This is a genomic window from Lactonifactor longoviformis DSM 17459 (assembly GCF_900129135.1).
Classification (GTDB): Bacteria; Bacillota; Clostridia; order Lachnospirales; family Lachnospiraceae; genus Lactonifactor; species Lactonifactor longoviformis.
In genome coordinates, this window is sequence record NZ_FQVI01000013.1 from 57,672 (window position 1) to 115,342 (window position 57,671).

General features: G+C 48.6%; 57 protein-coding genes (2 of these 57 cut by a window edge). 51 read left to right on the top strand and 6 right to left on the bottom strand.

What is annotated here, in order from left to right; genetic code table 11:
- The 10 genes from BUA56_RS12885 to BUA56_RS12930 all read left to right on the top strand — a co-directional run.
- Positions 1-295: the 3' portion of a polysaccharide deacetylase family protein gene (locus BUA56_RS12885; RefSeq protein WP_072852368.1), read on the top strand. It extends 641 nt beyond the left edge of the window; only the last 295 of its 936 coding nucleotides appear in the window; its start codon lies off the left edge, out of view; the stop codon is at positions 293-295.
- 89 nt (positions 296-384) lie between these two features.
- Positions 385-708, top strand: a complete 324-nt coding sequence (locus tag BUA56_RS12890) for a hypothetical protein (protein ID WP_072852370.1) — start codon at positions 385-387, stop codon at positions 706-708.
- 5 nt (positions 709-713) lie between these two features.
- Positions 714-1,793, top strand: coding sequence for a CobW family GTP-binding protein (locus BUA56_RS12895; RefSeq protein WP_072852372.1), 1,080 nt, complete (start codon positions 714-716; stop codon positions 1,791-1,793).
- Positions 1,794-1,839: 46 nt separating this feature from the next.
- A complete protein-coding gene (locus tag BUA56_RS12900; RefSeq protein ID WP_072852374.1) occupies positions 1,840-2,379 on the top strand; it encodes a DUF1097 domain-containing protein in 540 nt (179 codons plus the stop codon).
- Between the two features lie 28 nt (positions 2,380-2,407).
- On the top strand, positions 2,408-3,490 hold the full coding sequence (locus BUA56_RS12905) for a C45 family autoproteolytic acyltransferase/hydrolase (RefSeq protein ID WP_072852376.1): 1,083 nt from the start codon (positions 2,408-2,410) through the stop codon (positions 3,488-3,490).
- Between the two features lie 21 nt (positions 3,491-3,511).
- The gene (larAH6, locus tag BUA56_RS12910; protein WP_072852378.1) at positions 3,512-4,759 is read left to right on the top strand and encodes a nickel-dependent malate racemase, LarAH6 family; all 1,248 of its coding nucleotides are present in this window, start codon (positions 3,512-3,514) and stop codon (positions 4,757-4,759) included.
- Between the two features lie 26 nt (positions 4,760-4,785).
- A complete protein-coding gene (locus BUA56_RS12915; RefSeq protein ID WP_072852379.1) occupies positions 4,786-5,538 on the top strand; it encodes a cytochrome c biogenesis CcdA family protein in 753 nt (250 codons plus the stop codon).
- Between the two features lie 30 nt (positions 5,539-5,568).
- A complete protein-coding gene (locus BUA56_RS12920; RefSeq protein WP_072852382.1) occupies positions 5,569-6,747 on the top strand; it encodes an NAD(P)-dependent malic enzyme in 1,179 nt (392 codons plus the stop codon).
- 208 nt (positions 6,748-6,955) lie between these two features.
- Complete coding sequence (locus BUA56_RS12925; protein ID WP_072852384.1) at positions 6,956-8,311, top strand: sigma 54-interacting transcriptional regulator; 1,356 nt, start codon at positions 6,956-6,958, stop codon at positions 8,309-8,311.
- Between the two features lie 149 nt (positions 8,312-8,460).
- Complete coding sequence (locus tag BUA56_RS12930) at positions 8,461-9,516, top strand: proline racemase family protein (protein ID WP_072852386.1); 1,056 nt, start codon at positions 8,461-8,463, stop codon at positions 9,514-9,516.
- Positions 9,517-9,599: 83 nt separating this feature from the next.
- Here BUA56_RS12930 and BUA56_RS12935 read toward each other — a convergent pair whose 3' ends face one another.
- Positions 9,600-10,394, bottom strand: coding sequence for an IclR family transcriptional regulator (locus BUA56_RS12935; protein WP_072852388.1), 795 nt, complete (start codon positions 10,392-10,394; stop codon positions 9,600-9,602).
- A gap of 289 nt (positions 10,395-10,683) precedes the next feature.
- Between BUA56_RS12935 and BUA56_RS12940 the strand changes: the two genes are divergently transcribed.
- The 28 genes from BUA56_RS12940 to BUA56_RS13075 all read left to right on the top strand — a co-directional run bounded on the left by BUA56_RS12940 (position 10,684) and on the right by BUA56_RS13075 (position 41,696).
- Positions 10,684-12,120 carry a trimethylamine methyltransferase family protein gene (locus BUA56_RS12940; protein ID WP_072852390.1) on the top strand — a complete coding sequence of 479 codons (1,437 nt, stop codon included), beginning with the start codon at positions 10,684-10,686 and terminating at the stop codon, positions 12,118-12,120.
- Between the two features lie 26 nt (positions 12,121-12,146).
- Positions 12,147-12,368 carry a 4Fe-4S binding protein gene (locus BUA56_RS12945; RefSeq protein ID WP_072852392.1) on the top strand — a complete coding sequence of 74 codons (222 nt, stop codon included), beginning with the start codon at positions 12,147-12,149 and terminating at the stop codon, positions 12,366-12,368.
- Positions 12,369-12,383: 15 nt separating this feature from the next.
- On the top strand, positions 12,384-13,469 hold the full coding sequence (gene vorB / locus BUA56_RS12950) for a 3-methyl-2-oxobutanoate dehydrogenase subunit VorB (RefSeq protein ID WP_072852395.1): 1,086 nt from the start codon (positions 12,384-12,386) through the stop codon (positions 13,467-13,469).
- Between the two features lies 1 nt (position 13,470).
- Positions 13,471-14,220 carry a thiamine pyrophosphate-dependent enzyme gene (locus BUA56_RS12955; RefSeq protein ID WP_072852397.1) on the top strand — a complete coding sequence of 250 codons (750 nt, stop codon included), beginning with the start codon at positions 13,471-13,473 and terminating at the stop codon, positions 14,218-14,220.
- Positions 14,213-14,749, top strand: coding sequence for a 2-oxoacid:acceptor oxidoreductase family protein (locus BUA56_RS12960; RefSeq protein ID WP_072852399.1), 537 nt, complete (start codon positions 14,213-14,215; stop codon positions 14,747-14,749). The genes BUA56_RS12955 and BUA56_RS12960 overlap by 8 nt, the downstream gene beginning before the upstream one ends.
- Positions 14,750-14,762: 13 nt before the next feature.
- The gene (locus tag BUA56_RS12965; RefSeq protein ID WP_072852401.1) at positions 14,763-16,856 is read left to right on the top strand and encodes an acetate--CoA ligase family protein; all 2,094 of its coding nucleotides are present in this window, start codon (positions 14,763-14,765) and stop codon (positions 16,854-16,856) included.
- Between the two features lie 3 nt (positions 16,857-16,859).
- On the top strand, positions 16,860-17,705 hold the full coding sequence (locus BUA56_RS12970; RefSeq protein WP_072852404.1) for a YitT family protein: 846 nt from the start codon (positions 16,860-16,862) through the stop codon (positions 17,703-17,705).
- A gap of 3 nt (positions 17,706-17,708) precedes the next feature.
- Complete coding sequence (locus BUA56_RS12975; protein ID WP_072852405.1) at positions 17,709-18,089, top strand: RidA family protein; 381 nt, start codon at positions 17,709-17,711, stop codon at positions 18,087-18,089.
- A 42-nt stretch (positions 18,090-18,131) separates the two neighbouring features.
- Positions 18,132-19,715: a BCCT family transporter gene (locus tag BUA56_RS12980; protein ID WP_072852407.1), complete on the top strand. Its 1,584-nt coding sequence runs from the start codon at positions 18,132-18,134 to the stop codon at positions 19,713-19,715.
- A 41-nt stretch (positions 19,716-19,756) separates the two neighbouring features.
- Positions 19,757-20,806, top strand: coding sequence for a proline racemase family protein (locus tag BUA56_RS12985; protein ID WP_103710730.1), 1,050 nt, complete (start codon positions 19,757-19,759; stop codon positions 20,804-20,806).
- A gap of 39 nt (positions 20,807-20,845) precedes the next feature.
- Positions 20,846-21,895, top strand: coding sequence for a proline racemase family protein (locus tag BUA56_RS12990; protein ID WP_072852409.1), 1,050 nt, complete (start codon positions 20,846-20,848; stop codon positions 21,893-21,895).
- Between the two features lie 36 nt (positions 21,896-21,931).
- Positions 21,932-22,852, top strand: a complete 921-nt coding sequence (locus tag BUA56_RS12995; RefSeq protein WP_072852411.1) for a sugar phosphate isomerase/epimerase family protein — start codon at positions 21,932-21,934, stop codon at positions 22,850-22,852.
- Between the two features lie 32 nt (positions 22,853-22,884).
- Complete coding sequence (locus tag BUA56_RS13000; protein WP_242946771.1) at positions 22,885-23,964, top strand: proline racemase family protein; 1,080 nt, start codon at positions 22,885-22,887, stop codon at positions 23,962-23,964.
- 152 nt (positions 23,965-24,116) lie between these two features.
- On the top strand, positions 24,117-24,656 hold the full coding sequence (locus BUA56_RS13005; RefSeq protein WP_072852415.1) for a methylated-DNA--[protein]-cysteine S-methyltransferase: 540 nt from the start codon (positions 24,117-24,119) through the stop codon (positions 24,654-24,656).
- 153 nt (positions 24,657-24,809) lie between these two features.
- A complete protein-coding gene (locus tag BUA56_RS13010; RefSeq protein WP_072852417.1) occupies positions 24,810-26,609 on the top strand; it encodes a cache domain-containing sensor histidine kinase in 1,800 nt (599 codons plus the stop codon).
- Positions 26,587-28,212 (top strand): response regulator transcription factor, encoded by a 1,626-nt coding sequence (locus BUA56_RS13015; protein WP_072852419.1) that lies wholly within the window; start codon positions 26,587-26,589, stop codon positions 28,210-28,212. Before BUA56_RS13010 ends, BUA56_RS13015 begins: the two co-directional genes overlap by 23 nt.
- Before the next feature lie 92 nt (positions 28,213-28,304).
- Entirely contained in the window at positions 28,305-29,336 is a 1,032-nt protein-coding gene (locus tag BUA56_RS13020) for an ABC transporter substrate-binding protein (RefSeq protein ID WP_072852421.1), read from the top strand.
- A 119-nt stretch (positions 29,337-29,455) separates the two neighbouring features.
- Entirely contained in the window at positions 29,456-30,997 is a 1,542-nt protein-coding gene (locus tag BUA56_RS13025; protein WP_072852423.1) for a sugar ABC transporter ATP-binding protein, read from the top strand.
- On the top strand, positions 30,990-31,946 hold the full coding sequence (locus tag BUA56_RS13030; protein WP_072852425.1) for an ABC transporter permease: 957 nt from the start codon (positions 30,990-30,992) through the stop codon (positions 31,944-31,946). The genes BUA56_RS13025 and BUA56_RS13030 overlap by 8 nt, the downstream gene beginning before the upstream one ends.
- 12 nt (positions 31,947-31,958) lie before the next feature.
- Positions 31,959-32,948 (top strand): ABC transporter permease, encoded by a 990-nt coding sequence (locus tag BUA56_RS13035; RefSeq protein ID WP_072852427.1) that lies wholly within the window; start codon positions 31,959-31,961, stop codon positions 32,946-32,948.
- A gap of 45 nt (positions 32,949-32,993) precedes the next feature.
- The gene (locus BUA56_RS13040; RefSeq protein ID WP_072852429.1) at positions 32,994-34,076 is read left to right on the top strand and encodes a zinc-binding dehydrogenase; all 1,083 of its coding nucleotides are present in this window, start codon (positions 32,994-32,996) and stop codon (positions 34,074-34,076) included.
- A 29-nt stretch (positions 34,077-34,105) separates the two neighbouring features.
- Positions 34,106-34,708, top strand: a complete 603-nt coding sequence (locus BUA56_RS13045; RefSeq protein ID WP_072852431.1) for a phosphoheptose isomerase family protein — start codon at positions 34,106-34,108, stop codon at positions 34,706-34,708.
- A 30-nt stretch (positions 34,709-34,738) separates the two neighbouring features.
- Entirely contained in the window at positions 34,739-36,520 is a 1,782-nt protein-coding gene (locus BUA56_RS13050; RefSeq protein WP_072852433.1) for a glycoside hydrolase family 2 protein, read from the top strand.
- Between the two features lie 17 nt (positions 36,521-36,537).
- Positions 36,538-37,833: an AGE family epimerase/isomerase gene (locus BUA56_RS13055; RefSeq protein WP_072852435.1), complete on the top strand. Its 1,296-nt coding sequence runs from the start codon at positions 36,538-36,540 to the stop codon at positions 37,831-37,833.
- Positions 37,830-38,486 (top strand): bifunctional 4-hydroxy-2-oxoglutarate aldolase/2-dehydro-3-deoxy-phosphogluconate aldolase, encoded by a 657-nt coding sequence (locus tag BUA56_RS13060; RefSeq protein WP_072852437.1) that lies wholly within the window; start codon positions 37,830-37,832, stop codon positions 38,484-38,486. Before BUA56_RS13055 ends, BUA56_RS13060 begins: the two co-directional genes overlap by 4 nt.
- A 32-nt stretch (positions 38,487-38,518) precedes the next feature.
- The gene (locus BUA56_RS13065; protein ID WP_084067925.1) at positions 38,519-39,475 is read left to right on the top strand and encodes a phosphotriesterase family protein; all 957 of its coding nucleotides are present in this window, start codon (positions 38,519-38,521) and stop codon (positions 39,473-39,475) included.
- A 33-nt stretch (positions 39,476-39,508) separates the two neighbouring features.
- Positions 39,509-40,657, top strand: coding sequence for a galactonate dehydratase (gene dgoD, locus BUA56_RS13070; RefSeq protein WP_072852439.1), 1,149 nt, complete (start codon positions 39,509-39,511; stop codon positions 40,655-40,657).
- Positions 40,658-40,676: 19 nt separating this feature from the next.
- Positions 40,677-41,696: a 2-dehydro-3-deoxygalactonokinase gene (locus tag BUA56_RS13075; protein ID WP_072852441.1), complete on the top strand. Its 1,020-nt coding sequence runs from the start codon at positions 40,677-40,679 to the stop codon at positions 41,694-41,696.
- A 121-nt stretch (positions 41,697-41,817) separates the two neighbouring features.
- Here BUA56_RS13075 and BUA56_RS13080 read toward each other — a convergent pair whose 3' ends face one another.
- From BUA56_RS13080 to BUA56_RS13100, 5 genes are all read right to left on the bottom strand, one after another.
- Entirely contained in the window at positions 41,818-42,360 is a 543-nt protein-coding gene (locus BUA56_RS13080; RefSeq protein WP_084067926.1) for a 2-oxoacid:acceptor oxidoreductase family protein, read from the bottom strand.
- On the bottom strand, positions 42,357-43,097 hold the full coding sequence (locus BUA56_RS13085) for a thiamine pyrophosphate-dependent enzyme (RefSeq protein ID WP_072852445.1): 741 nt from the start codon (positions 43,095-43,097) through the stop codon (positions 42,357-42,359). The genes BUA56_RS13080 and BUA56_RS13085 overlap by 4 nt, the downstream gene beginning before the upstream one ends.
- A gap of 1 nt (position 43,098) precedes the next feature.
- The gene (vorB, locus tag BUA56_RS13090) at positions 43,099-44,169 is read right to left on the bottom strand and encodes a 3-methyl-2-oxobutanoate dehydrogenase subunit VorB (RefSeq protein ID WP_072852447.1); all 1,071 of its coding nucleotides are present in this window, start codon (positions 44,167-44,169) and stop codon (positions 43,099-43,101) included.
- Positions 44,170-44,171: 2 nt separating this feature from the next.
- Entirely contained in the window at positions 44,172-44,378 is a 207-nt protein-coding gene (locus BUA56_RS13095) for a 4Fe-4S dicluster domain-containing protein (RefSeq protein WP_072852449.1), read from the bottom strand.
- A 215-nt stretch (positions 44,379-44,593) separates the two neighbouring features.
- On the bottom strand, positions 44,594-45,229 hold the full coding sequence (locus tag BUA56_RS13100; RefSeq protein ID WP_072852451.1) for a GntR family transcriptional regulator: 636 nt from the start codon (positions 45,227-45,229) through the stop codon (positions 44,594-44,596).
- A 346-nt stretch (positions 45,230-45,575) separates the two neighbouring features.
- Here BUA56_RS13100 and BUA56_RS13105 point away from each other — a divergent pair, with 346 nt between their 5' ends.
- The 13 genes from BUA56_RS13105 to BUA56_RS13165 all read left to right on the top strand — a co-directional run.
- On the top strand, positions 45,576-46,850 hold the full coding sequence (locus BUA56_RS13105) for an MFS transporter (protein WP_072852453.1): 1,275 nt from the start codon (positions 45,576-45,578) through the stop codon (positions 46,848-46,850).
- A 27-nt stretch (positions 46,851-46,877) separates the two neighbouring features.
- Complete coding sequence (locus BUA56_RS13110) at positions 46,878-47,576, top strand: CoA transferase subunit A (protein WP_084067928.1); 699 nt, start codon at positions 46,878-46,880, stop codon at positions 47,574-47,576.
- Positions 47,560-48,282 (top strand): 3-oxoacid CoA-transferase subunit B, encoded by a 723-nt coding sequence (locus BUA56_RS13115; protein WP_072852455.1) that lies wholly within the window; start codon positions 47,560-47,562, stop codon positions 48,280-48,282. Before BUA56_RS13110 ends, BUA56_RS13115 begins: the two co-directional genes overlap by 17 nt.
- A 24-nt stretch (positions 48,283-48,306) precedes the next feature.
- A complete protein-coding gene (locus tag BUA56_RS13120) occupies positions 48,307-49,713 on the top strand; it encodes an alanine/glycine:cation symporter family protein (protein ID WP_072852457.1) in 1,407 nt (468 codons plus the stop codon).
- Between the two features lie 48 nt (positions 49,714-49,761).
- Positions 49,762-50,919 (top strand): Glu/Leu/Phe/Val family dehydrogenase, encoded by a 1,158-nt coding sequence (locus BUA56_RS13125; RefSeq protein WP_072852459.1) that lies wholly within the window; start codon positions 49,762-49,764, stop codon positions 50,917-50,919.
- Between the two features lie 144 nt (positions 50,920-51,063).
- A complete protein-coding gene (locus BUA56_RS13130; protein WP_072852461.1) occupies positions 51,064-51,729 on the top strand; it encodes a response regulator transcription factor in 666 nt (221 codons plus the stop codon).
- Positions 51,726-52,748, top strand: coding sequence for a sensor histidine kinase (locus BUA56_RS13135; protein ID WP_072852463.1), 1,023 nt, complete (start codon positions 51,726-51,728; stop codon positions 52,746-52,748). The genes BUA56_RS13130 and BUA56_RS13135 overlap by 4 nt, the downstream gene beginning before the upstream one ends.
- A gap of 95 nt (positions 52,749-52,843) precedes the next feature.
- Positions 52,844-53,611, top strand: coding sequence for an ABC transporter ATP-binding protein (locus tag BUA56_RS13140; protein ID WP_072852465.1), 768 nt, complete (start codon positions 52,844-52,846; stop codon positions 53,609-53,611).
- On the top strand, positions 53,601-55,619 hold the full coding sequence (locus BUA56_RS13145; protein ID WP_072852467.1) for an ABC transporter permease: 2,019 nt from the start codon (positions 53,601-53,603) through the stop codon (positions 55,617-55,619). The genes BUA56_RS13140 and BUA56_RS13145 overlap by 11 nt, the downstream gene beginning before the upstream one ends.
- A 92-nt stretch (positions 55,620-55,711) precedes the next feature.
- Positions 55,712-56,065, top strand: coding sequence for a hypothetical protein (locus BUA56_RS13150; protein ID WP_072852468.1), 354 nt, complete (start codon positions 55,712-55,714; stop codon positions 56,063-56,065).
- Positions 56,066-56,204: 139 nt separating this feature from the next.
- Positions 56,205-56,690, top strand: coding sequence for an RNA polymerase sigma factor (locus tag BUA56_RS13155; RefSeq protein WP_072852470.1), 486 nt, complete (start codon positions 56,205-56,207; stop codon positions 56,688-56,690).
- Complete coding sequence (locus BUA56_RS13160) at positions 56,680-57,462, top strand: anti-sigma-I factor RsgI family protein (RefSeq protein WP_072852472.1); 783 nt, start codon at positions 56,680-56,682, stop codon at positions 57,460-57,462. The genes BUA56_RS13155 and BUA56_RS13160 overlap by 11 nt, the downstream gene beginning before the upstream one ends.
- A gap of 91 nt (positions 57,463-57,553) precedes the next feature.
- Positions 57,554-57,671 carry the 5' end (the start) of a carbohydrate kinase family protein gene (locus BUA56_RS13165; protein ID WP_072852474.1) on the top strand. 839 nt of this gene lie beyond the right edge of the window, so 118 of the gene's 957 nt are visible here — the first part of the coding sequence; the start codon lies at positions 57,554-57,556; its stop codon lies beyond the right edge, outside the window.

Here is a 57,671-nt window from a genome sequence, read left to right on the forward strand (position 1 = left end):
GGCTTCTGCAAACAGCCATGGATGGATAACCGGACGTCAGCTGGGAGAGATCTGGCAGGATCAGTTTGACTGGGTATACCGTAATTACGATTACGCAGTACTGCCAATTACCATTCATCCGGATGCTTCGGGCAAGCCTCACGGACTGATGATGCTTGAGCGCCTGTTTGATCATATGCTGTCCCACGCTGGAGTCAGCTTCTGTACAATGGCTGATGCGGCTGAGGATTTCCGTAAGCGGGCCCCCTTTGGCACAGACACAGATTTAGGCGTTGAAAATGGGCTTCATGTGTAATCTTGAACATATGCACTGAATAGGACGCCCTTCCCGGCAGGGGAGTATCTCTTTGCCGGGAAGGGCAGTTAAAGTTAAGGAGGGGTATTATGTGTGCAGCTTGCGGTGTACTGAGCGGAGGGGCTGACTGGCTGGAGCGGGCCGGGAATCCTGAGGGAATAGGTGCAGAGGAGAACGCCACGCGAAGGGCGGAACGCCAGAACCTTATCCAGATGGTAAATGTCCTGCTGGCTCCGGGAAGAGCAAAGCTATGCGATTTCCATACAAAGCTTATCCTCAAGGGTCCTACGGGACAGACAAAGATTGTAGATGACCTGGCCCATGTCTGGGTAACGGCAGATGCCATCGGACTGCGCCCGGTGGATCCCCTTGATGAGGAATATTTGTCCGCCATCGGACTGCAGAAGGAGTGAACAGAATGGAAGAACGAATTCCTGTAACAGTTTTGACCGGATTTCTCGGAAGTGGCAAGACGACACTTCTGCAGAGACTGCTGAACTGTGAAGAAGGCGCCGGAGTGGCTGTCATGATCAATGAATTGGGTGAGGTGGCTTTGGATCATCTCTTTGTACAAAAGCTTACAGAGAGCACCATTGTCCTGAAGAACGGATGTATCTGCTGCACGATGCGGGAAGATCTGCAGACAGGACTGAGAGAACTGATAGACGGCTGTTCCCGGGGGATAATAGCTCCCTTTAACAGGGTAGTTGTGGAGACAACCGGGCTTGCAGACCCAACCCCCATTGCCCAGACCCTGGACGGAGACTTAATGCTTCGCCGGCAGGTGCGACTGGCCAATATCATTACTACCATTGACGCTGTCTTCGGGGCGGAGCAGCTTGACACTCATGAGGAGAGCATGAGACAGGCAGCTATCGCTGACCGCCTTGTGCTGACTAAGACTGACATTGCGACGCCGGAACAAATCGCACTTGCCCGGGATAAGATACATAAGGTCAATCCTATGGCTATGGTGCTGGACTCCAACAGCCCGGAATCTCTGTGGCCTATGTTGTTTGACATTGATCCTTTTAATCCTGATACAAAGAGTGCAGAGGTTCAGGCCTGGCTCTCCCGCCTTCCCCATATTAAGGCGGCAGACGCCATGCACGGGGAACATCATCACCATCATCACGGTGAAGGTGAGGAACATGTACATCACTACCATGAAGGGTATCACCATGACGAAAACGAGATTCAGACCTTTTCCATCCGCACGGAAAAGCCGTTAAACTGGACGGCCTTTGCCATCTGGCTTTCCGCGCTGGTGCACCGGTATGGAAAGCAGATACTGCGGATTAAGGGGCTTTTGAATGTCCCGGGCGCTCTGGGACCTGTTGTTCTCAATACAGTACAGAGCCACATTACGCCGCCTATGCATCTGGATGAATGGCCGGATGAGGATCACTCTTCCCGCATAGTCTTCATCGTTCAGGGAATATCCCCCAAAATGATGCAGACCTCCCTGGAGCATTTTTTGTCTATTTTAGAAGATTAGACGGGATATTAGGGTTAATGTATTTTAAATCAGTAGGAGGTAATTTATGAAGATAAAAAAACATACGATGATTGCTCTGTTTGTGGGATTACAGGCATGTGTGATCCAGATCATCGATCAATGCATACATGGTGTTCTGCCCCCTGCCGGAAATACCGGATTCGCATGGGTATCGTTCCTGGCCTGGGCCACTTATTTTATGGCGGGCTGTACCATTAAGGACGGCGTCCGGGCCTTCCTGGGATTTCTCATAGGCATAATAGCATCTATCATTATTATGCTGTTGTCCGGACCTTTTGGAGCCCTGGGATTCTTTGCCACGCCTCTGGCAATTCTCATTATCGCCTGGCTGCTGTTCTACCTGGAGATTGCCCCTCACATGTTCAGTTTGGTTCCGGCGGTCTACATAGCCGCAGGCGCTTATTTCGGCTGTATGTCATATGTACCGGGTGCGGAATATGGAACGGTCTTTCTCACAGAGATGATTTATCTGACTCTCGGATTATTCTTTGGCTGGATGACCATTGCGTTCAGGACATGGTATGAATCAGGGCGGGGCAAAGCAGAAGCAGCAGAGAGAAGCTGAATGCGGGGATCCTAAAGGAGGGAATTAAATGAACTTTCCGTATATTGAGATTGAAGGCACTCCCTATGAAATCGGTTTTCAGGAGGGGGAAAGCTTTAAGACCCAGATTGCAGGAAGCATTGCCTGTTACAAGGTAATGTTCAAGGACTACTCGGATCTCAGCTGGGACAGGGCAAGAGAACTGTCGAGACAATTTATACCAGTGATCACGGAGTACAATCCGGATTATCTGGAGGAGATGAAAGGAATTGCCGATGGTTCCGGTTTTGATTTTGAAGATATTCTGGCTCTGAACTGCAGAAGCGAGCTTGTATTTGTGGGGAAGGAGTTCGACAGGATGGATGGGGGATGTACTTCCATCGGGGTGAGCAGTGAGGCCGGAGCGTCAGGAAATGCTTTTCTGGCTCACAACTGGGATTGGAAGACAAGCCAGCGTTCGTCCATGGTTATGATGAAAATCCGTCAGAAAAACGGAAAGCCCACGATATTTATGGTAACAGAGGCCGGGATCATAGGAAAGACTGGATTCAACAGTGCAGGCGTTGCCCTTTACCTGAATGCCCTTTCAACGAATCAGGCGCCGGGGGGACTGCCTCTGCATATGGCTATGCGGGGAATTCTGGACTGTGAGACCCTGACGGAGGCAGTAAAGGCCGCGACAAGGATGCCTCTTGGGTGCTGTGCAAACTTTATGCTGGGACACAAGAACGGGGAATGTATCGATCTGGAGATTGAAAATGAGGATTTTGATGTATTATATCCCCGGGACGGAATTATCGTCCATACGAATCATTTTCTAAGTCCCAGACTTCCCCTTGCACCCCGGAAAGATACTACCAAATATAAACTACCGGATAGCTTTATACGCCTGGGGAGGGCTGAAAAGCTGATGCGGTCCGTGGATAGTAAAATTACAGCCGGGGACATTATTGAGGTACTCTCAGATCATGTGGAATATCCTTGCAGTATCTGCCGCCATGATGACCTGAAGGCAGAGCCCGGCCTGCGTATGGGCACCGTATTTTCTATGGTTGTAAACCTGACTTCCGGCGATATCTATTTCTGCAAGGGAAACCCCTGTGAAAACAAGTATGAGCAATATCATATCTGATCAGAAAGAACGGGGAAATACATGAAGATTAGTTTTGGATATGGGAAAAGTGTACAGGAGGCAGAAATTCCTGAGAGAAATCTCATCGCTGTGCTGGAATCAAACCCCATGACGCATGATAGAAGAGATGCCGAAGCGGCGGCATTCGCCTTAGAGCATCCCATCGGGACGCCCCGGTTGAGGGATATGGTCAGGGCGGGACAAAAGGTGGCAATTGTGACAAGTGATATTACCAGGCCTCTGCCCTCCTGGGAAATTATGCCCTTGGTATTGGATGAGCTGTATGAGGGAGGCATCTCTAAGGAGGATGTCACTGTAGTTCTGGCTCTGGGTTCACACAGGAAACATACGGAAGAAGAGATTATTCACCTTGTGGGAGAACGGTGCTATGGGGAAGTGAAATGTAAAGACTCCGATCCGGAGGACTGTGTTCATCTGGGAGTTACCCGAAATGGAACCCCGGTTGACATAACGAGAACAGTGAGTGAGGCAGATTTCAGGGTATGCCTTGGAAATATTGAATTTCATTATTTTGCTGGTTACTCAGGGGGAGCAAAGGCAATCATGCCAGGGGTTTCAACACCTGAGGCTATCCGGAAAAATCATCGGCTCATGACCCATGAAAATTCCTGCGCGGGAAGACTGGGGGACAATCCTCTCCGTGCGGATATTGAAGAAGCCGGAAGGATTACCGGCATTGATTTTATCGTAAACGCCGTTTTAGATGAGCATAAGCATATCGTATACTGCACAGCCGGAGATGTGATTAAGGCTCACCGGGCAGGCTGCGCATATCTTGACAAAATGTACAGAAAGAGTATTCCCCGGCGGGCCGATATTGTGCTCGTCTCTCAGGGCGGAGCTCCGAAGGATGCAAACTTATACCAGACCCAAAAGGCACTGGACAATGCCAGGCATGCGGTAAAAAAGGGCGGCACGATTATTCTGATTGGTGCTTGCAGCGAGGGCATGGGAAGCGCCGAGTTCCAGCGGTGGCTTACAAGTGCACCCACGTCCCGCTCTATGATTCGGAGGATAGAAGAGGAGTTTGTGCTGGGAGGGCATAAAGCAGCCGCCATAGGTATGGTATTAGAGGATGCGCGAATTGATCTTGTTTCGGAAATGGATCCGGCCTTTGTAAAACGCATATTTCTAACTCCCCAGCCGTCGGTACAGGAGGCATTAGATCAGGCCATGAAACGGTATGGGGCGAATGCCTCGGTAATTGCAATGCCCTTTGGGGGCTCCACACTGCCCGTTGTAACTTAGAGTGTAAGGATAGGAGAAAAGAAGATATGGATGCCTGGTTCGATCGAGTCATTGCCTTTTTGGCTGATGTAATGACTCAAAATGTGTGGTTTGCTCCCATTTTGAGTCTGGCAGCAGGGATAGTGACCTCTTTTACGCCCTGCTCTCTATCGGCAGTGCCTTTGGCTCTTGCCTATATGGAAAGGACATCCTCCACCCCCCGTACTGCATTCCGGCTGTCATTGACTATGGCTGCCGGGATGGCGGGGACATTTGCCGTCTTTGGATCTGCTGCATCTATAATCGGCCATTATATGCACGAGATTGGCCACTGGTGGAGTTTGATTATGGGGCTTCTTATGATTCTGATGGCTTTACAGACCTGGGGTATGATAAAAATATTTCCTGGAAAGAGGGAGCATAGACATCACGGCCGCCAGGGGGACAGTCATGGAGGGTGCGGCTGCCATGCAGGGGATATGAAGAAAATGCCTGGAAACGGATATGTGGGAGCGTTTTTTACCGGAGCTTTGAGCGGGGTATTTGCATCCCACTGTGCTGGGCCGGTGATGGTTGCCCTGCTTGCAATCGTGGCTCAGTCGGAAAACGGACTGCTCTGGGGAATTTTCCTAATGATTTTATATGCGGCCGGCCACGGTATTTTGCTGGTACTAGCAGGGACCGGTTACAGTGCGGCAGACAGTTGGATACGCAGTCCTAAATATAACAGGGTAAGCAGATTGCTGCGGGTAGTGTTAGGAGCGGTAATTCTGTTTATCGGCCTATGGATGCTATTATAAAATTAGTGAATCATATACGGAGGAGCCAGAATGGATTATGCAAAGGAATCATTAAAACTGCACTATAAATGGCAGGGAAAGATTGAAGTAACCCCGAGAGCTGAGGTGAACAGTAAGGAGGCACTGTCCCTGGCCTATACGCCAGGGGTAGCCCGGCCATGCCTGGAGATTCAGGAAGATTTGAACAAGAGCTTCGATCTCACCCGCCGATGGAATACGGTTGCAGTTGTGACCGACGGAACTGCTGTACTTGGCCTGGGGGACATCGGGCCGGAGGCCGGCATGCCGGTGATGGAAGGTAAGTGTGTGCTTTTTAAGGCATTTGGAGAGGTGGATGCAATCCCTCTCTGCATCAGAAGTAAGGACGTAGATGAGATTGTTCATACGGTTGCCTTACTGGCCGGAAGTTTTGGGGGTATAAATCTGGAGGATATCAGCGCACCCAGGTGCTTTGAAATAGAGAAAAAATTAAAGGAATGCTGTGAGATCCCAATCTTCCACGATGATCAGCACGGAACCGCCGTGGTTACGCTGGCGGGATTAATGAATGCCCTAAAACTGGTGGGAAAGAAGCTGGAGAATATTAAAGTCGTGACCAGCGGCGCGGGTGCGGCAGGCATTGCCATTATACGGCTGCTTATCAGTATGGGGGTCGGAAGAGTCATAATGACGGATCGCACAGGCGCGATTTATAAAGGCAGATCTGGGTTGAATCCTATCAAACAGGAGATGGCGGAGATTACAAATCAGGATTGTGAAAAAGGTGCTTTAGCAGATGTAATCAAGGGCGCTGACGTGTTTATCGGGGTGTCGGCACCGGGAACGGTGACGAAAGATATGGTACAAACTATGGCTGAGGATCCTATAATCTTTGCCTGTGCCAATCCGACCCCTGAGATCTTTCCGGATGAGGCAAAGGCCGCGGGAGCCGCAGTAGTGTCTACGGGGCGCTCCGATTTCCCCAACCAGGTGAATAATGTACTGGCATTTCCTGGTATTTTCAGAGGGGCATTGGATGCCAGGGCTTCCGATATCAATGATGAGATGAAGACAGCCGCCGCCTATGCAATTGCAGATCTGGTATCAGAGGAGGAACTGAGCGCGGACTATATATTGCCGGCAGCCTTTGACAGAAGAGTAAAGGACGCAGTGGCAGAGGCGGTTAAACAGGCAGCCATCAACAGCGGGGCCGCACGGGTGCGGCAGTAATACTAAAATAATAAGAACATTCCTGCAGGAGCCAAGAGGTTTTTATCCTTGAACTCCCAGAGGGAGTGTTCTTTTTTTTCAATAATCCGTTCCAACCAATTTTTCAAAAAATTACAGATGAGGATTGAAAAGTCCGGCGATTGATGTAAAATAGATAGAAAATAATAATACCAAATGTCTGGAGTGGCAAAAAAGGAGGGAAGGTTAAATGGATACTTATAAAAAAATCATGGCGGAAACAGAATTTTCCCATTTGGTATTTGAGAATATGATGGAGGAAATTTTTGTTTTCAATGAAAATGGCCGCTGCGTATATATTAACCCTGCAGCGGAACGGTCGGAAGGATTTTCACTGGATCAGGTCCGCGGAAAACGATTGCTGGAAATTTATGATGTAGAAAAGGAGGACAGCCCCACCTATTTGGTTCTATCGACCCAAAAACCGGTGGAAGATATGGTTTGTGCATACCTTACTGGAGGAAGAGAAAAGATAAAGACAAGCAGTGCCTTTCCGATTTTCAATGGAGAGAAGTTCGCAGGGGCGTTTTGTATTCAGAGGGATTTTTCTCAATTTACGGATATGATTGACAAGAACCTGGAGCTTCAGACGCAGTTGAATCAGCAAAAAAATCATGGAGGGAGCGGCGTGTATGAGCAGCACCTCATCGGAGAAAGTGAGAGCTTCCGTTACGCTTTGTCTCTGGCGGAGATGGCGGCGCAATCGGATTCCAATGTGCTCTTGGAAGGGGAGGATGGGTGCGGCAAGACAACCATTGCACATTATATTCATGATCACAGCAGCAGAAGACATGCCCCGTTTCTTCTTGTAGACTGTGCGTCCGTTCCGGAGGAACTGCTGGAACATCTTCTGTTCGGAACAATGGGACAAAGTCACAGCGGATGGGAAAAAGAGGGAATATTGAGCCGATTAAATGGAGGTACCCTGTACCTTAAGAATATTACCCACCTGCCCGGCGCAGTTCAGATGCGGCTGGTGCGTGTATTAGATGAAAACAGAGACTTCCGGCTAATCTGCGACAGCAAGGTGTCCTCCACTGATATTGTACGGAAAAGCTTTCTCCATATGGACTTTTTCTACAACATTTCTGTGGTGCAGATTCGCATTCCCCCTTTAAGGGAGAGGGAAGATGATATTTTGCTGTTTATGGAATATTTTATGCACAAATATCATCAGAGATTTGCTAAAAGGATTGCAGGTGTGAGTCAGGAAACGGTTTCCTGGTTCCGTATCTATTCCTGGCCGGGTAATATCCGCCAGTTTCGGACCTGCATTGAAGCGGCAATGAATTATGCGGAGGACGGAAAACAAATAATGGCAGATGATCTTCCCGCGAACATCTTTTACGAGCGCAGGGACGAGCAGGCTGATACAGATGGTACTGCTTTCTGCAAACGAAAGCTTTATTTTGAAGCCAGGGAAAAGGAAAGGGATGAGATTGTAAAAGCATTAAGCCATACCAACGGCAATATATCCCAGGCATCCCGTTACTTGGGGATCAGCAGGCAGCTGCTGTATTATCGTATGAAGAAATATAAGCTTTGACAGAGGGTGTAAAAATGTGCCAGGAAACTTTTACACCTGATTTTACACATTTTTGCATTGTTATTAAAAAATGTGCTGCGTATAATCTAAATATCAAGGTGCAGGCGTAAAAACCACAGCCAGTAATTATAAAAAAGGAGGACACGATCATGGGTTTTAAACGTATGTTTGATGCCGTGGAAGTTCACGAGGGTGAACCTATGCGGGTAATTATCAGTGGGGTACCTCACATTCCGGGTAATACCCTTGCAGAACAGGAAGCGTATTTGCAGGAGCATGATAAACAGATCCTCGGCCTGATGCTGAAAGAGCCGCGCGCTATGCCCGCAAGTGTGGTCAGTATGCTGGTTCCTCCAAAACATCCGGATGCCCAGGCTGCTACTTTGTTTGCCTGCGGAGATGAGTGGACCCTGCATAGCGGTGCTACGGTTATGGCTACGGCTACAGCTCTACTGGAAACTGGACTGATTCCTATGCAGGAGCCTGTTACAGAATTTAACCTGGAAATCCCGGCGGGACTTGTTCCCATTCGCGCAGAGTGTAAAAATGGAAAAGTTACAAGCTGTACTTTTACCAGTCTGCCAACTTTTGTAGGGGGCTTAGACCAGGAGGTACATGTGCCCGGTATGGGCAGGGTTCTGATTGATGTGGCCTGGGGTGGTCAGGGATTTTTTGCAGTCATCGATGCTACGCAGTTTGAAGGATTGGTGCTGGACTCTGCACATGCAAAGGATATTCGCCGTATCTCTGCTGCCGTTACACAGGCGGCCCGGGAGCAGCTTCATCCTGTTCATCCGGATTACCCTGAGCTGGGTGTATGCGTCTCAATTATGCATCAGCCCCCCATATCTCCAGGTACTGATATCCGTACAGCTAATGTTTATGGTGCGACAGGCGTTGATTTGAATAATCCCGATACCTGGTCTACTGGCGGTCTGGATCGGGGCGTCTGCGGAACAGGTAGCTGTGCCCTTTTGGCAGTGCTTCATGCACGCGGTAAGCTGGATGTTGGACAGACGATTATCAATGAGGGGCCATTAGGGATCCGCTTTTCGGAAAGAATTGTGGGAAAGACTAAGGTGGGGGATTACGATGCCGTTATTCCTGAGCTTACAGGACAGCTATGGATTTATGGATATACAAAATGGGTCCTTGATGAGACCGATCCATTTCCCAATGGCTTTGAAATAGGTGATATTTGGTAGCCTGATCGGAGACGAAGAAAAAAATTAATAGGATTTAAAAGCTGCCGCTTCACAATTTTCCAGTTGTTAGCGGCAGCAGCTTTTTAAAAATATTCAGAGGTTCCCTCCATGACATACCCCAAAAGTCCGGAAAGCCTTTTTACAGCAGGGACTAATATTCCGGCAATCCTCTGTTCTTCCTCCTCAGTCAGACTGCTACCGCTGACACTGATAGCACCTAAGGGCAGGTTCGAGTGTCCCATTACCGGGGCTCCCACACAAAAAATATGGTATTCGTTCTCCTCCCGGTCCAAAGCATAGTGTCTGCGCCGGGTTTCGCTCACATCCTGAAGAAAGCTGTGTATATCTGTAATGGTGTGTTCTGTCAGAGCCTTAACGTCAAAGGTCTCCCATTTTTCTATAATCTGCGTATTGGTATAGGCAGAAAGCAGTGCCTTTCCCGCACTGGTACAGTAAAGGGGAGAGCGGCGTCCCACCGTGGTGTAGATAGAAAAGGAAGAGGTCTTCTGCCCGATGCTCTGCAGGCAGAGCAGCTGATTGTTGTCTTCTACCGAAAACTGGGCAATCCTCCCGGTTTCTCTGCTCAAATCCACCAGGGTGGAATTAATAAGAGAAATTTTATCAAGGTTCTGTATAGAACTGATCCCTACTTCATATGCTTTCAGCGTTAAAGTATAATTTCCTGTCTGGGGATTCTTATCCAGATATCCGTTTTGTACCAGTGTATAGGCCAGCCTTAGTAAGGAGGCCTTGCTTACTCTCAATTCTTTATGCAGATCGTTCAGGCTCATGCTGCCCTTACGGGAGATGGTCTCAAGGATCTGAAAAGCCCTGTCCACAGCCTGTATGGTTTCTAATTTATTTTCTGTTTGTGACAATATGATTCCTCCGGTATTCAGCCGGTTTCAAATATGAAACAAGGCTATATTCTTTAATATCAGGAGCACTTCGCAATATATGCCCTACGAGTATTATATACCTAACAATTTAACACTAGCAAGAACAATATGCATAAAAAGCCTGGCAAAATGCACAAAAATAAAAAGAGAAATCCAGTAAATAATTTGTCAAAAAGTATTTGCCCTGTTTATATAATGATGATAAAATTGAAATAAGAAATAAAAAAATGAAACGTAAAATATAAAAGTGAAACGCAAGGAGGTCAATATGGAATTAATGAGAAATGTAAAACTAAGTATGTTCACAGATGAAGACATGCAGCGCGTACATGACTATTCCCTGAAGCTTTTGTGGGAAAACGGTGTAAACATTGCAAACGATCGCGCCCTCACCCTGTTTAAGAAGCATGGGTTTAAGGTAGAGGGGAGCCAGATTTATATTACAGAAAAGCAGGTGGAAGAAGCTCTGTCAAGGATTCCCACCCACTTTGTTATCCATGGACGCAACAGCGAGAGAAACCTGGATCTGGGAGGCGGAGATTATGGTGTGTGCACCCCCATCGGACCTGTAAATGTTAGAACTATGGATGAGGGGCTTCGTCAGGGAACTTTAAAGGACGCGGAGAATTTGGTTAAAATTTACCAGGCCAGCGATGTAATCAATATTAATACAAACAATGGAGTAGAAACCAATGATGTACCCACGGAGAACCGCCATCTGGAAATTATGCGGATGGTTCTGAAGCATACAGATAAGCCTATTTATACACGCCTTTTTGATTATGAGCAGATGCATGAGGCTATGGACATGGTAGAAATTGCAGTGGGGGAAAAACTGGAAAAGGGCGGAAATATCTGGTTTGCACCGGGTTCTTGTCCCTCTCTGAGTCCTATGGCATACAGCCGGGAGGTGGCTGACTGTATTATTGCATTAGCTGAGCGAGGTCAGGTAGTTACCCTTGGATCGGCAACCAGTACCGGCGTAACGGGTCCGATACAGATTTTCGGAACCATTGTAATGCAGAATGCAGAGCAGCTGGCAGGTATGGTTCTGACACAGCTTATAAATCCGGGAAATGCTATGGGCTATGGTGTGGCTGCCTGTCCGGGAAATATGCGGGGCGCCAAATACTGCTGCGGTTCCCCGGGACGCGTGGCCCTGCAGATTGGCTCCATTGAAATGGGCAAGAAGTTCTACAAGCTGCCCACCCGTACAGAGCCTTATACCACAGAAAGCTCACTGAACGATGTACAGAGCGGTATGGAATCCTATGAAGGCAGCATGGCTAATATCCTGGCAGGGGCTGACTATCAGCTGGGTGAGATTGGCACGCTGGATGCCCTCATGACGGTATCCTTTGAAAAGACTATACTGGATGAAGAGATCACCAGCCGTCTGCTCTACATCAAAAAGGGCATTGACGTATCGGAGGAAGCCTCTGCAGTGGAATCCATTATGAATGTGGGGAGCGGGGGAACCTTTCTCTTGGAGGACGATACTATTGAGCAGATGCATGATGCGTGGTACCCCCAATATACTGACTGGAACAGAGATATTGATAAGATCGGGGATGATGGATACAGATACATCATTAAAAAGGCCAATGAAGAATGGAAACGCCGCCTGGAAGAAGCACCGGAGACTATGCTGGATCCAGGCACGGAAGAAGCGCTTGATGACTATGTAAAAGCACATTCTAAATAATCTATGGAAAGAAGAGAGGTTTCAGGATGGAAGATGTAACAACAAAGACCAGGGCAAAGGCACAGGCGGATACAAGCTTGTGCAAGGGATGCCGGTTGTGTGTGGGTGCTTGTCCAAAGGACGCTATTATACCGCTGACTGAGATGAATAAAAAAGGATATGAGATTATCCGTATTGAGGAAGATAAATGTATTGGATGCGGACAGTGCTATACCATTTGCCCGGACTATGTATTTTCTATTGAATAAAGGAGACAGGTAACCATGAGTAAAAATTTTAAATTGATGAAGGGGAATGAAGCTATTGCTGAATCTGCTCTCCGTGCGGGATGCCGTTTCTACGCCGGATATCCCATTACCCCCCAGAGTGAGATTCTGGAGTATATGTCGGCACACATGGCAGAGTACGGCGGTACATTCATTCAGGGAGAAAGTGAAATAGCAAGTATGAGTATGCTCTGGGGAGCCGCTGCCTGCGGCACCAGAGTTATGACCAGTTCCTCGGGACCGGGATATGATTTAAAGCAGGAGGGAATCTCCTATCTGTCTTCCTATAATCTGCCTGCAGTGCTCATTGATGTTATGAGATACGGGGTAGGGGATGGAGAGATTACAGAGGGACAGGATTCCTACTGGATAGCAACAAGAGGAGGAGGCCACGGAGATTCCAGACAGATTGTCCTTACCCCCGCTTCTGTACAGGAATGTGCAGAGCTTACATACCAGGCCTTTGACATAGCAGAAAAGTACCGCACCGTTGTTATTGTACTCAGTGACGGCGGGATCAGCCAGATGATCGAGAAAGTAGTTCTTCCCGAAGCTAAGGAGCATGACGGAAGCAAGTTTGATTGGGCAATCAAGGGCTATAAAAACCCTGAGGAACCTAAGGTTAAAGTCACAAACCTGGACAGATCTATGGACTATGGCGAATATGACAGTATGATGCGCAAAAAATTTGTCGCAATGCACGAGAATGAACAGCGCTGGGAGGAATTTATGACTGAGGGAGCGGAGCTGATACTGGTTGCCTATGGGATCTCCTCCCGTGTCTGCAAATCAGCAGTGCGCCGTGCACGGGAAGCGGGAATCCGTCTTGGGCTTATACGGCCCATTACAGTGTGGCCTTATCCGGAAAAAGCTTTTGCCTCTCTTCCGGCAGACCTGAAAGGGCTGGTGAGCGTGGAAATGAGCCTTTCTTCCCAGATGGGCCAGGATATTCGTCTCGCCACGAAATACAGCGTGCCTCTCTACGGGTATCTTACAACGAAATACGTCCCGACAGCACAGGGGATTGTAGACTACTGTAAGAGCATACTCGCGGGAAATGAAAAGGAACTGGAGGTATATTAGTATGGCAGCTACGATGAAAAAACCCAAAATGATTAATCAACAGGTTGGCTGGTGCCCTGGCTGCGGCCATGGAATCATTCAGCGTCTGATTGCTGAATGCTGTGAAGAGTTGGATCTGGCAGAGCGTACGATTCAGGTGGTTGACATTGCCTGCGCATACTGGTCCATCGATACCTTAAACTGTGATGGCATTGCAGGGCCTCACGGACGGTGCGCAGCAGTGGCAACAGGTATTAAAAAGGTATATCCGGATTCCAATGTCTACGTCCATGCAGGGGACGGATGCTCCTATGTAATCGGGCTTGCGGAGACCTGTTATGCGGCACAGCGAAATGTTCCTATTACTATGATTGTAGTAAACAATGGAATCTTCGGTATGACCGGAGGACAGATGTGCCCGGCAACTACCCTGGTGGGAGATAAGACGGTGAGCAGTAAAAAGGGCAGGGACAGCCATGTGGCCGGAGAGCCTTTTGATATGCTGAATATAATTAAAAATTATGACATAGCCTATGCGGCCAGAGGGGCTTTGTATGATCCAAAGCACATCAACGCAACAAAGAAGATGCTGAAGAAGGGATTTGAGAATCAAAGAGATAAGAAGGGATTTTCCATTATAGAGATTCTATCGCCCTGCCCTACGAACTGGAAGATGTCTCCTGTGGATGCTATGGAAAAGATAAAGAATGAGAATGAAAAAGTATATCCCATAAAGGTATATGTGGATAACGGAGGTGAGGCCAATGGCTGATATTATGTTTGCTGGCATCGGCGGACAGGGAGTTCTGACCGCCGGAAAAATATTAATTGAAATTGCCGCTGAGAATGGCAAAAATGTCTGCTGGACCAGTGAATATTCAGCGGAGATGCGGGGAGGGATCTCCTTGTGCAGAGTGGTAATCTCTGATGAGGAGATTGGCAGTCCGTATCCGGATGTTCTGGATGTATTGTGCTGTATGACAGAGGATGCCTATGATCAGTATTCCTGCCAGGTGCGTCCTGGGGGAACTGTTATTATTAACCGCTCTCTTTTTAGTGAAAGAGATTTCCCTGAAGAGGTGCAGGTATACGGAGTGGATGCCATGGAAATCGCAGCAGAGGCAGGAAGTCCCAGAGGCCTTAATCTTGTTATGCTGGGGGCCATGATAAGGGCAACGGAAATGATTGACAAGGATCAGTTTGCAGATACGCTAAATGAGTATTTTGAGAAGAAGGGAAAGGGTGATCCCAAAAATCTCAGATGCTTTGCCTTAGGTTACGAAAAGACTGTGAAGATGTAGTGGGGGTTGACAGATGGATCTGAGAAAATTATTAAAACCAAGGTCGGTGGCCATTGTGGGCGCCAGCGAAAAAGCAGGATTCGGGGGTGATACCACAAGAAATTATCTGAAGTTTTCAAAAAATTTGGATCATTTGTATTTTGTCAATCCGGGCAGGGATGAAATCTTCGGGCGCCGTTCTTATCATTCTTTGCTGGAGATAGAGGAGGATGTAGATCTGGTCATTTTATGTACGCCGCAGAAGACGATTATCCCCCTGCTTCAGGACGCCGCCAGAAAAAAATGCGGCGGCGCCGTGGTTTTTGCCAGCGGGTACAGCGAGACCGGAGAGGAAGGGCGTATCCGCCAGGAAGAGCTGGTGGAGGAGGCCAACCGGTTGGGAATTGCTGTTATGGGTCCCAATTGCGCAGGGTTTGCTAACTTCATTGATGGAATTTTTGCCTATGCGTTTTTAGTAGAGGAGAGAGACCGTTCAGGCAATATCGGCATGGTATCCCAGAGCGGACAGATTGTTCTGGGGGGGCTGGACAGTTCAGTTATGGGCTTTAGCCATGTCATATCTTCCGGAAATTCCTGCAATGTAAAAGTAGAGGATTACCTGGAGTTTTTAGTAGAGGATGATGATACAAAGGTAGTAGCAGCTTACATAGAAGGCGTGACTAAGCCGGCACAGCTGGCCGCAACTTTCCAGAAAGCAGCACAGAAGAAAAAACCTGTGGTGATATTAAAGATAGGCCGTTCCGGCAAATCCCAGGAGCTGGCGGCTTCCCATACAGGCTCCCTTTCCGGAGCGGATAAGGTGCTCAGAGCGATTTTTAAACGCTACGGAGTGATAGAGGCAGGGGATCTGGAGGAACTGATGGGGATTGCAAATGCATTCTCCTGGCTTGCGGAGCTTCCCAGGGGGAAACGGTGCGTCTTTATGAACGTATCCGGCGGGGAGGCAGGCGTAACGGCGGATCTTTCGGAAGAGTACAAGATTCCTCTGGCAGACTATAAACCGGAGACCAGGGAATATCTCCAGACACTGGTGCCGGTCTACGGCTCTGTGAATAATCCCTTTGATATGACAGCGGAGATAGGATATAACGTACCGGTGATGTGCAAAGCTATCCGGGCTATTTCGGCAGACGATCAGGTTGACGCCATATGTATTGCCTATACCATTACACCGGAAGTTTGGGATGTTACCATGTTCAGGATGGTGCAGGCTGTGTCCATTGTCCGGGAGGAGCCGGGGATAAAACCTATTTTTTGGATTCCGTTTATAGAACACTCCAGACATCCGGAAAGTGCCCGGATGCTGAAGGAGGCAGGTGTTCCTCTTCTGCCCTGCGGAAGGTATGGGTTTAGCATCCTGCATCAGGTACTGGAGTTTGCTGCATTTAAGTACGAAAAAATCGAGGCGGCAATTCCCGACTGTCATCCCGCACAGTCATATGGGATGAGTGAGTTTGAGAGCCTCTCCTTCCTGGAAAAACAGGGAGTGCCGATACCGCCGCAGGCGGTTGCCGCGTCCCATGAAGAAGCTATACAGGCAGCTAAGACACTGGGATACCCCCTTTCTGTAAAAATTCATTCGGCTGATATTCAGCATAAGTCAGATGTAGGGGGCGTGAAGCTGAATATCCAAAATGATGAGGAACTGTGCCGGGCTTTTGACGAAATCATGGAAAACTGTTCCAAACATGCCCCGGGTGCCCGGCTGTCCGGTGTCCTGCTGAAGCCTATGCTGAAACCGGGAGTGGAGATGATCATCGGCGTCAACAACGACAGAGATTTCGGCCCCATGATTATGGTTGGAATGGGCGGCGTATTTGTGGAGTTATTTAAGGATGTACAGCTGGCACCTGCCCCGCTGACCCAAAAGCAGGCTGAGAAGATGATTCAGGAACTGCGGGCGTATCCTCTGCTGAACGGGTACCGGGGAAATCCAGTGTGTGATAAAGAAGCACTTGCGGACTTACTGGTCAGAATCAGCGAGATGGCGGCCAGAAATAAAAATGTAATAAAGGAATTAGATATTAACCCGGTATTTGTTACAGAGGACGGAGTGGCAATTGCGGATGCCCTCCTGCTGGTGTACGGAGACGAAAAGGAAAGGTAATCAATGAATAGTATTGTGTGTCTGGTAAAAAAAGAAGGAGCAGCGATCTGCAAGATAGTTACGGGCTGTTTTCTGTACGCGCTTTCTGTGGTTCTGTTTATTGATCCCGTTAAAATTATCCCGGGTTCCGTCACAGGGATCGGCGTGGTAGTAAAAGCTCTGACAGGATTTCCCATTGGTGTACTCAGTATCCTGATCAATGTACCCTTGGTCATCTGGGGTACCATCGTCCTGGGGAAAAGGCTTTTGCTCTATACCGGACTTACTGTTTTACTGTCCTCTGTAATGATTGACATGCTGGCTTTTCTGCACCCATTTACACAGGATATCCTGTTAGGCTCTATCTTTGGCGGTGTGGTAATGGGTGTAGGCCTCGGACTGATTCTGGACGGGGGAGGAACCACCGGGGGGACAACGGTTGTGGGGCGTCTGGTCTTGAAAAAAAGGCCGGACGTACCTATGGGAAATATTCTATTGATCGGGGATTTCATTATTATACTTATGGGTTCCCTGCTTTTGCGGGACTGGGATTTGCTGCTGTATTCTGTGATTGACTTATATATCTGTGTGGTAGTAATTAATAAAGTCATGTATGGCTTTAAGATAAACAGTCTGTCCATTATCTTTACGGGGAAGGGACACACACTGGATCAGAAGCTGCAGAATGCTGCACCCTGTAATGTGCTCTATAAAAATAAGGAGCAGATTGTCCTGGTGAGCAGAAAAAGGGATATGAGTAAGATACAGCATCTTGCGGAGGAGGTTGATGAGAATGCGTCTTGTGCGGCCTTTGACACTGATTATTCCTTCGGAGATATGTATAGAAACTATTTAGGCGAAAGGAGCTAATCTATGGAACTCAAAGAAATTATCAGCAAAGAGGCGTCACCTGCACTGGGACCATACTGTCACGGCAGAAAATATGGCAGTATGATTATCACTTCAGGGCAGATACCTCTGACGAAAGAGGGGGAGTATATCTATGAAGTAAAGGCGGCAACAAAACTGGTACTAAAGAATCTGATCAGTATTGTGGAAGCTGGAGGGGGAAGTAAGAACAGCGTTGCCAGAGTGGACATCTTTGTAAACAGTTTAGACGATTTTTCTGCTATCAATGAGACATATGCGGAGTTCTTCGGGGACTATAAGCCAACCAGGGTTTGTGTGCAGGTAGAGGCACTGCCCGCAGATGTTCCGCTGGAGGCGTCCATGCTCGCTTTTGCTGAGGAATAAGTGTTTCACAGAATCAGAAAATCGTAAAAAGGAGAAAAAAATATGGATAAAAAAAGTATTTGGGAAAGAATCAGTTTGAGAACTTTTGTTCCCCCTGCAGTCTTGTTAGTCTTAACTGTAATTATAGCTTTTGTCATACCCCAGCAGTTTGGCGCCGCCATGAAGGGTGCACTGAACTGGGTTGAGCTGAATTTTGGCTGGTTTTTTGTACTGATGACTACCCTGTTTGTGGGAGTCCTTCTCTGGCTGGCATTCAGCAAGTACGGGAATATCCGGTTTGGCGGCAAGGATGCAAAACCAGATATGCCCACCTGGAAATGGTTTTGTGTTGTCCTTACATCAGGTATGGCCGCCGGATTATGCTACTACGGCGTTGCCGAGCCACTGGATTTCTTCCTGAATCCCCCGGGATTCTCCGGTGTGGCAGGGGGCTCCCCTCAGGCAGCCGAACTGTCACTGCGCTATGTCTTTATGCATTGGGGCCTGCATCCTTATGCGATCTATACCATGGGCGGTCTTGCGGCCGGATTCCTTTACTGGAACTGTAAGCGGCGCTTCCATGTCAGCACTGGTTTGATTCCTCTTATAGGTGAAAAGGCAAACGGTAAGCTGGCTGACTGGATCAACGGGCTTTGTATCTTTGGGTTTATAGCCGGATTCTCCACCGCCATTGGTCTGAGTTCCGATCAGATAGCCACAGGTTTTCTTTATGTGACCGGGCTTGACATAAATAAGAACATTCTCTATGTAATAATTTGTCTGATTTTTGCCGTTCCCTCCATTCTGGCAGCTTGTTCCGGCCTCCACAAGGGCATTGCGAAGGTGAGTACCTTTAATATGTGGATTTACTTCATCCTGATGGCGGGCGGACTGCTGCTTGGCAAAAATCTAATATTTATTCTCAACAACACCGTCAGCAGTGTCGGACAGTATTTTCAGTTCCTTCCCGGCCAGTCTCTCTACACGGAAGCGGCCCAGCAGACGGGCTGGGTAAATGGCTGGACGATTTTCTACTGGGCCTGGTGGCTGTCAGTTTGTCCTTTGGTTGGGTTATTCCAGACAAAGATGGCAAAGGGCCGTACCGTGCGGGAGTTTATTCTTGTAAACATGGTTGCTCCGCTGCTTTTTGTTATTGCCTGGTTTGGCATCTTCGGCAGCTCAGCCATTGAGATGGTGCTCCATGGAAATACATCTATTCCGGAGGTATACAACGAATTAGGATCTTCCATTGTGTTTTTCGCCTGGGCCAAGGAACTGCCTGGGTCCGTTATATGGTATATCCTGGGATTCCTGGCTATTATTTTCTCTGTTATTACACTGTTTGAGGCACAGGTACTCACCCTTTCCGATATGTGCACCAAGGGAGTGGAACTGGATGATACATCTAAAGACGAGACCAAACGCTCTCCGATACCTCTTAAAGTTTTCTGGGGCCTGCTTTTTGTCAGCATGGGATTTGCCTTGCTGTACTCTCAGGGCGGTCTTTCGGCGGTGCAGACCACCTCGGTTGTTTTGGGCCTGCCGATTCTGATCCTAACCAGTCTGCTGATGATATCGGCAATTAAGGTGTTTACCCAGTACAAGAAGTATGACAAAACCTTGGGTAAGGACGAGGATTATTTTTAATATTAAAATAATAAAACGATTCTAAAAAGGAGGTATTATCAGTGAGAATTAAAAGAATGTTTAATGCAGTGGAGGTACACGAGGGTGAACCTATGCGGGTCATCACCGGCGGCGTACCCTACATTCCCGGCAGCACTCTGGCGGAACAGCGCCTCTGGCTTATGGAGAATGATGACCAGATCCGCAAATTAATGCTGACAGAGCCCCGGGGAATACCGGCATCCGTGGTAAGTCTGATTGTCCCGGCAAAGGACCCCCGTGCTGATGTAGGCGCAATATTTATGTGCGGTGCGGAATACCCTATGGTGAGCGGTGCCACAGTCATGGCCACTGCCACAGCTCTGCTGGAGACAGGTATGCTCCCTATGCAGGAGCCGGTTACGAACTTTGTACTGGATACCCCTGCGGGTCCCCTGGATGTAAAGGCTGAGTGCAGGGACGGTAAGGTAATCAGCAGTTCCTTTATCAACGTTCCTTCCTTTGCCGTCTATCTGGACAGGGAAATTGACGTTCCCACCCTGGGGAAGGTTAAGGTAGACGTGGCTTGGGGCGGCTGCTTCTACGCTATCTTTGATGTGACACAGTTCCCGGGGGTTACACTGGATCCGGATCAGGGCAAGCAGCTCTGCCGAATCTCTGCTCTGGTAGCCAAGGCAGCTCAGGATCAGCTTCCGGTTTCCCATCCGGACTATCCCGGTATCGGCATTGCTCTTACCATGATGTATGAACCTCCGAAGTCCCCGGGGGTTGACCTGAGAACACAGAATGTATACTTTACAAAACCCATTAGCTTTGAGGATCCGGATACCTGGACCGGAGCTATGGATCGGGGCGTCTGCGGAACCGGCAGCTGTGCGGTTATGGCAGTGCTTCACGCGAAGGGATTGCTGAAGCCGGGCGAACCCTGGGTGAATGAAGGAATTCTGGGTGTGAAGTTCACCGGACGGATCCTTGAGGAAACTAAAATTGGCGATTATCCAGCGATTGTTCCGGAGCTGAGCGGTGAATGCTGGATTTACGGTTATACAAACTGGATCCTAGACGATACGGATCCTTTCCAGGAAGGATTTACAGTTGGGGATATCTGGTAGAGCCGTGCGGAATTATGAGATAGTAAAGGAGGAAAAACGATGGGTTTTAAAAGAATGTTTGAAGTAGTGGAAGTCCATGAAGGCGATCCATTTCATGTTGTCGTCGGCGGGCTGCCCTCTATCCCAGGCGATACACTCAGGGAACAGCAGCTGTGGCTGAAAGCGCATGATGATCAGGTGAGGGAAATCCTGATGCTGGAACCCCGTGGGATGCCGCCCACATGTATCAGTATCCTGGTTCCGCCAAAGGATCCCAGAGCATCCGCCGCCTGCCTGTTCATCAGCGGCGGTGAGTATGCACTGTGCGCGGGTGCTGTGGTTATGGGGACGGTAACCGTGCTCCTTGAGACCGGCCTTCTGCCGATGCAGGAGCCTCTCACGGAGTTTGATATGGAGATCCCTGCAGGACTCATACATATTGAAGCTACCTGCAAGGACGGAAAAGTCCTCAACACGAACTTTACCAATGTGCCTGCCTTCGTGGTTTGCCTGGATAAGGAGATCGACGTTCCTCATCTTGGTAAGGTAAAGATTGATGTAGCCTGGGGCGGCGTAATGTTTGCACTGATTGATGCCACTCAGTTCCCCGGTCTGGAGCTGGTTCCGGAGCAGGGCAAGGAGATCTGCCGTATATCCGCGCTGGTTACAAAGGCGGCCCAGGAACAGATTACCGTCACACACCCGGATCATCCGGATATCGGCATCACTGCCTCTGTTATGTTCCAGCCCCCAATCACGCCGGGTACAGATATGAGATCCGCGAACGTTATCTATTATCATCCCATTGACTTCGATAAGCCAGAAACCTGGACCGGCGGCCTGGACCGGGGCTGCTGCGGAACCGGTACCTGTGCCTTTACTGCAGTGCTGAAGGAACGAGGCAAGCTCAAAGAAGGGGAGACCTGGGTCAACGAGGGAATACTGGGCATTCAATTTACTGCCCGCTATACCGGTGAGACTATGGTAGGAGATTATTCGGCTGTAATTCCGGAAACCGGAGGCCAGTGCTGGATCTACGGGATCAATAAGTGGGTCCTGGATGAGACAGATCCCTTCCCTCATGGCTTTACAATCGGTGATATTTGGTAAGATTTCATAGATGGTTAAAATGTTAGGAGTAAACATATGACAGATAAAAACAGACCCCTGAAACTGGGGATGCACTCATATTCCCTTCACTTTTTTGGATTTGGCACAAGCTGGGGGATGGGGAAGGATCAGTTCTTTCCCCAGGTTATGGACATTTTTGAACTGATGGATCAGGCGGCAGACTGGGAACTGGACGGGATTCAGATAACCAAGGTAGATTTGGAAAGCGCAGAACCCAAATATCTGGAAAGGGTCAGAGATGCGGCCGCGGACCATGAACTGTTCCTGGAATTTGTCTCATGCTTTAACTCAGGGTGCGATTCCCGGCTCAACTGTACGGTTGAGGAGGCACTGGAAATCGGTCGGGCTCTGGATGTAGATTTGGTTAATTTCGGCCTGGATATTGAGCGCCCCAGACAGCTTTATGGCTCTTGCATGCATCCGGATGTGATGCGCCAGCTGGCAGACAGATATCAGCTGTTCAAAGCGGCGGTTCCGAAAATTGAGGAGTGCGGATTTAATATTACTATAGAGAACCATACCGATACTTTTGCAGATGAAATTCTCTGGCTGGTGGATCAGCTGAATCACCCAAAGATCGGCACCTGTGTGGACACTATGAACCCTCTGCAGGTTCTTGAGGATCCTTACTATGCTATGGAACGAATGCTTCCCAAGGCGTTTTGCTGTCATTTCAGTGATGATATCATCGTTCTGGATCCCACAGGTGTCCATGACGTGGGGGCGCCCCATGGACAGGGGTCTATGGACTGCCCCAGAATGTTACGGCAGATTCGCGAAAAGTCATCCCTGGACCGAATCATTTTCGAGAATGAGATTGCCTTTTTGAGGCTGGATGAACCTATTGAAGAGGCAAGGGAACGAGAAATGAAAGCATGTGAGGCGAGTGTCCGTTACCTGAGGGACGAATTAAAGCTTGGTGTAAGAAACCGCTGATACTGCATGTAATTACATTTGTGCGTAGCGTAATGCAGCAAATAGAAGTAGTGGAGGATTGTATGGGTTTTAAAAGAATGTTTGACGCAGTTGAGTGTCACGAGGGGGAACCCCTGCGAGTGATAACCACCGGAATTCCCACGATTCCTGGGGATTCCGTGTATGAACAGTGTATGTGGCTGAGAGAACATGACGATCAGCTCAGGCTGCTTATGCTCAGGGAGCCCCGGGGTATGCCGGCTACATGTGCAAACCTGATTGTGCCGGCAAAGGATCCCAGGGCTGCAGCCGGATATATTATCATGGAACAGACAGAGTATCCCATGATGAGCGGAGGAAATACCATTGCCGTTGCTACGGCGCTTTTGGAGACAGGACTTTTGCCTATGAAGGAGCCGGTTACAGAGTTCTATCTGGAGGCCCCTGCAGGTTTGATTCACATCACGGCAGAGTGCAGCAAGGGAAAGGTTACCAGTGTCACCTTTAAAAATGTTCCCTCCTTTGCGGTATATCTGGACAAAGAGATAGAAGTCCCTCATCTGGGGAAGGTGAAGGTAGATATTGCCTGGGGCGGTATGTTCTATACGGTTATTGACGCCACACAGTTTGAGGGATTAAAGCTGGTGCCTGAGATGGGACGCGAGATTGCAAGGATCTCTGCCCTGTGTACCAGAGCAGCTATGGACCAGCTTCCCGTAGAGCATCCGGATTATCCGGGAGTTGGCATAACCTTATCCATTATGCACGCTCCCCCGGTCACTCCTGGAACTTATATGCGTTCATCAAATGTAGTATTTACAGGTGAGATTGATTTTGACCGTCCGGAGACCTGGACCGGCGCTCTGGATCGCGGCTGCTGCGGAACCGGTACGTGCGCACTGATGGCGGTGGAGCATGCAAAGGGCAGGCTGAAGGTCAATGAACCATTCTATAATGAAGGACTGCTGGGCGTAACCTTTACCGGCCATGCAGTGGAGGAGACAGAGCTCCATGGACATAAGGCCATTGTGCCTACCATAGGCGGCCAGTGCTGGATCTATGGGTTCAGCAAGTGGGTTCTGGATGAAACAGATCCTTTCCCCAATGGATTTACCATCGGGGATATTTGGTAAAAAAGGAGAAGCGAAACCTTACGTGAGGGGGATTCGCTTCTCTTTTTTTAGTGAAAGGACTAAATAGTCCAAAACAGGCTGACATGTGGTATAATTTAATAAATATGAAGAGCAGTGTTATCCCTAACATTTACTTTAAGGAGGAAATGAATATGTATTATTCCGCGAATTACGATTCCCCCCTGGGACAGATTACCTTGGCAAGTGACGGAGAGCATCTTGTGGGTGTGTGGATAGAAGGACAGAAATATTTTTGCGGCTCAGTAAAAGAAGAGCTGGTCCCCAAAGACGGTTTACCGGAGTTTGAAGCGGCAAAAGACTGGCTGAACCAATACTTTGCCGGGGAAAAACCACAGATAGATGAGCTGCCCCTGGCCCCCATAGGCGGTGAGTTCAGACAGGAGGTATGGAAACTGCTCTGCGAGATTCCCTACGGAGAAGTGACAACATACGGGGAAATCGCAAGGAAAGCGGCAGAGAAGCTGGGCAAACAGAAGATGTCTGCCCAGGCAGTGGGAGGGGCGGTTGGACATAATCCTATCTCTATTATCATCCCATGCCACCGCGTGGTGGGGGCAAACGGGAGCCTCACCGGCTATGGGGGAGGTATTCAGAAAAAGGTATGGCTTCTGACCCATGAGGGGGCGGACATGAGAAAATTCACTGTTCCCACCAAGGGCACCGCCTTGTGACAGACAGAGCAAATAGGAGGGGAAACCGGCAGGTTTCCTCTCCTATTTGCTATACGATTCATACAGCACAAATACAATTGACAAGAGAAATGTCATGACATTATAATGAAGTAACAAATGATGCGATGTGCGGATTAGCGAAAGGAGAATAAAATGAATACACGGTTCGCAGAGTGGAAGCATTCAATTCGGGGGAGGCTGCTGGCGCATTTTACCGTCCTTTTCCTGCTGGTCATTGGCAGCATGGTGGTTTTTTACCACATCTCTATTAATATCACCTATGATACGGCCACGGAATCTGTGAAGAATACCATTCGTCAGGTAAATACAGATACCGATCGGGTTTTGAGCAATGCGCTGGAACAGGCTAAGCAGGTGGCCAGAGACGCGGAGATACAGGCAACCCTGCGAAAACCTCTGCCGGAAACGGAGCAGGCTCTGTATAAGCAGAGGGTTCAGTACAATTATATCCTTTATGATCGAAACCGCTTTGTGGATGACATCAACGGTATTTTTGTCCTGGGGGACAACGGCGCCATCTACCGTTCCACCAGGTATGGGCTGCGGGAAAAAGCATTTTTAGACAAGGACTGGTACAAAAAAGTAATGGAGACCGGTGAGGTGTTATGGATGCCGCCTCACTTTGGCTCGAACATTGTAAATAATCTGGACGACTCTACCATCAGTGTAGTTGTGCCCATCAAAGACCGTGCATCCACCAGGATATTAGGGGTTGTAGTGGTAGACATACTGACGGAAAAACTGGAGCAGGTGAAGGACAGCGGGTTAGTCTTTAAGGGAACTACCTACATATTGGATGAAAAGAATAAAATCATCTACACCAATGCCAACGAGAGCGCCAGGGAGACTGAGGCAATCAGCAGAGCCGTGGACGAAAGCGCATTGGCTTCAAATTCCTGGACAAAGGATATCCGAATCAATGGGGATAAATATCTGGTGTCTGTGGCTGAACTCTCAGACAGCGGCTGGAAAGTCATGGGCCTTATCTCTTATGAGGAGATGTATGCAAAAGTCAGAGTGCTGCGCAATTCTATTTTCATCGTGATCGGTGCATTCGCAATTATAGCAATTGTATTCGCGGTGATCGGTTCCAACCAGGTGTCTAAGCCCATCCGGGAGATCCGCACCACCATGAAGGAAGTGGAAAAGGGTAATTTCAGTGTGCGTGTGGAATACGGGGGGAAGGATGAGGTGGGAGAGCTGGTTCACAGTTTTAACCACATGGTGCTTAAGATCAATCAGTTGATTGAGCGGGAGCAGGAAAACCAGAAGAAACTGAACCAGGCGGAGTTTAAGGCGCTGCAGTCTCAGATTAACCCACATTTTCTATACAATACTCTGGATTCCATCATCTGGATGGTCAGAATGAACCGCCTGGAGAAGTTAGAAGAGATGATTACCTCGCTGACCAATTTCCTGCGCATCGGATTAAGCCGGGGGCGCAGTGAGATTACCCTGGAAGAGGAACTCAAACATGTGGGAAATTATGTGGCAATTCAGAAAATACGTTATGCCAAGCTGCTGAGCTATGAGGTGGATGTGCCGGAAGACCTGAAAAAATACTATGTCATAAAAATGATTCTCCAGCCCATTGTGGAGAATGCTCTATATCACGGAATTAAAGAAAAGGGAGTGCCGGGGATCATCCGGGTCAGCATAAAAACCACAGAAAAAGAGATTTTAATTACAGTCACAGACAATGGCATGGGCATGAAGCCGGAGAAGCTCAAAGAGATAGAGAATATGATGGAGAAGGGGATTGACTTTGATCCCAATGCCTACGGGGTTATTAATGTGCAGAGGAGGATCCAGACAACGTACGGAAGCAGGTACGGACTGCATTTTGAGAGCGAATATACAATGGGGACCCGGGTCTACGTGACATTGCCCAAGAAAGGAGAGGGAGAATTTGCTGAAGGTAATCATAGTTGAGGACGAGGATCTGCTGAGGGATGGGCTGTCAACCTGTGTGAGCTGGGAAAAGTTTGGATGTGAATTGGCAGGCGCTGCGGAGGATGGGATCAAAGCGCTGGCCCTTATGGAAAAGACAAACCCGGATGTGGTGATTACAGACATTAAGATGCCTCATATGGACGGGATAGAGCTTTCGGAACAAATAAGGGAAAAGTATCCCCGGATTAAAATCGTTATCATCAGCGGTTATGATGAATTCGAGTACGCCAGAAGGGCGCTGAAGGCCGGAGTGTCCGAATATATCCTGAAACCGGTAAACCTGGAACAGCTGGACACAGTGATGAAGTCCATTACAGAGACCATTTTAGCAGAACGGGAGAAAGAAAGGGAGATTCTAAAACTGAGGGATATGAGCCAGCAGGGACTGGGAACCATACGTCAGACCTTGTTTTCAAAAATTCTTCTGAGAAAGCAGAGCCCGGAGGAGCTGGGGGAACTGGTTTCTCAGATCGGCGAGTATGTAAACGGTAAATACTATTCGGTGGGTATCCTGGAGCAGCAAAATTTCCCCATTGTATCTATTGACTGCGACTATCTGGAAATCATTGAAATGGACAGGGCCTTTGAACAGATGGTAATCAGGTGTTTGCAGGACTATGAGGAGACCGAGGAGGGAAACCATGTGGAGATTCTTCGTTCCAGTAACTGCGAACGCCTATTCTGCATTGTGCATAACTCTGCGCAGGAGGTTAAGAAAATCATAAAAGATATCAGCAGTCTCTTTGACGTCAAGAGAGATGATATGGAGCATCTGCAGCTGACCTTTGGCTGTGTTTCCAGGGAGCTGGCCGGCCTGTACAAATCCTTCCTGAACGCCAGAGGTATCTGTGAGAAGAAATTTCTGGAGAATTGGTCACAGATTCTTCATACAGACGGCAAAGCAAGCAGTACTATACAGCATATGAATTATGATGCCCAGGCCCTGTTCTTTGAGGTGAGAAGCGGGACTGGGGAAGGAATCGAAAACTGCCTGAAGGAGTTTCGGGAAAGACTTTCCAGGGAGAAGATCGTATCCTATATGCAGATTGTGATGATTGTAAGCAACCTGTATTTTGAGTTAATTAAACTTCCGGAGGAGGTTGGGGGAAACATACAAGATATTATCGGGGATCCTATGGAAACCTTCCACCGCATGATTGAGAAACGAAAGCGTCACGAGATGATAGAAGAGATGGGGAAAGTCTGTCTTCAGATACACGAATATTTCGGCAGTGTCTCCGGGGCCAAAATGCAGGGGGTGTTAAAGAGAATTTTAGAATATATAGATACTCATTACATGGAGGAGGACCTGGCCATGAAGGATGCCGCAGATTATGCCTACATCAGCGTGTCTTATCTAAGCCTTATCTTAAAGAAGGAGATAGGCAAGACCTTTATAGAGTATCTGACAGAAGTAAGGATTGAGAAGGCTAAGAATTACCTGCTCCATACAAACATGAAAAATTATGAAGTGGCAAACGCCTGCGGATATTCAACTCCCGCATACTTCAGCACGGTTTTTAAAGGTGTCTGCGGGGTAAGCCCGTCCGCCTTTCGAAAAGAGAACCAAACCCTTTCGTGAATTTTGAAAGAAAATTATGAAATATTGGATTCATCTTTTGTTCACAATTCATTATACTTACCATATCAAAAAATTCCAAGGAGGAAGAGACTATGAGGAAGAAAGCTTTGAGTCTGGTACTAGCATTGACCATGGGGTTAGCCCTTGCTGCATGCGGAGGAGAAAAAGACGAGGCACCTGCTGCTGCCGCCGAGGCGCCGGCAAAAGATGACAAGGAAGCAGCGGATCCCCAGAGCTCCGGCGAGGTGGACATGAGCGTGCTGAAAGGCAAGACAATTGGATTCTCTCAGTGCGACAATGGAAATAGTTGGAGAATCGCTGAGACGGAATCTATGCAGGCAGCAGCTGAAAAGTATGGGGTAAAACTTATTTACACAGATGCTTCCGCTGACATAGCAAAACAGGCATCGGATATTGAGGATATGGTTGCACAGGGTGCTGACTATTTGATTATTGCCCCCCAGGAGGAAGACGGACTTCAGGCAGCGCTTCAGTCTGCTATGGACAAAGATGTTCCGGTTATTCTGGTTGACCGTTCTGTAAACGGGGAAGCAGGCCAGTTATACACAAGCCAGATCATGTCTGACTTCGTATGGGAGGCAGAGCAGTGCGCAAAGATTATTACTGAAACCTTAGGGGGGAAAGGCAACATTGCAATCCTTCAGGGAACACAGGGAGCAACTTCTACAAATGACCGTCAAAAAGGCTTTATGGACGCAATTGAAGGTACCGACATGAAAGTAGTGGCAGATCAGGTTGCCAACTATGTAATGGATGAGGCCCAGGACGTTATGGCCAATATCCTTCAGGCGCAGGGCGATGAGATTGACGCTGTATACTGCCACAATGACGATATGGCCCAGGGCGCAATCGCTGCCATTAAAGCAGCAGGCTATACACCGGGAAAAGACATCTATGTTGTAGGTATTGATGGTCCAAAGGCTGCCATGGAATCTATCCTTGCAGGAGAGCAGCTGGCATCCTGTTCCTGTTCCCCTCTGTTCGGCGAACCGGCATTTGAACTCTGTGCAAAAATTGAAAGCGGACAGAAAGTTGACGCTTCTTACACAAACGAAGATACACTGTATACGAAAGACAATGCTAGTGTAGACGCTGGATTCTAAATAATGCGAAAAAACAGTATGCTGTTTCAAAAGGCAGATACTAAATAGTGTAATGACCATTCTGTCTATATTTCAAAAAGTATAAATGGAATGGTCGTTTCTATGATTGGAGAGAATTTATGGCTAGGAATAAGATATTGTTAGAGATGCGGGGAATCGTAAAGAATTTCCCTGGGGTCCGGGCCCTGAAGGGAGTGGACTTCTTTGTGGCAGAAGGGGAAGTCCATGCATTGATGGGAGAGAACGGCGCCGGAAAATCTACGCTGATTAAGACACTAACCGGGATTTATCAGAGAGACGAGGGGAGCATCACCTTCGATGGGAAAGAGCTTAATCCTAAGACTGCGCTGGAAGCGCAGAATGCAGGCATCAGTACGATTTATCAGGAATTAAACCTTGTACCATTTCAGACAGTGTATGAGAACATGTATCTTGGAAGAGAACCAAGAACCAAAACAGGAGTCATTGACCGCAAGGCAATGATCACGGGCTGTGAACAGGTGTTGGCAGATTTGGGAATCCACATCAATGTTACTGCCCCCCTTTCTGCTTATGGCACGGCTATCCAGCAGATGGTTGCTATTGGCCGCGCGATTTCAGTAAATGCAAAGTTAGTGATTATGGATGAGCCGACTTCTTCCCTGGATACTAAAGAAGTGCGGGTGTTGTTTGACATTATAAAGAAATTAAAGGCAAAAAATATTGCCGTTATATTTATAAGCCATCGCCTGGATGAAATTTTTGAAATCTGTGAACATGTGACAATCCTCAAGGACGGGACTCTGTCAGGAGAGGTAGACATCGGCGAGATCGACCAGCTCAGGCTGATTAATCTCATGATTGGCAAAGAGGCAAAACAGCTTGAGCGCACCAAGAAGGGATATACTCTTGAGAATGCGGAAACTCTCGTTGAAATGAAGGACATCCGGCAGGGAACCCGTCTGAACGGCCTCGGTATTACCATTAAAAAGGGAGAGGTCTTAGGGCTGGCCGGACTGCTTGGTTCCGGGCGTACGGAACTTAGCAAGGTATTATTTGGGGCGACGCAGCCGGATGAAGGAGAAATCTTCTGGATGGGTCAGGAGCAGAAATTTAAAAATCCCAAAGACGCCATTGGACTTGGGATGGGATTCTGCACAGAGGACAGAAAAGTGGAGGGAATTATCCCCCATCTGTCCGTGCGTGAGAATATGACCATTGCCCTGCTTCCTCAGATCAGTAAGATGGGCGTTGTATCTGCCTCAAAACAGAGACAAATCGTAGATGAGTATATCAAACGCCTGGCAATCAAGACACCCACACAAAACCAGCCCATCAGGAATTTAAGCGGGGGCAATCAGCAGAAGGTACTTCTGGCAAGATGGCTTTGTATGAATCCCAAGCTGGTGATTATGGACGAGCCTACCCGGGGCATTGATGTGGGCGCAAAAGCAGAGATAGAAGCACTGATTCAGGAGCTTGCCTCACAGGGAATCAGCATTCTTATGATTTCCTCTGAGATTGCTGAGCTGGAGCGTAACTGTGACCGGGTAGTAGTTATGCGGGAAGGGCGCAAGCTGGGTGAGCTCATAGGGGATGATATCCATCAGGATAAGGTGATGGAGATTATCGCCAGCGGCGGAGGAGAATTAGAGAACATTGGAGGTGCAGCAAATGAGTAATACAGTCAGAACCAAAGCAGATACAGTTGCTACTTTAAAAAAGTACAGTGCTGTCATTCTCCTGTTGGTTTTCCTTGTAATAAACGCAGTGATTACACCCAACTTTTTCAGCATGGGAACAGTCCGCAACATTATTATCCAGTCCTGTACTATTATTCTCACAGGAATGGGCATGACCATGGTCATTTCTACAGGAGGAATTGACATTTCTGTAGGCGCAGTGATGGCCCTGGCAGGCATAGTAACAGTCAAACTGCTTCCCTATGGCGTGCTGACAGCCTGTATAGCGGCAATCTTTGTGGGCGCCCTCTCAGGTGCGATTGCCGGATTTATGGTAGGAAAGCTCCGTGTCCAGGCAATGGTAGTGACACTGGCACTGATGATTGGCGTCAGGGGCGTTGCCCAGATTTTAAATGATGCCAAGATTATCTATATTTCAGGTGACAACGCAGATTCCTTTAAGATGCTGGGAAGTGCCAGCCTGGGGGGAATCCCCATCCAGATTATTCCCATTGTACTGGCGGTGGCAATCGTATGGTTTGTACTGGAGAAGACCATTCTCGGCCGGCATATTCAGGCGGTAGGAGACAACCCCAGTTCAGCGCAGCTTGCAGGCATTAATTCTACAAGGACCCTGATGATTGTTTATATCTCCAGTGCTGTTCTGGCAGCGATCGCGGGTATCTTTGCCACAGCTAAGATCGGTGCTGCTGACGGAAACTCCCTGGGACTTCTCTCTGAACTGGATGCCATTGCGGCGGTTGCAGTCGGCGGGACATGTATGTCTGGCGGACGAGCCAAGATCTTCGGCACGGTGATCGGCGCGCTGATCATGCTGCTGATTACCATTACTGTTAACATGAATAATATTACGTATGAATATGCACAGGTATTGAAGGCTTTCATTATTATCTTTGCCGTATATATTCAGCGCGATAAGGCTGCTTAAGGAGGGGTTGAAATGAATAAAGCAAAAAATATTTACCAATGGTTCAGTTCAAAAAGCTCCATCGCGGCATTTTTGATTCTCTTTATATTTTCCAGTATAGTTTTTTCCGGCAGGAGTTTTGCATCTTTTGACTCCATAGCCAATCTGTTCCGGAAAGCGGCCAGCGACGGCGGATTCCTGGCATTGGGTATGACGTTCGTCATTCTGATTGCCCAGATCGATCTGTCTGTAGGCGCAGTTATGGCCCTTGGCGGTGTGATTATGGCAATGTTCGGCGCTCAGAATCCTATCCTGGGTATTGTACTGGGGCTTTTAGCAGGTATATTCTGCGGATTCTTAAATGGGTTTATGGTAGCGAAGATGAGGATATCCTCCTGGGTGGCAACCCTAGCTACTATGCTGGGTGTCCGGGGTATCGTACTGCTGATGACAAACAAAAAACCGGTGTCTGTCAGCAACGATGCGCTGATCGCTTTGGGGAATACGAAAATTTTTGGAATTAATATTCTGGTGTATTTTCTGGTGATTGCAACTTTGATTTGTATGCACCTGTCCCATAATACAAAGTTTGGCATGGGCATCTATGCCGTGGGCGGTAATGAAGAGGCGGCCAAGATGATGGGGCTTAAGGTAGATAAGATTAAGATTCTCTGCTATGTAATGTGCGGATTTTTCGCCGCATTGGCAGGTATGCTGCTGGCAAACAGACTCTATACCGCACAGCCTACTGCAGGTGATACATGGGAGACCACGGCAATTGCCATGTGTGCTCTGGGCGGAATTAAGCTTTCAGGGGGAGAGGGCAAATTCAGCGGGACATTTTTTGGAATTCTGGTAATTGCTACAATCAATACGATATTTAACTTTGCAGGAAACTTGAATTCTTGGTGGCAGAATATTATCATGGGACTCCTGGTTCTGATTTCCATTGGTGTTCAGTCGGATGTACTGAAGATTGGAAAAGGCAAAAAGCATACCTGGAAACAGGAAGAGGCTGCGTAAACCAGAAAAGATTGCATTGAACATAAGAGTAAGGAGGAAGGTTGGATGTTAGCACTAGTGAAATATGGGACAGGGCCAAGGGAGACGGAACTTCGGGAAGTTCCAGTCCCGGAAATAGGCGATGATGACATACTTATAGAAGTAAAGGCTGCCGGAATCTGCGGATCGGATATTGCTTACGATAATGGTGACCATCCCAACCATCTGAATTGTCCGGTTGTCTTAGGGCATGAATTTTCAGGTGTCATTGCCAAAGCTGGTAAGAATGTAAGGGACTGGAAAGTGGGAGATCGGGTAGTTTCAGATAACACCGGCTATGTGTGCGGGAAATGTCATGCATGCAGCAACGGACAGTTTTTAAGCTGTCCTGACCGCAAAGGGCTGGGCTATGGCATGGACGGCGGGTTTACAGACTATGTGAGAATCGACGGGGAGCTGCTTGCACGGAACCCTAACACCCTCTTTGCCATTCCGGAAACAGTAAGCTTCGACGAGGCGGCAATCCTGGATCCCATTTGTAATGCGTATAAGGCAGTAATTCAGGAGGGACGGATTTTGCCGGGCGAGGATATTATCGTGTACGGCGTAGGTCCTTTAGGGTTATTCGCCATCCAAATTGCCAGGCTGGCGGGATGTGCCAACATCATTGCCATCGGTCTGGAGGCAGATGAGGAGCGGTTTAAGATCGCTGAGAAGTACGGAGCTAACCACATCATTAAATCAGATAAGCAGGATGTATATGAAGAGATAAAAAGGATTACCAAAGGAGATATGGCAGCGGTTTGCATTGATGCGGCCGGGGTAAATGCGGTTATGAGGCAGGCAGTGCAAATCGTGCGCACCGGGGGCAGAATTGTGCGTATCGGCTATGACAAACGGCCGTATGAGCAGACCCTTGATCCCTTTACAGACAGAGGCGTGTCACTGATCGGACATTTTGGCTATGATTACAATTCATGGAAAAATGTGCTGCGGCTGTTAGAACTGGGGAAAGTAGACTTAAAGGGCATGATTTCCCATCATATCAGGCTGGAAGATTGGCGGAAAGGATTTGACCTGGCCAGGAGTAAGAAGGCCATAAAAATCATTATCACCAAGGATGAAAGTGTCCTTTCCCCATTAGAATAGCAGGCAGACCAGAAGGGCAGGTGGTTCATGTGAGTTATATAGATACATATAGAAAGTATTACCAGGCGATTATCCAGGAGCATGAAGCTGTGTTTGAAAAACTGGATATGGAACAGCTGAAGGGATTTGTGGATTTGATTGTAACATCCAACAAGATATTTGTCCATGGAGCAGGCCGGGAGGGGATTTCCCTGCGGGGATTCGCCATGCGTCTGGCCCATCTGGGGAAACCCACGTACTGGCTGATGGATGACACCACTATAGGAATGCATGAGGGGGATCTTTTAATCATCTCTGACGGGTTCGGGGATGTGGGAATCCACAGGCGTATTGAGGAGCGGGCTTCTAAGACAGGCGCTAAAGTGGCAATTATTACCGGTCTTCCCGAAGGGGGCAATGTGAAAAACTTTGCGGATTTTGTACTTTTTATTCCGGCTGCCGTCTATATGGGGAAGGACAGGGATGATCCGGACGCACCCAGGCAGCATGATGTGGTTCCTACCATACAGCCCATGGGGAACCTCTATGAACAGCACTTGTATCTGCTTATGGACATAGCGGCAATCCTGATAAAAGATGAGATGGGTTTGACTTACGATGATATGGAAGCAAACCATAGGAACATAGAATAGGATATCCGCAGCAAAACAGGAGGAGAATGGATGAACCATCAGCTATTTACCAGGTGGGGGAAAAACCTGGACACAGATAAGCCTTTGCAGGAATACCCCCGTCCCCAGATGGTCAGAGACAGTTATCTGAACCTGAATGGCTACTGGGATTATGCCATAAATTTTGAGAAAAAAGCACCTGTGAAGTACGACGGGAAAATTCTGGTTCCCTTCTCTCCGGAGGCATTTCTTTCTGGGGTACACAGACAGACCAGGCCGGACGAATACCTTCATTATAAAACGCAGTTTACATTGCCGGAGGGTTTTCTCCAAAAGCGCGTTCTGCTCCACTTTGGAGCAGTGGACCAGGTCTGCGAAGTGTTTTTAAATGGCAGCCGTGTTGGCAGCCATGTGGGGGGCTACCTCCCATTTTGCTTTGATATCACAGAATATCTGGCAAAGGGGGCCAACGAACTGACCCTGACGGTGAGAGATTACTCGGATACCTCCTATCTCTCAAGGGGGAAACAGAAGCTGGGACGTGGAGGTATGTGGTACACTGCCCAGAGTGGAATCTGGCAGACTGTCTGGTTGGAAAGTGTACCAGAATGCTGCATTGAACGGGTGAAGCTGGATCCGGATTATGACAATGGATCCATTGGCATAAAAGTGTTCAGTACGGGACACAGAGGAAAGGACGTGAGGATAAGAATCTTTGACGGTGACTGCGAGATTGTCTCCGCCTGTATGGCTGCAGATAAGAAAAAGGATATAAAAATAAAAGGTTTTAAAAGCTGGTCCCCGGAAACCCCTCATTTATACCATATGGAGATCACTATGGGAGAGGACTGCGTCCGCACTTATTTTGCTATGCGCAAGTTTTCTGTAGGAAGGGATGAAAAGGGGATTCTGCGGTTTATGCTGAATAACAAACCCTATTTCCACAACGGGCTGCTGGATCAGGGATACTGGCCGGACGGACTGTATACTGCGCCCACAGACCAGGCTCTCCGCTATGACATTCTAAAAATGAAAGAGCTGGGTTTTAACATGATCCGCAAGCACATTAAGGTAGAACCTGCCCGGTGGTATTACCATTGTGATCAGATTGGAATGCTGGTGTGGCAGGACATGGTAAACGGCGGCAGTAATTATCATATGAAGTTTATCTGCTTTATGCCTAATTTCTGGATGCCCTTCGGACGCCTGGTGAAGGACAATAAATACAGGGCATTTGCCCGCAGGGAAAAAGCCGGGAGGGCGCAGTATTACAGGGAACTGAAAGCCGCCATTGCTCATCTGTACAATGTGCCCAGTATCGCTGCCTGGGTACCCTTCAACGAGGGATGGGGCCAGTTTGATGCGGCAGAGGCAACTGCCAGGGTCAGGAAGCTGGATCCCCTGCGGCTGATCGACGAGGCAAGCGGCTGGTTTGACCAGGGCGGCGGGGACATGTACAGTATCCACAATTATTGGCGGAGGCTGAAAGTTAGGCCCAGGAAAGACCGGGTGGTGGCGCTCACGGAATATGGGGGATACTCCCGGCGGATAGAAGGTCACAGCTTCTGCAGTGAAGTCTACGGCTACCGGATTTACCAGACCAAACAGGAACTGACCAAAGGCTACAGAGAATTGCTTGAGACTGACATCATAAAGGGAATAAGCAAAGGTTTGTGCGGTACGGTCTACACACAGGTAAGTGATGTGGAGGAAGAGGTGAACGGGCTTCTGACCTATGACCGGGACCTGGTAAAGGTGGAGGAAGAGACTGTCAAAAAGCTGAATCAGCAAATTTATGAAGAATTCAAGCGCTGTACCCATACAGGGCAGTGAGGGAGGAAGGGATAGTCATGAAAGAGATTCTGACGGAGGTATACCGCCAGATAAAAGAACATGTGGATCATGAACTGCTTCCGTTCTGGGAGGAACGGGGCATTGATCCCAAGTACGGAGGATACCTGGTATGCTGTGACAGCCAGGGTAAAGTCAATGAGGACGCGGACAAATACATTGTGACGCAGACCAGGATGATCTGGGCCTACTCTGCGTATGCCAGAAAGTATAAAAAAGCCGAGTATCTGGAGAAGGCCAGGCAGGGAGTCCAGTTTTTCATCCGGCATTTCTGGGATACAGAGTTCGGCGGCTGGTTCTGGAAGACTGACCGCAGGGGAGCGGCTCTGGATAAGGGGAAGGTGGTATATGGACAGACCTTTGCTATCTATGCACTGTCGGAGTATACCCTGGCCAGCAATGACCCGGAGGGACTTGACTATGCCTGCCGGACCTTTGACTTGCTGCAGAAGTTTTGTACGGATACGGCTAACGGCGGATACTATGAGAATCTGGAACAGGATTTTTCCCTGTCCCCGCCGGGATTTGCAGCAGGGGATTTGAAATCCCTGGATATTCATATGCACACTATGGAGGCTTTTACCGCTCTTTACGAATGTTCGGGACAGGAAATCCACAGGAGAAAGCTGGAGGAGGTCATTGATATAATACTGACTAAGATGGTAGATACGGAGATTGGCTGCGGCTATAATCAGTTCGATATCCATTTTAACCGGAAACCGGCCATCAATATACGGAGAACCTGGAATGCGGAGCGGGAGACGGGGGAAGTGGTGGAGACCCCTACAGACACTACCTCCTACGGCCATAACGTGGAACTGGCCTGGCTTTTAAACTATGCAGCGAAGATTCTTGGATATGAGAGGGATCACTTCCTGCCAATCACACATAACCTGGTGGAACATGCCTTGCGGTACGGCTTTGACTATGAACGCGGCGGCGTCTACAGGGATGGACCCCATGAAGGCCGGCCCCTGGTAAAGGACAAGGAGTGGTGGCAGAACTGTGAAGTGCTGGTGGGCTTTTTGGATGCCTATCAGCAGGAGGGCGACACCCGTTATGCACAGGCATTTATAAAGACCTGGGAGTTTGACACCACTTATATGATCAACCATGAGGCAGGGGAGTGGAGGCAGCTGCTGAGATTCGACGGCTCCCCTGTAGAGACACAGCTGGGAAATCCATGGAAAGGGATGTACCATACAGGGCGGGCAATGCTGGAGACACTGCTGCGCCTGGAGAGCATTCTGCAAATGAATAAGTCTGCAGGGAAAGAGGTGGACGGCATAAAATGACCAGAGAAGAAATAATCAGAAACATCAGGGAGAAAAAAGTGATTGCCATCGTCCGGGGATTTCATCCTAAGCAGTGCATACAGCTGGCAGATGCCCTGTATGCAGGGGGCATCAATATGATTGAGGTGACTTTTGACCAGTCAAGGCCCGATGCCTGGGGGGAGACTGTGGAAGCTATCGGGGCAATTCGGGAAAGCTTTGGCGGCAGAGTGCTGCCGGGGGCGGGAACAGTGATGACAGTAGAGCAGGTGGATCTGGCAAAAAAGGCCGGCGCCGGCTATATTATATCGCCGGACGCCAACCCGGAGGTTATCCGTCATACCCGGGAGGCCGGACTGGTCTCCCTGCCGGGAGCCATGACTCCTACCGAAGCTGCAAGTGCACACCGTGCAGGTGCGGATATGATTAAGCTATTCCCAATCGCCAATCTGGGAGCCGCCTATCTCAAGGCATTGAAAGCGCCCCTCAGGCATATTGATTTCATGGCAGTGGGCGGCGTTTCCCCGGAAAATATCCGGGAGTTCATCAAGGCCGGTGCAGTGGGCGCCGGAGTGGGAGGCATGCTGACCAGAAGGGAACTTGTGGAGGCGGGAGAGTTTACAAAAATAACAGCTTTGGCACGGAGTTATGTGGAACAAGCCCTGAAGAGCTGATCAGGTACAGGGCTGGAAAGGGGGAGGATAAAATGCCGAAGATGATTCATACGGTGCGCGGCCTGGTGCCTGTAGATGAGTTAGGGACAACACTGATGCACGAGCATATCCTGCAGGCCAATTGGTCCATGCGCATGTCCTTTAAAGATTGGTTTGACTATGATTCTTTCATAGAATGGGCATCCGAAGATGTAAAGCGTACCAGGGAAATCGGCGTGGAGACTCTGGTGGAGCAGACCCCGGTGTGCCTGGGGCGGGACATTCACGCAATCAGGGATGTGGCAGAGAGGACTGGGATGCAGATTATAGCCAGTACCGGGTTTTTCTATTCGGAAAACCAGTGGATGTTCGGGCGCTCAGAAGACAACTTTGTAAAATGGCTGATGAAAGACATAGAAGAGGGGATACAGGATACAGATATTAAGCCGGGATTGATAAAGTGCGGAACGGATACCCCTGGGGTAACGGACTTGAACCGAACGCTGCTGAGAGCCCACGCAAAGGCGTCGAAAGTCAGCGGTCTGCCAATTGCTACTCACAGCTGGTATAAGAACCGAAGCGGAATCAGCCAGATGGAGATTTTTGAGAAAGAGGGGCTGAATCCCAGGAAGGTGCTCATCGGACACTGCGGGGATACCAACGACCTCTCTTATCTGGAAGAACTGCTGCGAATGGGATGCTGGATTGGGCTTGACCGTTTCGGAGATGATGCCAAGAACCCGCTGGAGGAGCGGGTAAATACCCTGGCAGAGCTGTGTGACCGGGGCTGGATTGGTCAGCTCATGATTTCCCACGATTATGTAAGCTTTGTGGATCTGGGAACTTTTGAGTGGGAGACAAAGCGGCGGCAGGATCCGGACGACGCCAAATACAACAGCCGTTATATCCACCGATATGTTCTGCCAATGCTGAGGGAGCGGGGATTCGGGGATAGAGAAATTCACCAGCTTATGAGGGGCAATCCCAGAGCCTATTTTGCAGAAGATTAGATTTCCAAACATGCACAAGGGAGGAAGTACAGCATGAAAATAAAAGAAATCCACACCTATCTGGTACGTCCCAGATGGGGATTTGTAGAAATAGAGACAGACGACGGATATACCGGCTGGGGAGAACCTGTCATTGAGGGCAGGGCAGCTACTGTCAAGGCTTGCGTGGAGGAGATGAAGCCCTACCTCATGGGCGAGGACCCGGGCAATATAGAGGATATCTGGACAAAGCTGTACAGGGCCGGATTCTATCGGGGCGGCCCTGTGATGATGAGCGCCATGGCAGGTATTGACCAGGCACTCTGGGATATCAAGGGAAAGAAGTATAATGCACCGGTTTACGAGCTTCTGGGGGGAAAGTGCAGGGAAAAGATGCGCATGTATTCCTGGGTTGGCGGAGATCGGCCCAGCGATGTGGCGGCGGCAGCGAAAGAGCGCAAGGACGCTGGCTTCACTGCAGTGAAGATGAATGCCACAGAGGAACTGCAGATCGTGGACAGCTATGACAAGATCGATGCGGTGCTGGAACGGGTGGCTTCCATCCGGGAGGCATGCGGAAAATACTTTGGCATTGCCATTGATTTCCATGGCCGCGTCCATAAACCCATGGCCAAGATTCTGGCCAAGAAACTGGAAGAGTTCGCCCCCATGTTTATCGAAGAGCCGGTGCTCTGTGAGAACATGGAGGAGTTTAAAGAGATTGCGCGCATTGCCAATATCCCGATAGCCACAGGGGAGCGCCTGTTTACAAAATACGATTTCAGGCGTCTGTTAAATGCCGGGGGTGTGGATATCATCCAGCCGGACCTGTCCCATGCCGGGGGGATAACGGAAGTGAAGAAGATCGCAGCCATGGCGGAGGCCTATGATGTGGCCCTCGCCCCGCACTGTCCGCTGGGACCAGTTGCCCTCAGCGCCTGTCTGCAGGTAGATGCAGTCAGTTACAACGCATTTATCCAGGAACAGAGCATGGGGATCCACTACAACCAGGGGCATGGGGTTCTGGACTTCATTAAAAATCCCCAGGTCTATGCCTTTGAAAATGGGTATGCCAAGTTCCCGCAGGGACCGGGATTGGGCATGGAGATAAACAAAGAATTGATGGAGGAGGAAAATAAGAATCCCCATGAATGGAAGAATCCGGTGTGGAGGCACGAAGACGGCTCTATAGCGGAATGGTAATGGGAGGCGGGACGTGGCAATGAAAAAATATCTGATTACCATAGACGGAGGCACAACCAATACCAGGGTGGCGCTGTGGAGGGAAAATAAAGAACTCCTCTCTGCCGTGAAGTCGGAGGTGGGTGTAAAAGACACTGCCAGGGACGGAAATAATGCCAGACTGAAAAAAGCAGTGAAATCCATGCTGGAAGAAATCCTGGATCGCAGCGGTATTACCTACGGGGAGGTGTGGGCTGTCTACGCCTGCGGAATGCTCACATCGAATGTGGGACTTTGGGAAGTTCCCCATCTGACTGCGCCTGCCGGTTTGGAGGATTTTGCTCTGGGGGTAAAAAAAATACTGATTCAGGATATCTGTCCATTACCCATCTGCTTTATCCCGGGAATGAAAAATTTTACTGGGAAAGTCAGTCTGGATAACCTGGAAAAAATGGACATCATGAGGGGAGAGGAGACAGAGACGGCAGCCTTAATGGAACTCTGCCCTCAGGGGGAAACCCTGTACGTACTGCCCGGATCCCATACAAAGTTTGTCTCTGTAGATAGAAATCTTAAGATGACCGGCTGCCTGACCTCACTGGCAGGGGAATTGCTGGCTCTGCTGACCAGGGACAGTATCCTTGCAGATGCCGTGAAACGGGAATTTGTCACGGGAGACTACAACCGCGGGATGCTTCTTGCAGGGGCAAGGCAGACCTGGGAGACAGGCTTGTCAAGAGCTGCTTTCCTGACACGGATCGTCGGCCAATTTGTCACAGACAGCCAGCCCTCCTGCGCCAGTTTCCTGCTGGGAGCAGTTATGGCAGCAGACATCCTGGCAGTGAAAACAAGCAAGGCACTGACAGTGACGGAGAATATGAAAGTGGTGATAGCCGGGAAAGAGCCGCTCCGGGGGGCGCTGAAAGAATTGTTTGTGGAGGATGGGACGTTTAAGGAAGTTACTGTTTTTCAGGGAGACGAGGATGTTCTGCTGTCGGGGTATGGGATGTGCGTGATAGCAAAGAAAGCGGAGCTGCTTTCACTCCCCGGGCTATTGTGACAGATCTCCTCTGATTTTTGCAGATGAACCATAGGCAGCCCTTGACTCAAAGTCAGTTTATATGCATCAGAAATTTTTCCGGCCGCTGCTATTGTATAGCAGCGGCCGAAAGTGAGTAAGCTTATGCAGATTCAGAAACCGCCCGATAACCGGCTTTTAACACTGCAATATTAGATTCATTATTTTTTATCTTTGCCAGATACCCGCAAAGCCCTTTCTCCACATCTTCCAGCGTCAAGAGATCGCCGGCTGCGGCTATCGCAGCCCCAAGTGCACAGAGATTGGCGCTTCTCTCGTTTTTACAATCAGCGGCAATATCATTCGCCGGAACAGAGTATACCTTTACGCCGGCAGGCTCCGGAACTGTTTTTACAATGGAACTGTTTATAATGATACTTCCCCCCGGCTTTACTATAGGCATAAATTTAAGCAAAGCAGGTTCGTTCATGGCGATCAAGACGTCAGGGGCTTTGGGGAATGGACTGGCCACCTCCTCGTCGCCCAGCTTGACCGTACAGTTGGCAGTACCCCCACGCATTTCAGAGCCGTAGGAGGGAATCCATGTGACGTCCAGATTCTTAGCTGCCCCGGAATAAGCCAGGATCATACCGGCAGTCAAAACGCCCTGTCCGCCGAAGCCTGCAAATACAAATTCTTTTGTCATGATGCAGCACCTCCTGTCTTAATCTCTCCTAAGGGATAGGCGGCAATTACCTCAGAGGCAATGCGGTCTGCAGCAGTAACTGGGTCCATATGCCAGTTTGTGGGGCAGGGAGATAAAATCTCCACACAGCTGTACCCGGATCCGGATATCTGTGTCTCAAAGGCTCTGCGGATATATTGTTTGGTCTTGAGTATACTCTTGGCGTCATGGACACTTCCGCGGGCCAGATAAGCGGCGGATGGAACCGGACGCAGATGATCCATAATATCTACCGGCATACCGTTAAACTCGGCAGTCCTTCCGTTGACCGTAGTTGCTGTCTTCTGCCCAATCAGGGTGGTTGGGGATGCCTGTCCGCCGGTCATGCCGAAGACACCGTTATTTACAATAATAGCAGTTATTTTTTCATTGCGCTGCGCGGCATATACCGTCTCGGAAAATCCGATGGAGATGGCGTCACCGTCTCCCTGATAGGTGAACACAAGCTTATCGGGACGGCAGCGTTTGATGCCGGAAGCGCCGGCACCCGCTCGTCCGTGGGGACAGCCCAGCCGGTCAACCTTCAGTGTATTGTTCAGAAGACATGCACATCCAACCGCAAGGGCGCAGATGGCATCCTGCTGTTTTATGCCCATCTCGTCCAGCACCTCTGCAATGAGACGGATAATAATACCATGGCCGCAGCCGGGACAGAAGCTGTTTGAACCGGAAATAAGCGCAGGAATATTTTTTGTCATATCAGTATACCTCCTTTGTACCGTTCAGGATTGCTTTGACATTCTCAATGATGTCCTCACTGGACGCAATTTCTCTGCCTGTAGGCATAGCATATACAGGGGCAGCTCCGTGAGCGGCAAGGTATACGTCTTCTATCATCTGAGGGATGGGAATCATCTCTACAGCCAGATAGCCTTTTACTTTTCCGTTGTATTTCCGGAATGCTTTTACGGGGAAGGGCCATACAGTCATGGGCCGGATCAGACCCAGCTTCAGGCCAAGGCTGCGCCCTATCTTAACCGCCTCTTTGCAGATGCGGGAGCTGATCCCATAGGACACAAGCAGTACTTCTGCGTCTTCCGCCTGAACTTCTTCCCACAGCTGTTCATTTTCCTTCATCTCATTATAACGGCTGCAGATATGAGGAACGTACTCTTCATAGGCAAAGTCGGTATACATACGGTCTGTCATCTTCCGGCCCATCGGGGGGCGGTCTCCGTCTGCTCCCAAGGCCCAGTCAAAACGATCCCGTTTGGGATACTGCTGTTCGGGAAGCTCCACGGAGCCGCACATCTGACCGATGGAGGCATCAGACAAGACAATGACAGGGGTGCGGTACTTTTCGGCAGTCTCAAAGGCTTTTACGACAAAATCCGCATTTTCCTGAATGGAAGACGGGGCGTAAACGGGGATGAAATACCCTCCATGCCCGCCGCCTTTGGTAGTCTGGAAATAGTCCCCCTGACCTACGGTTACATCTCCAAGCCCGATGCCGAAACGGGCCACGTCCACAATGACTGCGGGGAGTTCAATGGATGCAAGATAGGAAATTCCTTCCTGCTTCAGTGAAAATCCCGGTCCAGAGGAGCTGGTCATAACCCTCTGACCGGCGGCGGCACCTCCGATAATCATATTGATGCCGGCAAGCTCAGATTCTGTCTGGACAAATTCTCCCCCTGCCTGCGGCAGTCTCCATGATAAATACTCCAAGATCTCTGACTGCGGAGTGATAGGATAACCCGCGAATAACCGGCATCCGGCGCGGACCGCTGCCTCCGCAAGGGCATTATTTCCCTTCATTAGCTGCTTCATAGTTATCCCACCTCCCCAAAACTAAATACATAATCTGGACATACTGTGTAGCACATGCCGCAGCCTATACATTTTTCTTTCTCAATATCGACCATGTGATATCCGTTGGTATTGGTTTCTTCAGAGAAAAAAAGTGCGTTTTGTCTGCAGGCTCTGATGCAGTAACCGCAGGACTTACAGTTCTGCGGCTGTAACAGGATTGTGCTCATTGGTATACCCCCTTTCTTTTCCGTGATTTACAATTTTGTACTTGTTTGTTGATTGTAAACCAGAAAGGGTTCTGTACTGGAGAATGGTGTTATGTAATTTTAAACATTAGTATGTGCAGTATCTATCAACTTGTCAATAGAATTTTTGTAAAAAAATAATGTTTGGATAATATTGACGAAATATTTGACTCAAAATTGTTAAATAGTAACTTTACTTAATCCGTCTGGGTGTCCCAGCACCAGTGATTCAGCACGGCCTTTTCCAGAGCCGGTATGTCTTTGCTTTTTATGGCAGAGAGTACGGCTCTGTGCCCCTCATTGGAACGGCGGAAGGTATCATACATATCAGAAGCCTGGGAAATGTTAAAGGTATGTCTGGGAAACTGACGCTTGATGGACTCAATGACTTCAATTAACGTCTGATTATTTGTTTTATTTATGCAGTAGGCGTGAAATTTTTCCTGCTGTTCCACATAGTGGGGATAGTCATTCAGATTGATCGCTGTGTCCATCAGATCGATCATATTTGACAGAATCACATAGTCATAATCGTTCAGAACAGGCAGCACCTGACGGATGGCATACGTCTCCAGACAGGCGATAACGGAATATGCGTTCACTTCTTCCGCGTGGTTGTGTTTTTTAACGAAAAACCCCTTACGGGGAACATTGTCCAGCACACGATCTGCTGCCAACAGGAGCAGCGCTTCTCTGATAGGCGTGCGGCTGGTGCCAATCTCATTGATAAGCCCTGCCTCATCGATCTTTTCTCCCTCCGATAATTCCCCCAGTTTTATTTTCTCAATTATGTACTCGTAGACCTGATCTACGAGGGATTTCACTTTTGCCATGATACACCTCAACACTTTGATTTATTAGCCGGCCAAGTCAATTGACGGCTTACTTCAGGACCCTTTAGCAAGGCCCATGATACTTCCAATTATATCATATACTGTATAAAAGTAAAATATATTTTATACAATAATTACGCAAAATATAATATATAATATTTTATAATAAAATATATTGACATCGGTCTAAAATATTGGTATTGTGTAATTAGTACTTGTTTGTTGTTTGGAATATATAAAAATTGTGCACTTTATACAATGACTGAAAGGAGATGATTGGTTATTAAAGTGCAGTGTGATGTTTTCGTGAGAGCAAAACCTATTATTTGAGGAAGGAGAAACCTATATGGAAACTCAAATTAGTAAATTTAAATTGTATGCAACTTTATTTGCACTTGGAGTTGCGGGTGGCTCTATCTTTATTATTCCGTATATTAAATTTGTGTTCTATGATTTGCAGCTGCAGGTAACCGGAATGACGAATACCCAATCAGCACTATTGATGACCGTGTTTTCCGTGGCATCCCTGGTTTTTGACGTCCCCTGCGGTATGATCTGCGACAAGATTAACTCGAAAAAAGGACTTATCTTTGCCCTTCTGGCCACTACGGCGGTTACACTGCTCTATGCATTTGCAAGCACGCATTATGTTGTTTCCCTCTTAATCTGGGTCATTTTGGCCTTTTTAACCATGGGCATCTACTGGCCTATTTTTTCAAAGGTGCTGAATATTATCGGGAATAAGACCGGCACAGCAGGCCGTTCGGGATCCTCCTTTGGCTGGTACTATGCCTTTAACGGCATCAGTGCAGCTGTGCTGGAGGCGCTGGCTCTGTGGGTCTCCACAAGATTCGAAGATCCTGTCATGAGCTTCCGTATGGCAATACTGGTAGCAGCAGGCTCCACCATTCTGGCCACTGTACTGATTATCTTCTTGTTTGACAGTGAGCTGACGGCTCCGGAGGCGGCACAGGTTAAGACAGAGAAAAAGCACAGCGGCATAGAGATGAACCAGCTTACGGAGGTATTAAAAAATCCCAGTGTATGGATGATGATGATAATCTGTATGATTGCCTACTGCATGTACAGTATGATGTCCTACTTTACTCCGTTCTTAACTGCCGTAGTGGGCGTGTCCCCGGAAGCGTCCGGAGTGTTTGCCATTATTCGGACTTACATATTCTTGATCCTGGCGCTGGTGGGCGGTTTGATCGCAGACAAAGTGTTTAAGGGCACGACAAAATGGATTATGCTGGTATTCTTTGTGACGGCTGTCATCATCGGGGGACTCTTTATTATGCCTCATAATGCCAACGTGATGCTCATCAGTATTTATACCCTGATTCCCGCGGCTCTGGTGCAGATGTCTTATCCCATCAAGTACTCTGTGATAGGGGAAATCGGTGTAAAGCAGCACCTTTTAGGAACTGCCACCGGCCTGGCGGCTCTCGCGGGAGCACTGCCGGATCTGGTCCTTGGCCCGTTTATCGGAAGCCTGCTGGACACCAGGGGAAATGATGCTTACTACATTCTCTTTGGGATTTTGATTGTACTTCTTTTAATCGGCTGCTTCTGCTGCTGGCGCATCGTTCGGAAGCAGAAAGCCGCGGAACTGGCTTAGAGACAGCTGTTTTGCAGGAGGTGGTTTATGATTGACAAAGTAACAAGACTGGAGACGGCGGTTGATTCCATTCGTTCCGGCAGTACCATAATGGTAGGGGGATTTACTATTTCCGGCTGTCCCCTGGGACTGCTGAGGGAGCTGTCAAAACGTCCGGTAAATAATCTCACCACAATTTCGGAAGACATAGGCTTTGCGAATACCTCATCCTTTCCTGCGGAGGCCATCCGAGAACTGTTTACAGGCGGAAGGATCCGAAGGGTATGTGCCTCCTTTATCGGGGCCAATCCTTTTGTAAATGAACTGATTCAAAAGGGAGAACTGGAATATGAACTGATCCCCCAGGGCACCCTGGCAGAGCGCATTCGGGCCGGCGGGTCCGGGATCGGAGGATTCTATACGCCCACGGGAATTGGCACCATTGCTGAAAAAGGGAAGGAGAAAAAAGTTATTCATGGCAAGGAGTATCTGCTGGAGCTGCCGCTCCGGGCGGATGTAGCTCTGGTTAAGGCCTACAAGGCAGATTCTATGGGCAATGCCGTGTTCAAGTATTCTTCTGCCAATTTTAATCCGCTTATGGCAATGGCTGCGGATACAGTCATTCTGGAGGTGGAAAAACTGGTAGAGCTGGGTGAAATCAACCCGGAATTGGTGCAGCTGCCTGGTATTTTTGTAGATCAGGTGGTCCTGCCGGAGAGGAGGGCAGCAGATGTACAGCAAACGTGAGATCATTGCTCTTAATATTGCGAATATGCTGCACGATGGTGATTTTGTGAATCTGGGAGTGGGAATGCCTACCCTGGTAGGGCGCTATATTCCAAGAGACATTACCGTATGGCTGCACGGGGAAAATGGCTGTGTGGGACAGGATGCCACCATCACCGGCACCCAGGAAGAGATGCAGCGCTGGAAAGCAGAGCACGGAGGCGAGGACAGTGACTGGAAGACCGGCCACAGAGATTTGATCAACGCCAGCTGTGAGTATGTGACACTCCTTCCGGGTGGCTGCTGCTTTGACAGCTCCATAGCTTTTGCCATGGCAAGAGGCGGTCATCTGGATGCCACAGTCCTGGGAGGATTACAGGTGGATGCCAAGGGGAATCTGGCCAACTGGATGGTTCCCGGCAAGGGGGTTCCTGGCATGGGCGGCGCCATGGATTTGGTGTGCGGTGCCAAAAAGGTAATCATTGCCATGGAACACTGCACAAAGGAAGGAGCTCCTAAACTTCTGAAAGAATGTACCATGCCCCTGACTGCGGTAGCCTGTGTGGACGTTGTGGTGACAGAATTCTGTATCCTGGAGCGCCGCGGGGGGCGGTTTGCAGTAACGGCCATGAACGCGGAGATTGAGAGAGAGGAACTGATAAAGAGAACAGAGATGGAGCTGGTTTTTGATAAAAGGCTTCATGAGATGGAGATGCCCGCAGATTAGAAGTTAATAGAGAAGAGGAATAGGATGGTAATTGATGGAATCATGTCGGTAATCAACAAATACATCGAACTCGGTGATTTCCTCTGGGAAATTCCTATGCTTATATTTCTTACTATTGTTGCCCTAATGTATACCGTAGGGACCAGAGGCTTCCAGTTCCGCTATTTTGGGCACAGCATAAGCTCCACACTGGGGCGGCAGATTCGGGGTACGGCGGCCGGGACAACAAAAAAAGGAATATCCTCCTTCCAGGCCCTGTGTATGGCCCTATGCAATACATTAGGGGTTGGCAACATCGCAGGAGTAGCCGTATCCATTGCCCTCGGCGGGCCTGGAGCAGTTTTCTGGCTCTGGCTTGCAGGCATTCTCGGGCTGATTATCAAATACGGAGAGATAGCCCTGGGCGTAAAATACCGGGAGGTAGATCCGGAGACAGGTATGTACCGGGGCGGTTTAATGTGGTACGTGGAGAAGGGACTGGGCAGGCGGTTTAAATGGCTGGCGGTGTTTTACGCGGCTACTTATGTAGTCTCTAATCTCAATGCACCGGCAGTACAGGTGAATACCATTGCATCTTCTGTTACTACGTGTTTTACACATGTGCCTCCTATGCTGGTAGGCGTCGTCACATCGGGGTTGATGGGAGTGGTACTGTTAGGCGGCTTAAAACGTATCAGTAAGGTGGCCGAGCGGATTGTCCCTTTTATGTCGGTGGCTTATATGGCTATTGTAGTGCTGATTCTGCTGCTGAATTTCACCAAAATCCCATACATATTTCAACTTATTTTTAAGTATGCAGTGACAGATGCAAAGGCAGCTGCCGGAGGGTTCGGCGGGGCTACGGTGTCAATGGCGGCCAGGTATGGTTTTGCCCGTGGATTCTATTCGAATGGTGCAGGAATGGGGGATACGGCATTTTCCCATGCCTCCAGCGATGTAGATCATCCGGCCAAGCAGGGAATGTGGGGCATCAGTGAGGTGCTGATAGATACTATTATCTGTACCTGCACAGCGTTTGCGATCTTAATTACCGGAAGCTGGGAGAGCGGGGAAAGCGGTGCTGCCCTCACTACTCAGGCTATAGCCAGGGGACTAAAAGCGCCTGTGCTGGCGAATCTCTTTGTCATGGCGGCAGTCATCTTTTTTGCCCTTACGACAGCCGTTATGTGCGCTTATTATGGAGAGATCTGCCTTCGCTATTTTACAAAGAGCAAGATTGCTTCTAATATATACCGCCTTCTGATCTGCCTGATGGCTGTTTTTTCCACCAATCCTGTGTTTGTGGAACGCGTGGATATCCTCTGGCGGGTGGGAGACAGCAATGTGGCAATTCTCATTATGCTGAGTCTGGTGGTCCTGGTACTTCTCCGAAAGGATGTGTATGCTATAACAAGAGATTATGAAAACAAGTACTTAAAAGGAAAGCAGTAAGATACCTAGCTGCAGCGAAACAAGGAACGAGAGGAAAGGAGAACTATTATGAAACCATATGCAATCGTAGAATGGAACGATACAAAATCAGAGGCAAAGGGATGGCTGTGTGTGTACAACCTGGTAGAGCATTACTCCGGGGGCGGTGTCCGTATGCATCCCTCTGTCACGAAGGAGGAGGTTATCCGTCTGGCCAAGATGATGGCATACAAGTACAATGCCGCCGGTGCCGATGACTGCGGAGGGATGAAAGCAGGGATTGTATATGACAGCAAAGCGCCGGATGCCTATGAGGTACTGAAAAGATTTATACAGGCGATTCGCCCCTATGTGGATCTCGGTCTTGGGATCGGCGCTGATCTGGGAACCAAAGGACCTGATTTTTATAAGATCTTCGAGGAATTGGGGATGCGGGTTCCGGCTACCAAAACTCACTGTGAGGACCCGGTATGTATCAAAGGGCGCGAACAGATTCCCATACTGGTGGATGCCATGATTGACGGGTTCACGTTAAACGATGCCATGACAGGCTATGGCGTAGCCTTTGCCGCAGATGAGGCATGGAGAATCCGGCACAGGGAAGCCGGAGGTGCCCGTGTGGTAATACAGGGCTTTGGGTGCGTAGGCGCCAGCTGTGCCGCCAAAATGAAGCAATTGGGGTACACAGTGATAGGAATCGCGGACGCTCAGAACCTGGCGGTATGCGAGGATGGTCTTGACGTTGCCGAACTGATTGCCCACAAGAATCAGTACGGTGAGATGGATCCTGCTTATTTTCCTGAAAATTACGCTGTCCGCCCGAATACAGAATGGCTGGATGTAGACTGTGATATACTGATACCTGCTGCTCTTGAGGATGTAATCAATGCTGGAAATGTGGACTTACTGGGGGACAAGCTGCTGGTAGAGGGGGCCAACATCCCGGTATCCGCTGAGGCAGATGACATACTCCGCAAAAGAAATGTGGACATGGTTCCGGACTTCATAGCAAATGTGGGTGCCATCCGATTCTTCTCCCGCTGCCGCCGCTGTCAGATAGAATTTACAGCAGAGGGCGCCATCCGGGACATTGAACAGGGGGTTCGTGACAATGTGAGGATGCTGTTCGCAGAGAAGGATGAGACAGGAAGATATATCCGTGATATCGCTTTTGAAAGGTTCGAGCCCACGATCCAGACGGATTTTGAATTTACGTCTAACCGCTGAGACAAAGAGACAGGGGGATTCTCCGGATAAGAGAAAGCCCGGGAGAGGGATGGAATAACTGCCGCCAAGTTATTCCACCCCTCTTTTACAATCATCTGTATAATGGTATACTGATGGCAGAACTTTATTTCAGTAGGAGGATGAATGGAGCGAATATATGTTGTAGAGGACGATATCCGGCTGCGTGAGGAATTGCGGAGTATATTAGTAAAAAATGGTTATGACTGTATATGTGCAGATCGCTTTGAACAAGTGACAGAAGATATCTTAAAAGCGGCTCCGGATCTGGTGTTGCTGGATCTTAGCCTTCCGGTCTATGATGGCTTTTATATCTGCCGCAGTCTCAGGGAGGTGTCGGATCTTCCGGTGATTGTAGTCACCAGCTCAAACAGTGATATGGATGAGCTGATGAGCCTGAATGTAGGGGCGGATGATTTTATCACAAAGCCTTACAATATCCATATCCTGCTGGCCCACATAGCCGCAGTGCTGCAGCGGGTCCACGGGCGCAAAAACAGCCTGATACTGGTTCACAAAGGGCTGACGCTGGACATTGGCAAAAGTAAGGCGTCCTGCGGAGAGAAAAGTGTGGAGCTGACGAAAAATGAACTTGGCATTTTGAAGCTGCTGATGGATCATAAGGGGACCATTGTGTCCAGGGAAGAATTAATCCAGGAATTGTGGGAGATGGAAGAATTCGTGGAGGACAGTACACTGACCGTCAATATAAACCGGCTGAGGAAAAAGATAGGAGATCTGGGGCTTCCGGACTATCTTCTAACAAAACGGGGACAGGGGTATCTGGTATGAATTTTATGTGCTATTGCAGGGACAGATGGCTTTCTTTCCTTATCTTTGTTTTTGTATTTGCTGCGGGGGGCGGCATACTCTGGCTGATTGGCACCCCCTTTGCCGTAGCCTGTGTTGTGGAGGGATTCTACGCCGCAGGCTTTTTTCTGATTCTGCTTCAGGGCTTTCTTGCCAGAAAGGAGTTTTACGACAGACTTCTTGAGGCATCGGATAATCTGCAGGAAATCTCGTATCTTTCCGAATTCCTGAAGGAGCCTCATTTTCTGGAGGGGGCAATTCTGTACCGTATTCTGCAGAAGGATGAAAAATATATGAATGACCGGATTGCGGCACATCAAAGGGATTTGCAGGAGTACATGGATTATGTGGAGACGTGGGTACATGAAGTGAAAACTCCCATAGCAGTCTCCAGACTAATCATGGAAAATAACCGGAGCGAGGCAACAAGAAGCCTTTCGGAAGAGATGGATAAGGTGGAAGGTTTTGTCACCCAGATGCTGTATTACAGTAAAAGCGGCAGTCTGCAGGACGACTATAAGATCCGCAGGGTCTCTCTCAGAACCCTTGTTGTAGACGCGGTTAAGCACAATGCGAAGTATATGATCGCGCAGCAGGTAGTGCCGAAGTTTGGGTCTCTGGACTATGAAGTGTTCACAGACCCCAAGTGGATGGACTTTGTGCTGGGGCAGATTATCTCCAATGGGGTAAAGTACCGCTCTTCGGAGCGCAGTTCAGAGATTTCATTTTCTGCTGTACAGACAGGAAGAACAGTGACCCTGTCAATAGAGGATAATGGGATCGGGATACCGGCAGAGGATTTGGGCAGAATCTTCAGAAAAGGATTCACCGGTGTAAATGGCAGGAAATATGGGAAGTCTACGGGTATGGGACTTTATCTGTGTGATACACTGTGCAGAAAGCTGGGGACTGAACTGTCGGTGTCTTCCCGTGAAGGGGAGGGAGCCGTCTTTGAACTTAAGCTGACATTGGCTTCAGAGGCAGAAACAGGATTGGTTTAACATTTCAAAATTGTAATGTTGCTGTTAGGTAAGGACGTGGCAGCAAATTAGTCTCCATGCTACACTGGACCTATTAAATGATGGAGGTGTAGGAAATGAATCCTGTGTTAAAAGTAGAGAATCTGCAGAAATTTTATAAAACAAAAGGCGCTGTTACGAAAGCCGTCAACCATATAAGCTTTGAAGTGGAACAGGGAGAATACATTGGGATTATGGGGGCTTCGGGGAGCGGAAAGACAACCCTTTTAAACTGTATTTCAACCATTGACAAGGCCACTGCGGGACAGATCCTGATACAGGGGCAGAATATCACAGCATTGAGTGAAAATAAACTGGCACGTTTCAGGAGGGAACAGCTGGGATTTATCTTCCAGGACTTTAATCTTCTGGATACTTTGACAGGAAGGGACAACATAGCCCTGGCCCTGGCCATCAACGGTGTCAAACCCGGCCAGATATCACGGCTGATCGAACAAGTAGCTGACGACCTGGAGATAAAAGCCATCCTCGATAAGTACCCATATGAGATGTCCGGGGGCCAGCAGCAGCGGGTTGCCTGTGCCCGTGCCATTGTGACAAAGCCCTCTTTGATTCTTGCGGATGAACCTACAGGAGCCCTTGACTCAAAGTCAGCTGGAATGCTTATGGAGAGCCTGAGCATATTAAATGAGAGAAAAAAAGCTACCATACTGATGGTGACCCACGATGCTTTTACGGCAAGCCACTGCAAACGCATACTATTCATTAAGGATGGACAGATATTTAATGAACTGGTACGGGGTGAGAAAAGCAGGAAGAAATTCTTTGATGAAATTATGCAGGTGATTTCTTTCCTAGGAGGTGATAATAATTATGCTTTCTAATAGAAAGAGGTTTGAAAGCCAATCATCTTTACATGGATTCTTCCGGAAGCTGTCATCTAAGAATGTAAAAAAATCTGCGAAGGATTACTTTATCTATTTTTTCACACTGATGCTCTCTGTCTGTCTGTTTTACAGCTTTAATTCCATCAGCACACAGTTTGCCTCTCTGGGGCTTGAGGATCCTTTGAGCTATCTTGCATTTTCCTCCACCGTACTGACCGTATTTTCTGTGCTGGTATGCATTATCATGGGTGCACTGGTGGTTTATGCCAACCGGTTCCTGCTGAGACGCAGAAAGAGGGAGATGGGAATATATGCAGTGCTTGGGCTGGAGCGAAAGGATCTGAACCGGCTGCTTATGAGGGAAACCCTGCAGATAGGTGTACTGTCTCTGCTGGCGGGGATTGGCCTGGGAATATTTGCTGCCCAGCTTCTTTCGCTGGCAACCGCCAGGCTGATTGGTATCAGCCTGACAAATTACCATTTTATGATCTCAGGGAAGGCAATTGTATTAAGCGTCCTTTTCTTTGGAATTCTGTTTCTTTTTGTCCATATGTTCAATGTAAAAGAACTAAAGAAAATGAGCCTTCTGGAAATGCTCCATGCAGGGAAGAAGAATGAGACAGCAGGTGAGGGGAAAAGGGGCTTTTCCGTATTGCTGGGCATTATCTCTGTGTTGTTTATCCTGGGCGGATATGGACTTGTGTTTGTGATGTCGGAAAAGGATACCTTTAAAGCTTTGGCTGTGGGCGGACTGCTGGTAATCATCGGAACAGTATGCTTTTTAAGGTCAGCCCTTACAATATCTACAGGCTTAATGAAGAGAAACAAGAGGCGGTATTACCGCGGCATTCATATATTTACAACAAGCCAGTTTACCTCCAGGCTGAAAACGGAGGGCAGCTCCCTGGCAATGACAGCTGTTCTGCTCTTCCTGTCGTTTTCCCTGACCATATTAGGGCCGGGATTAGGGAAGTTTGTCATGAATGGGATCGAAAATGCAACGCCTTATGACGGCACTATTTTTTATGCTCCAATGGCAGGGAATACAGAGGCCGGGGGAGATCCCCTGGAATACTTGAGTCAGTCGGGATTCCGCATAAATGAGTTTTCCGACGAGTATGCAGACTTCTGGACTTATGAAAGCCCCGAGATTACAGCAGGATTCCTGTCTGGGAAAGAAGGGCGAGAAGCAGAGAAGGTTCCCCTTACCATAATAGGATTGGAAGACTATAACCGTATACTTGCTCTGCAGAACCTGCCCCCGGTTCAGCTGGCGGAAGGGGAATACGCGGTAAGCTATGCCTTTCCGGCCATGAAAGAGATCCTAAAAGTCTTTCAACAGGAGCCACGGCCGCTGAAGCTTGGGGACAGCACCCTGACGATGGCGGATGACGGAATATTTCACCACGGCTGGGAGAATACTAACATATTAGCCGAGCAGGGAACGCTGATTGTCCCCCAGCATTTAGCTGAAAGCCTTACCCCTCAGAGATGGTTTATGAACTTTAATTTTACCCGGGAGGGGGATGACCTGAATCTTGAGCTGCATAACCGGTGGGTAGACGCGGGCCTGAACGGATATGTAATGTGGTCCCGTGAGGAAGCGCTGGTGTCATTAAGCTCTGATAATCTTCTTGTGACATACCTGGGGATTTACCTGGGCATTACATTTTTGATTACCTCAGGCGCGGTTTTGGCACTCCGCCAGTTATCCCAGTCTTCCGATAATATAGAACGATACGGTATCTTAAAGAAACTGGGCGTATCCAAAAGGGACATGAGACGGTCTTTAAGGAAGCAGCTCAGAGTATATTTCGGGCTTCCGCTGGTTCTGGCAGTCCTCCATTCTGCGGTAACTGTGTTTGCCGTTTTCCGGTATTTTGAAGGGCTGCACCTGGCGGTAATCGCTTCCGTCATTGGTTTTGGAGCGCTGGTGATTTTATCGGTTTATGGGGTATACTTTATTGCAACCTATTTGGGGAGCAGACGTATCCTGGAATTATAAAATATATATGTAAATGATGCAAGGTTTTCCTTCTCTCAATCGTGTTACTTATATAAAACAAAATATATAACACATGTAGGAGGGAAACAAACATGAAGAAACTGATAACGTTAGGGGCAGCGGCAGCACTTGTATTTACTATGGGTACGGTGGTATTTGGTGCCGATATTAATACAGCGGAAGAGCACCAAACGATCCGGTGCGAATATGCGGATATGAACGGGGACGGTATCTGTGATACCTGTAATCAGCGCTGTACAGAGTATGCGGATGAGGATCAGGACGGTGTGTGTGACAACTGTATGAATAAAGAAACAGACGGGGAGGCGCACCACGAACACAGCAGCCATAATACATGTAAGAGAAGCGGTATTTCTTCCGGAACTCATCACGCATCCGGGGCACATCATTCTTCCGGCCGCGGGCATGGAAAACATCATAAATAAAAGAATATCCGGTATAAGGCAGCGGTCACAAGCGACCGCTGCCTGTTGCCGCTTACGCGGGAAAGATAAGATGAAAAGTCTGTCAAAGCAGCCGCTGCTGCGGTATACTACCTATAAGAATACCGGGGGAGGTGCGTAGGTGAGGAGTGAAAATGATGTAAACAGTGCGGTAGAAACATACGCGGATATGGTTCAGCGCATCTGTTACTATCATCTGAAAAATAAGGCGGATACGGAGGATATATTTCAGAATGTATTCTTAAAGTATATGCTCAGCGATATGGAGTTTCAGGATGAGGAACATAAAAAAGCATGGATCATCCGGGTGGCGGTAAATGCCTGCAAAGATTTTCTGAAAAGTTTTTTCCGCCAGAGGACAGTTCCCCTGGACATCATGAATGAAACTGCCGTATACCCCGAGGATGGGGAGAAGGAAGTATTTGAGGCTGTATTGACACTTCCGGGTAAATATAAGGATGTTATCTATCTTCACTATTTTGAGGGATACTCGGCAGCTGAGATCAGTACGATTTTGGGAAAAAGGGAAAACACCATTTATTCCTTATTATCAAGGGGAAGAGGACTTCTGAGGGAAAAGCTGGGAGGTGAAGAATTTGGCGAATAGAATCCATGATATGTTTGAACCTGTAAAAGCGAGTGAGGAATTGAAAGAATCTACCGCGGCATTTCTGCAGGCAGAGCGGCGGAAAAGAACGGCGCATTTCTTTCGCCCTGCTGTGTACCGGACAATCGCCGCAGTCTGCGTTATGCTGATGCTTCTGGCCGGTATAGGCGGATATTCTGTCATGGGGACACCTGTCTCCTATGTCAGCATTGACGTGAATCCTTCCGTTGAGCTTGCTCTGAACCGCTTTGACCGTGTAGTATCTGCTACCGCATACAATGAGGATGGAGAGGTTATTCTGGAAGGTTTAGCGGTAAAGGGAAAGAAATACACAGAAGCCATTGACCTGATTCTGGACAGCGCAGATAAGAGCGCCTATCTGACCCCTGAATCCGATTTGGTATTTACGGTTGCTGCAAAGAACCGGGAAAAGAAGCGGGAACTTCGCACGGGGATAGAGAATTGCTCCGGCTGTATGGAACACGGCGGGGAGAGCATCAGCGCAGACATTGGAACGGTGACCGAGGCTCACCACCATGGGGTATCTCTGGGTAAATACTCTGCCTATCTGAAGCTTTCTCAATACGATGAGACAGTTACCGTGGAGGACTGCAGGGATATGACAATGTCCGATATTCACCACCAGATCAAAGAACACGAACAGGGAGGGAAACATCGGAATGGGGAAGCGAATGAGACGGACGATGGCGACAGCAGCGGAAGTCCGGGGAAAACGCATAGAAATGGTCACCATAATGGGAATCATGAATAAAAAACTATTGACTTTTCCCCCGGAGTAAACAATAATAGAGTTACTTAGATAAAATGATTGATAAAAGATATCCCGAAAGGAGACTGGGAAAATGTATGATGTAACTGCACTGGGGGAATTATTGATTGACTTTATTCAAAACGGAATCAGTGATCAGGGAAATCCGGTATTTGAGGCGAATCCGGGGGGCGCACCCTGTAATGTGCTTT

Excerpts from the sequence above, each read along its gene's own strand:
- BUA56_RS13130 (WP_072852461.1), top strand. The coding sequence starts at position 51,064 with ATGGAGCGAATATATGTTGTAGAGGACGATATCCGGCTGCGTGAGGAA.
- BUA56_RS13035 (WP_072852427.1), top strand. The coding sequence starts at position 31,959 with ATGAATAAAGCAAAAAATATTTACCAATGGTTCAGTTCAAAAAGCTCC.
- larAH6 (WP_072852378.1), top strand. The coding sequence starts at position 3,512 with ATGAAGATTAGTTTTGGATATGGGAAAAGTGTACAGGAGGCAGAAATT.
- BUA56_RS13020 (WP_072852421.1), top strand. The coding sequence starts at position 28,305 with ATGAGGAAGAAAGCTTTGAGTCTGGTACTAGCATTGACCATGGGGTTA.
- BUA56_RS12915 (WP_072852379.1), top strand. The coding sequence starts at position 4,786 with ATGGATGCCTGGTTCGATCGAGTCATTGCCTTTTTGGCTGATGTAATG.
- BUA56_RS13000 (WP_242946771.1), top strand. The coding sequence starts at position 22,885 with ATGCAGCAAATAGAAGTAGTGGAGGATTGTATGGGTTTTAAAAGAATG.
- BUA56_RS13050 (WP_072852433.1), top strand. The coding sequence starts at position 34,739 with ATGAACCATCAGCTATTTACCAGGTGGGGGAAAAACCTGGACACAGAT.
- BUA56_RS12975 (WP_072852405.1), top strand. The coding sequence starts at position 17,709 with ATGGAACTCAAAGAAATTATCAGCAAAGAGGCGTCACCTGCACTGGGA.
- BUA56_RS13080 (WP_084067926.1), bottom strand. The coding sequence starts at position 42,360 with ATGACAAAAGAATTTGTATTTGCAGGCTTCGGCGGACAGGGCGTTTTG.
- BUA56_RS13140 (WP_072852465.1), top strand. The coding sequence starts at position 52,844 with ATGAATCCTGTGTTAAAAGTAGAGAATCTGCAGAAATTTTATAAAACA.
- BUA56_RS13145 (WP_072852467.1), top strand. The coding sequence starts at position 53,601 with ATGCTTTCTAATAGAAAGAGGTTTGAAAGCCAATCATCTTTACATGGA.
- BUA56_RS13110 (WP_084067928.1), top strand. The coding sequence starts at position 46,878 with ATGATTGACAAAGTAACAAGACTGGAGACGGCGGTTGATTCCATTCGT.
- BUA56_RS13065 (WP_084067925.1), top strand. The coding sequence starts at position 38,519 with ATGCCGAAGATGATTCATACGGTGCGCGGCCTGGTGCCTGTAGATGAG.
- BUA56_RS13040 (WP_072852429.1), top strand. The coding sequence starts at position 32,994 with ATGTTAGCACTAGTGAAATATGGGACAGGGCCAAGGGAGACGGAACTT.
- BUA56_RS12925 (WP_072852384.1), top strand. The coding sequence starts at position 6,956 with ATGGATACTTATAAAAAAATCATGGCGGAAACAGAATTTTCCCATTTG.
- BUA56_RS13060 (WP_072852437.1), top strand. The coding sequence starts at position 37,830 with ATGACCAGAGAAGAAATAATCAGAAACATCAGGGAGAAAAAAGTGATT.
- BUA56_RS13095 (WP_072852449.1), bottom strand. The coding sequence starts at position 44,378 with ATGAGCACAATCCTGTTACAGCCGCAGAACTGTAAGTCCTGCGGTTAC.
- BUA56_RS13030 (WP_072852425.1), top strand. The coding sequence starts at position 30,990 with ATGAGTAATACAGTCAGAACCAAAGCAGATACAGTTGCTACTTTAAAA.
- BUA56_RS12930 (WP_072852386.1), top strand. The coding sequence starts at position 8,461 with ATGGGTTTTAAACGTATGTTTGATGCCGTGGAAGTTCACGAGGGTGAA.
- BUA56_RS13025 (WP_072852423.1), top strand. The coding sequence starts at position 29,456 with ATGGCTAGGAATAAGATATTGTTAGAGATGCGGGGAATCGTAAAGAAT.
- BUA56_RS12970 (WP_072852404.1), top strand. The coding sequence starts at position 16,860 with ATGAATAGTATTGTGTGTCTGGTAAAAAAAGAAGGAGCAGCGATCTGC.
- BUA56_RS13120 (WP_072852457.1), top strand. The coding sequence starts at position 48,307 with ATGGTAATTGATGGAATCATGTCGGTAATCAACAAATACATCGAACTC.
- BUA56_RS13075 (WP_072852441.1), top strand. The coding sequence starts at position 40,677 with ATGAAAAAATATCTGATTACCATAGACGGAGGCACAACCAATACCAGG.
- BUA56_RS13085 (WP_072852445.1), bottom strand. The coding sequence starts at position 43,097 with ATGACAAAAAATATTCCTGCGCTTATTTCCGGTTCAAACAGCTTCTGT.
- BUA56_RS13150 (WP_072852468.1), top strand. The coding sequence starts at position 55,712 with ATGAAGAAACTGATAACGTTAGGGGCAGCGGCAGCACTTGTATTTACT.
- BUA56_RS13005 (WP_072852415.1), top strand. The coding sequence starts at position 24,117 with ATGTATTATTCCGCGAATTACGATTCCCCCCTGGGACAGATTACCTTG.
- BUA56_RS12890 (WP_072852370.1), top strand. The coding sequence starts at position 385 with ATGTGTGCAGCTTGCGGTGTACTGAGCGGAGGGGCTGACTGGCTGGAG.
- BUA56_RS13105 (WP_072852453.1), top strand. The coding sequence starts at position 45,576 with ATGGAAACTCAAATTAGTAAATTTAAATTGTATGCAACTTTATTTGCA.
- BUA56_RS12945 (WP_072852392.1), top strand. The coding sequence starts at position 12,147 with ATGGAAGATGTAACAACAAAGACCAGGGCAAAGGCACAGGCGGATACA.
- BUA56_RS12905 (WP_072852376.1), top strand. The coding sequence starts at position 2,408 with ATGAACTTTCCGTATATTGAGATTGAAGGCACTCCCTATGAAATCGGT.
- BUA56_RS12920 (WP_072852382.1), top strand. The coding sequence starts at position 5,569 with ATGGATTATGCAAAGGAATCATTAAAACTGCACTATAAATGGCAGGGA.
- BUA56_RS12900 (WP_072852374.1), top strand. The coding sequence starts at position 1,840 with ATGAAGATAAAAAAACATACGATGATTGCTCTGTTTGTGGGATTACAG.
- BUA56_RS12940 (WP_072852390.1), top strand. The coding sequence starts at position 10,684 with ATGGAATTAATGAGAAATGTAAAACTAAGTATGTTCACAGATGAAGAC.
- BUA56_RS13125 (WP_072852459.1), top strand. The coding sequence starts at position 49,762 with ATGAAACCATATGCAATCGTAGAATGGAACGATACAAAATCAGAGGCA.
- BUA56_RS13010 (WP_072852417.1), top strand. The coding sequence starts at position 24,810 with ATGAATACACGGTTCGCAGAGTGGAAGCATTCAATTCGGGGGAGGCTG.
- BUA56_RS13115 (WP_072852455.1), top strand. The coding sequence starts at position 47,560 with ATGTACAGCAAACGTGAGATCATTGCTCTTAATATTGCGAATATGCTG.
- BUA56_RS13135 (WP_072852463.1), top strand. The coding sequence starts at position 51,726 with ATGAATTTTATGTGCTATTGCAGGGACAGATGGCTTTCTTTCCTTATC.
- vorB (WP_072852447.1), bottom strand. The coding sequence starts at position 44,169 with ATGAAGCAGCTAATGAAGGGAAATAATGCCCTTGCGGAGGCAGCGGTC.
- BUA56_RS13100 (WP_072852451.1), bottom strand. The coding sequence starts at position 45,229 with ATGGCAAAAGTGAAATCCCTCGTAGATCAGGTCTACGAGTACATAATT.
- BUA56_RS12955 (WP_072852397.1), top strand. The coding sequence starts at position 13,471 with ATGGCAGCTACGATGAAAAAACCCAAAATGATTAATCAACAGGTTGGC.
- BUA56_RS12895 (WP_072852372.1), top strand. The coding sequence starts at position 714 with ATGGAAGAACGAATTCCTGTAACAGTTTTGACCGGATTTCTCGGAAGT.
- dgoD (WP_072852439.1), top strand. The coding sequence starts at position 39,509 with ATGAAAATAAAAGAAATCCACACCTATCTGGTACGTCCCAGATGGGGA.
- BUA56_RS12960 (WP_072852399.1), top strand. The coding sequence starts at position 14,213 with ATGGCTGATATTATGTTTGCTGGCATCGGCGGACAGGGAGTTCTGACC.
- BUA56_RS12995 (WP_072852411.1), top strand. The coding sequence starts at position 21,932 with ATGACAGATAAAAACAGACCCCTGAAACTGGGGATGCACTCATATTCC.
- BUA56_RS12990 (WP_072852409.1), top strand. The coding sequence starts at position 20,846 with ATGGGTTTTAAAAGAATGTTTGAAGTAGTGGAAGTCCATGAAGGCGAT.
- vorB (WP_072852395.1), top strand. The coding sequence starts at position 12,384 with ATGAGTAAAAATTTTAAATTGATGAAGGGGAATGAAGCTATTGCTGAA.
- BUA56_RS13055 (WP_072852435.1), top strand. The coding sequence starts at position 36,538 with ATGAAAGAGATTCTGACGGAGGTATACCGCCAGATAAAAGAACATGTG.
- BUA56_RS12965 (WP_072852401.1), top strand. The coding sequence starts at position 14,763 with ATGGATCTGAGAAAATTATTAAAACCAAGGTCGGTGGCCATTGTGGGC.
- BUA56_RS12980 (WP_072852407.1), top strand. The coding sequence starts at position 18,132 with ATGGATAAAAAAAGTATTTGGGAAAGAATCAGTTTGAGAACTTTTGTT.